Below are 57,671 nucleotides of genomic sequence, written 5' to 3'. Positions count from 1 at the left end.
GTTAACCGAAAAACTTGAAAATCATGTAGCAGACAAACCACTTCCAGTCGCATTATCAAATGAAGTAAAAGAAGGTCCAGCCGAAATATTAACGGTTGTGGACCATGATAAAGTAGAGAAATTTGATATTAAAATCGTCAGCACAACACCACAAAAATTCCCGGCAACAAAAGGAATGGTGCTTAAAGTAACAGATGAACGCTTATTAAGCAAAACAGGCGGGATCGTTCAAGGAATGAGCGGAAGTCCGATCATCCAAAATGGCAAAGTCATTGGAGCGGTCACTCACGTGTTCGTCAATGACCCGACAAGCGGATACGGCGTACACATTGAATGGATGCTGTCAGAAGCAGGAATTGATCTTTATCAAAAAAACAAAAAAGCAAGCTGATGAAAAACTGCCGCGAATCTTCCGGCAGTTTTTTTCTACCCTTTCTTTCTCTTCCATCATGTTATAAAATAAGGAAAAAGAGATTTTTCGACAAAATGGAAAACAGTGTGTTGTCAAATTGCAATAATCGTCGATTCATTAAGAAAAACGTAGAAAAAGCTAGATAATGCTCTATTATTCGGAAAATTAAACTTTTTTAAAGGGGATAGCATGGTTTTGTCGAATTGAACACTCAGAAGAGAAATGCAAAAGACTAAGGAATCGACATTGGGGAGGAAAGAACGTGGAGAAAATTAAAGTGTGTGTAGCTGATGACAATCGAGAACTTGTTGGCCTTTTGACAGAGTATATTGAGGGACAGGAAGATATGGAAGTACTTGGCGTGGCGTATAATGGTCAGGAATGTCTGACATTATTTAAAGATAAAGAGCCCGACGTTCTCCTCTTAGATATTATCATGCCTCATTTAGACGGTCTTGCTGTACTGGAACGCCTCCGTGAAAACAATGAAATGACCAAACAGCCAAGTGTCATTATGCTGACGGCTTTCGGACAAGAAGACGTAACGAAAAAAGCAGTCGATTTGGGCGCATCCTATTTCATTTTGAAACCATTCGATATGGAAAACCTCGTAGGTCATATTCGTCAAGTCAGTGGAAACGGCACACAAGTCAGCCATCGATCTTCATCTATCCAAAACAGTGTCCTTCGCAGCAAACCTGAACCGAAACGTAAGAACTTAGATGCGAGCATTACGACGATTATTCATGAGATTGGCGTGCCAGCTCATATTAAAGGCTATTTATACTTAAGAGAAGCCATTTCGATGGTGTACAATGATATTGAACTACTTGGCAGTATTACAAAAGTATTGTACCCAGACATTGCAAAGAAATTTAACACGACAGCCAGCAGGGTAGAACGAGCGATTCGTCATGCCATTGAAGTGGCTTGGAGCAGAGGGAATATTGACTCCATTTCGTCACTCTTTGGCTACACAGTCAGCATGTCAAAAGCCAAACCGACCAATTCCGAATTTATTGCCATGGTGGCTGATCGTCTGCGTTTAGAGCATAGAGCAAGCTAAGTCACCTTCCATAAAAAAACGTTTCTTCAATGAGGCGTTTTTTTATTTTCGTAAAATATTGCTAAAAAATGGTTATGTTGATAAAATCATCTTTAATGTTTAAATTGGACAAACGGGTCACTTTATTTTCAGAATAAAATGAAAATAAAGCATGAAAGAAATGAATAGGACATAAAATAGTGGTAATCAGCTACGCTAATCAATTGGCTTATAGAAGAAGAAAACGCTCATTCGTAAGAAAAAGGATGAGAGGAAAAGGTCTTATGAAATTAGTAAATAAAGTAAATGAGATCGAAAGTTCTATTTCTATTGACCTGATTGGTTGGCGTTTTAAAGTCACTGGCTTCTTAGAGATTGTGCCATTTGAACTGAATATTCCCATTGTCGAATTTAATAATTTTCACATTCTTTTACTATGCTATAATAATGAAAAGAAGAGGGTGAGGTTATGGGAAAGCTGAAAATCCACTCTGCTGAGGTTGCGAACGAAATTAGCAAGTGGACTAGGGTCATTTCTCAGAATGACCTAGAAAAATCTGCTGTCTATAAAGAGAAAATTCAGAATTTGCTAAAAAATACAGATGAGGATCGAGAAGTTCTTCTTTATTATCAGCTAGTCGACGGCAGACATGAAATGTTACTTGGAAATATTGAAAAAGCCAATCAGATTATGAAAAGTGTCGGAACGCTGGATGAAAAAGCAGATGACATTATTAATTTTTATTTTTACTTTTATAAAGGCCAATATGCTGCCTATGTCAAAAAATATGATGAGGCGATTAGTTTTTATAAGATTGCTGAGCAGCGGCTAAAACGTGTGAATGAAGATCTTGAAGTCGGAACTTTTCATCATAAAGTCGCTTCCATTTATTACGAACTGAAGCAAAATTTCATTTCCATTAATCATATTAAAAAAGCCATTGATACGTTTAAAGCGCATGAAGAATATACCGCACAGGCGATTGACAGCTTGATTTTGCATGCGAGCAACTGTATTGATTTACTACAATTTGATGAAGCTGAGGAAAAGTACCAAGAGGCACTTGAGAAAAGTAAGCGCATTAACAATGAAGTGCTGATTGGGAAGTGCTATCACAATTTAGCGGTTCTTTATTACGCAAAACCTGATTATGAAAAAAGTGCGCAATACGCCAAAAAAGGGATGAGCATTCAAATTCATCGCGACAATAGCCATTATTTCATCCAATCTTTATATGTTCTCGCAAATGCCTTAGTTCATTTAGGAGATCATGAGGCGAAAGAATATATTAAAGAGGGGATTCAATATAGCTGTGATATCCAAAATAATGAATATATAGTAAAATTTGAAATTTTAGATTTAATGTGCGAAAATAGTGGAGCAGCAGACGTATTCTCTGAAAAATTAGACTACATAGAAAAAAATAGATTATATGTGGAGCTTGAGGATTTGTCTGAACAAATATCGAAATACTTCAAGGAACGAAATGATTATCAAAATGCCATTCGTTTTCTTGAAAAGAAATTCGATGCACAAATACTTCAAAAGAAAGTGGAGGTTATCTTATGAAAAAGTTGTTGTTAGGTGTAACAATCGTTACAGCAGTCGCAGTTGTTTCTTCCCTTTTTGCTCTTGACGCAGAGACGACAGAGCAAGCCATCAGAGCGATTACGTGATCGAATTTACCTGTCAACCTCTTCTCTCTTATTAGAAGAGGTTTTTTTATGTGCTCAAACTGGCAAAACGAAAAAAGACACGTCATAATATAGGTAATCATCATATTTAGAGGTGGCATATGACGAAAATTTTTGCACATAGAGGCTTTAAAGGAAACTATCCAGAGAACACCATGATTGCCTTTGAGCACGCAATCCATTCTGGAGCGGATGGGATTGAGCTTGATGTTCAGCTCACCAAAGACGGCAGGCTGGCTGTCATTCACGATGAAAAGCTGAACCGAACGACCAATATGAAAGGGTTAGTGAAAGACTATACATATGAAGAGTTAAAAAGAGGAGATGCCAGTCATTCTTTCTATGAAGAAACGGGTGCGGTCTCCATTCCTCTTTTAGAAGAAGTATTAGAGCTAGTGACGCAGAGACCATCCTTTATGATCAACATCGAATTAAAAAACTCTATTTATCGATATCCAGGGATTGAAGAAAAAGTAAAAGAGCAAATTGAGCACTTTCAAATAGAGGATCGAGTACTTGTCTCATCATTTCATCACGGCAGTTTAGCTCTTTTTCACAAGCTGATGCCGCACATTGAACTGGCGGTCCTCACGATGGATGTGATTCATCAGCCGGACATGTATTTAAAAACAATCCCGGCAAAGGGCTACCATCCGAATATAAAGGGCGCTGGGGTGACAAAAGAAGTAGTAGCCGCTCTCCATGCGGACCAACAAGTGATTAGACCGTTTACTGTAAACAGTGAGAAGCAAATAAAAAATATGTTGAGATTGGGTGTTGATGGAATCTTTACTGATTTTCCTGATCGAGCCGTCAAAATAAGAGAAGAAATGAAATAAAGACCCGCTATCAACAGCGGGTCTTTTTCATGATTACCTTTGCTTAAAACGAGTTGTTACTTTATTTCGTTTACGGTCCCTATATAAAATAAATCCTGCAACAACATAAAGACCTCCCCCTAAAAATAACAACCCTGCAATTCCTTGCAGCCATAAATATGGAAATGGTGCAATGATGATGCCGAAAACAGTGTCACGCAGCAGCTTAATGCCAAGTGCTGCAAAGGATCCAGGTATTAAAATAATCACTAATGCCAGTATTCTCCCCATCAAATGTCCCCTTAAACGTCATTTACTTCCATTGTCTAATTCAAAAAATATTTTGTCAAGAAAGGAAAACGTGGTAATATAGGTGTTGTGCAATTTTTTGCAACGGAAAAATATGGTGTGCAAAATTTTTCATATAAAGGGGTAACGGGATGCAGAGAGTCTTGATTGTCGGTGCAGGACAAGGTGGATCAGCACTGCTTGAAACATTGCTGAAAACAAATACGGTTCAAATCATTGCGATCGCCGACCTTGATCTCGAGGCACCGGGGATGGATGAAGCGAAAAAGAATGGAATTGAGACGACGACGGATTGGAAAGAATACATAAAAGATGACATTGATATCATCATTGAAACCACAGGCAGTTCTGCTGTACTGAAGGAACTAATTGAACAAAAACCAGAGCATGCTGTGATTGTGCCTAGCTCGATGGCATACGTCATTTCAGAATTAATGGCAGAGAAACAACAGCTTATTCAAATATTGAAGGAACAAACCTATAAACATGACCGCATTTTTAATGCAACGAATGATGGCATGATTTTTATTAATATGGATGAAGAAGTGGTCCTGTTTAATCGATCGGCTGCCAAAATGGTGGGGTGTTCGCAAAAGGATGCGATTGGCCGTCACATTCGAGAAGTGATTCCGAACACGAAACTTCCCGATATATTAAGGTCAAGGGAGCCAGAATTTAACCAAAAGCAATTTTTGAATCAGCAAATTCAAATTGTGACCACCCGTCTGCCGATTATTGATGACGCGGGGAGAATGTTAGGTGCTTTATCCATCTTTAAAGACATTACAGATGCGGTGGAGCTTGCGGAGGAAGTAACGAACCTCAAAGAAGTAAGAACGATGCTTGAGGCCATTATTCAATCATCAGATGAAGCCATATCGGTTGTCGATGAGCAGGGAAAAGGTATTTTGATCAACCGTGCTTATACGAAAATGACCGGTTTAACGGATAAAGAGGTCGTGGGGAAACCGGCAGGCGCTGATATTTCCGAAGGGGAAAGCATGCACTTAAAGGTGCTTGAAACAAGAAGACCAGTTCGAGGCGTCAGAATGAAGGTTGGTCCAAATAAAAAAGATGTCATCGTCAATGTAGCACCTGTTATTGTTGACGGCATTCTAAAAGGCAGTGTCGGGGTCATTCACGATGTATCCGAAATTCAATCATTGACGAATGAATTAAATAAAGCAAGACAGCTCATCCGAACACTTGAAGCAAAGTACACATTTGAAGACATTATTGGAGAAAGTGAACAAATGCTTGTCGCACTTGAGCAGGCAAAGCTGGGTGCAAAAACGCCGGCAACCATTTTACTCCGTGGAGAATCAGGTACTGGGAAAGAGCTGTTTGCGCATGCCATTCACAATGAAAGTGATCGCAAGTACAACCGCTTTGTCCGTGTCAACTGTGCTGCCTTATCAGAAACTCTTTTAGAGTCAGAACTGTTTGGCTACGAGGAAGGAGCGTTTTCTGGTGCAAGGCGTGGCGGGAAAAAAGGGCTGTTTGAAGAAGCCAATCACGGCAGTATCTTTTTAGATGAAATCGGTGAAATGACGCCAAGTACACAAGCGAAATTGCTGCGTGTCATGCAGGAAAAAGAAATTGTTCGGGTAGGCGGAACGAAAGCGATACCGGTCGATGTGCGTGTGATCACAGCGACAAATGTCAATATTGAAAAGGCGATGGCAGAAGGGAAGTTCAGAGAGGATTTATATTATCGAATGAACAGATACCCGATATCGATCCCACCGCTCAGACAGCGTCTCGAAGATATTGAATCATTAAGTAAACGCCTCATCCAAAAGATCAATTTAGACTATGGGCGAAACGTCAGCGGCTTAACAGATCGTGCGCTTAAAAGACTTCGATCATATAGCTGGCCAGGCAATGTGAGAGAGCTTGAAAATGTGCTTGGACGAGCGATGATCTTTTTGAATCCGCAAGAAGAATGGATCGATGAAGCGCATATCGCCTTCATGGAGTCAGACGAGCATGAGGAAAAAGAGCAGCAGGAACTGGCTGTTAGTCAATTTGAGGGGGAGACGCTCTCAGATGCTGTAGAAGCATTTGAAGCGCAGCTGATCAAACAAACCCTTGAAAAACATCAATTCAATCGCACAAAAACAGCGAAAACGTTAGGGATCAGCATTCGAAATCTTTACTATAAAATGGATAAGTATCAGCTTGCAAAAGATAGCATGCAGTAACATGCACGTAAACTGCAAAGAATTGCATGATTTCTTTGCGAAAAGGCTAATTTTTCACACATTTCAAGCTGGCACGGAACTTGCATATAAAAAGAGGAACCGAGCACAAGGAAAGGTGGGCAAGTATGAAGCTTGACGATCTGATTATCAAAGCCTCGCAGCTGCAGAATAAAACAGCGGCTGTGGCTCATGCAGAAGACGAAGAAGTGCTTCATGCCATCAAAATGGCAATCGAACGAAAAGTCGCTCGCTTCCTGCTGGTTGGAAACAAACGCAACCTAAAGGAGCTAGTCAAACAGCATGAGATCAACGAAGACTGGATAGATATTATTCATTCAGATTCACCCGAAGAATCTGCCAAAATTGCCGTTCAGGCAGTAAGTGAAAATCATGCAGATATTCTCATGAAGGGTCATGTCCCGACAGCCGTACTGTTAAAAGCTGTCCTAAATAAAGAATATGGACTTCGGACAGCGAGTGTCCTTTCACATGTTGCTGCCTTCGAAGTACCGGGCTTTGACCGTTTTATCTATGTGACGGACTCTGCGATGAACATTGCGCCTGATTTAAATATGCTGAAAGAAATTACGGTGAATTCCGTTCAAGTCGCACAAGCTGTCGGAAATGATATGCCCAAAGTGGCGGTATTATCAGCGGTAGAAGTCGTAAACCCAGCGATGGATTCGACGCTCACAGCTGCAAGCCTTGCGCAAATGAATCGAAGAGGTCAAATTTCTGGCTGTCTGATTGATGGGCCGCTTGCTTTAGATAATGCCATTTCTCAAACGGCAGCTTCTCATAAAAATATTACGAGTGATGTGGCTGGTCATGCAGATATTTTGCTTGTGCCAACCATTGAAGCAGGCAACATTCTTTATAAATCTCTCATCTATTTTGCTCATGCAAAAGTGGGAGCTGTGGTGGCAGGAGCGAAAGCACCGATTGCTTTAACAAGTCGGTCTGATTCAGCTGAAAGCAAGCTCTATTCAATTGCACTTGCCATCTGTACATCAAATTAAGTGAAAGTATTAGGAGGAATAGAAAATGGAACTTTTTAAATATATGGAACGATACGATTATGAACAGCTTGTATTTTGTCAGGATGAACAGTCTGGTTTAAAAGCCATCATTGCCATTCATGATACAACACTTGGGCCGGCACTCGGCGGAACAAGAATGTGGACATATGAAAATGAAGAAGCAGCTATCGAAGATGCCTTGCGTCTTGCAAGAGGTATGACTTATAAAAATGCGGCGGCAGGGCTTAACCTTGGCGGCGGTAAAACGGTCATCATTGGTGATCCGAGAAAAGAAAAAAATGAAGAAATGTTCCGTGCTTTTGGCCGTTACATTCAAGGATTAAATGGCCGTTATATCACCGCTGAAGATGTCGGTACAACGGTAGAAGATATGGATCTTATCCATGAAGAAACAGACTTTGTCACAGGCATCTCTCCTGCATTTGGTTCTTCAGGAAATCCATCTCCAGTGACTGCTTACGGTGTATATAAAGGGATGAAAGCAGCTGCAAAAGCAGCATTCGGTACAGATTCATTAGAAGGAAAAACAATTGCCGTTCAAGGTGTTGGAAACGTGGCTTACAACCTATGTAAACACCTGCATGAAGAAGGCGCACAGCTCATCGTCACTGATATCAACAAAGACTCAGTTCAGCGAGCTGTAGAAGACTTCGGTGCAAAAGCGGTAGACCCTGATGATATTTATGATCAAGAATGTGATATTTACGCACCATGTGCACTCGGTGCAACCATTAACGATGTGACAATTCCTAAATTAAAGGCAAAAGTCATCGCAGGTGCAGCGAATAACCAGCTGAGAGAAACACATCATGGAGATCTTATTCATGAAATGGGCATTGTGTATGCACCGGATTATGTGATCAATGCAGGCGGTGTGATTAACGTTGCAGATGAGCTTTATGGCTATAATGCAGATCGTGCAATGAAAAAAGTAGAAGGCATTTACCAAAACATTGAGCGAGTGATTGAAATCTCTAACCGTGATGCCATTCCAACTTATAAAGCGGCAGACCGATTGGCTGAAGAGCGAATTGAAAGAATGCGCAAATCAAGAAGCCAATTCCTGCAAAATGGTCAACATATTTTAAGTCGTCGCTAAATGGATGAATGAGTTGAAACGGAGGTTTTGTTTTTGCTGACAAAAGAATGGCGTATTCTCACTATTAATCCTGGCTCTACTTCAACAAAAATCGGTGTGTTTCATAATGAACGATCTATTTTTGAAACGACATTAAGACATACAGATGAGGAAATCAAGCAGTTTCCTCATATCATTGATCAATTTTCATTCCGTAAAGAAACCATTTTGAAAACACTGCATGAACAGGGGATGAACATCTCAAAGTTTGATGCAGTTTGCGCACGCGGTGGTCTTCTGCGTCCGATTGAAGGTGGCACATATGAAGTAAATGAGCAAATGGTTGAAGATCTAAAAGAAGGGTATGCTGGCCAGCACGCCTCTAATCTAGGCGGAATTATTGCCCGAGAAATTGCACTTGGCCTTAACATCCCAGCTTTTATTGTTGATCCCGTAGTCGTAGATGAACTGCAGCCGATTGCTCGTATTTCAGGACTGCCAACAATTGAGCGGAAAAGCATTTTTCATGCGTTAAATCAAAAAGCAGTCGCAAGAAAAACGGCTGCTTCGTTTGGAAAGCGTTACGAAGATTTGAACATGATCATTACCCATATGGGCGGCGGAATTACGATTGGTGTACATCAAAAAGGAAAAGTCATTGATGTGAATAACGGTCTTCATGGCGAGGGTCCTTTCAGCCCAGAGCGGGCAGGTACTCTTCCAACAGGTGACCTTGTTAATTTATGCTTTTCTGGTGAATATTCGCAAGAGGAAATGCTCAAACGTATTATTGGCGAAGGCGGACTTGCGGGCTATCTTGGTACGACAGATGCAGTAAAAGTAGAGCGCATGATTGAAGCAGGCGATGAGCGTGCGGCGCTTATTTATGAAGCGATGTGCTATCAAATTGCCAAAGAAATTGGTGCGGCTAGTGCGGTTTTAAAAGGAGCTGTTGACGTCATTGTGTTAACAGGAGGCCTTGCGTACAGCAAACAAATTACGTCAAGCATTAGAGGATACATTGACTGGATTTCAGATGTTGTTGTGTACCCAGGTGAAAATGAATTGCAATCCTTAGCAGAAGGGGCGCTTCGCATTTTAAAAGAAGAAGAATCACCAAAAGAATACCCAAATGATCAAAAGGCGGAGAAAGGAGTGACAAGTCATGGCAACTGAATATGACCTCGTCATTCTTGGTGGAGGCACAGGCGGCTATGTAGCGGCCATTCGTGCCTCTCAACTTGGATTGAAAACAGCAGTCGTAGAAAAATCAAAACTCGGTGGAACATGTCTTCATAAAGGCTGTATCCCATCTAAAGCGCTTCTTAGAAGTGCAGAAGTCTATCAAACGGTCAAACGTGCCGCTGATTTTGGCGTTGAAGCAAGCGGAATTGCCTTACAATTTGCCAACGTACAAAAAAGAAAAACAGAGATTGTCGACAAATTAGCAGGCGGCGTCAAACACTTAATGAAACAAGGGAAAATTGATGTATACGAAGGAATAGGCCGTATCCTAGGCCCTTCGATCTTTTCGCCAATGCCAGGAACCATCTCGGTAGAAATGGCGAATGGCGATGAAAATGAAATGCTGATTCCAAAGCAGGTTATCATTGCGACTGGGTCAAGACCGCGCGTCCTGCCTGGGCTTGAAGCGGATGGAACACACATCCTTACATCAGACGAAGCACTTGAACTGCAAGAACTCCCTCAGTCCATGCTAATTGTCGGCGGAGGCGTGATTGGGATCGAATGGGCTTCCATGCTTAACGATTTTGGCGTGAAAGTCACAGTGATCGAATTTGCAGATCGCATTTTACCAACAGAGGATCAAGATATTTCTAAAGAAATGGAAAAGCTTTTAACGAAAAAGGGCATCACCTTAGTGACAAATGCGAAGGTGATGCCAGATACTGCCGAAAAGCACGAGAATCTCGTCAAGATCCAAGTGGAACAAGGTGGAGACACTCAGTCGTTTGAAGCAGAGAAACTGCTTCTCTCAGTTGGCCGAGTGCCAAACGTGGAAGGCATAGGACTTGAAAACACAGACATCCAGACAGAAAAGCAAGGCATTGTCGTGAATGAGCATTATCAAACGAAAGAGTCGCATATTTACGCAATAGGTGATGTCATTGGCGGTCTTCAGCTGGCACATGTCGCATCACATGAAGGCATGATTGCAGTGGAACATATGGCTGGTCAAGATCCAAAGCCGCTTGATGAAACGCTCGTGTCTAAATGTGTTTACTCTCACCCAGAAACCGCTAGTGTTGGACTGACTGAACAGGCGGCAAAAGAGCAAGGCTACGAAGTCAAGATTGGGAAGTTTCCCTTCATGGCCATCGGAAAAGCGCTTGTATTTGGAGAGTCTGATGGATTTGTCAAAATCATTGCTGACCAAAAGACAGATGATATCTTAGGGATTCATATGATTGGTCCTCATGTAACAGATATGATATCTGAAGCTGGATTAGCCAAAGTACTAGATGCAACTCCGTGGGAAGTGGGGCAGACGATCCACCCGCACCCAACCTTGTCAGAAGCAATTGGCGAGGCAGCACTGGCTGTTGACGGAAAGGCGATCCATTTTTAATCAAGGAGGGAAACATGATGAGTAACATGCGTCATCAGGAATTAGGATTATCAGATGAACAAGCGATTGACATATATAGAACCATGCTTTTAGCAAGAAAAATTGATGAACGGATGTGGCTTTTAAACCGTTCTGGAAAAATTCCATTCGTCATCTCTTGTCAAGGACAGGAAGCGCAGCAAGTCGGTGCCGCTTTTGCCCTCAATAGGGAAGAGGATTACGTTTTACCTTATTACCGTGATATGGGGGTTGTCCTTGCATTCGGGATGACGGCGAAAGATTTAATGATGTCTGGTTTTGCGAAAAAAGACGATCCAAACTCAGGCGGGAGACAGATGCCAGGTCATTTTGGGCAAAGATCAAACCGAATTGTGACTGGATCATCACCTGTGACAACACAGGTTCCTCATGCGGTTGGCATCGCACTTGCCGGGCGTCTAGAGCAAAAGAATTTTGTTAGCTTTGTCACGTTCGGTGAAGGTTCTTCAAACCAAGGAGACTTCCACGAAGGCGCCAACTTTGCTGCGGTGCATAAGCTGCCTGTTATTTTCATGTGTGAAAACAATAAGTATGCGATTTCTGTCCCGTATGACAAACAAGTGGCATGTGAACGTATTTCAGATCGTGCAATAGGGTACGGAATGCCTGGTGTGACGGTGGATGGAAATGATCCGCTTGAAGTGTATGCAGCGGTCAAAGAAGCGAGAGACCGTGCGGCAAGAGGCGAAGGCCCAACATTGATCGAAACCATTTCTTACCGGTTAACTGCGCATTCAAGTGATGACGATGATTCTAGCTATCGAGAAAAAGAAGAAGTGCTCGAAGCAAGAAAGAAAGATCCGCTCATTCAATATGAAACGTACTTAATCGAAGGAAATGTCATGACTTCTGAAATGAAAGAAGAGATGACAAAAGAAATCATGCAAATCGTAAACGAAGCCACTGATGAAGCGGAAAACGCAGCTTATGCCGATGCAGAAAGCGCACTTCGTTACGTGTATGCGGAGTAAGGGGGAAGAAAAATGCCTGTTATGTCATATATAGACGCTATCACATTAGCGATGAAAGAAGAAATGGAGCGAGATCCGAAAGTGTTTGTGCTCGGAGAGGATGTCGGGAAAAAAGGCGGCGTATTTAAAGCAACAGCGGGTCTTTACGAGCAATTTGGAGAAGCGCGCGTCATGGATACACCTCTTGCCGAATCAGCGATTGCAGGTGTAGGTATTGGGGCTGCTATGTATGGAATGCGTCCGATCGCGGAGATGCAATTTGCGGATTTTATAATGCCAGCCATCAACCAAATCATTTCAGAGGCTGCAAAAATTAGATATCGTTCCAATAATGATTGGAGCTGCCCAATGGTCATTCGTGCTCCTTACGGGGGCGGCGTACACGGGGCGCTTTATCATTCACAATCGGTCGAAGCTATTTTTGCCAATCAGCCAGGCTTAAAGATTGTGATGCCTTCTACACCTTATGATGTCAAAGGGTTGTTAAAAGCCGCAGTGCGTGATCCAGATCCTGTATTGTTCTTTGAACACAAACGTGCATACCGTCTCATTAAAGGAGAAGTGCCTGAAGAGGATTATACGCTCCCTATTGGAAAAGCGGATGTGAAACGAGAAGGCGATGACATTACGGTCATTACATATGGCCTTTGTGTTCATTTTGCCCTCCAAGCAGCAGAGCGCCTTGCGAAGGACGGAATTTCTGCTCATATTCTCGATTTACGTACAGTGTACCCGCTTGATCAAGAAGCGATTATTGAAGCGGCATCAAAAACAGGGAAAGTACTCTTGTTAACAGAAGATACAAAAGAAGGAAGCATCATGAGTGAAGTGGCGGCCATCATTTCAGAGCATTGCTTGTTTGATTTAGATGCGCCAATTAAACGTCTAGCAGGACCTGATATCCCTGCAATGCCATATGCACCGACAATGGAGAAATTCTTCATGGTTAATCCGGATAAGGTAGAAGCTGAAATGAGAGAACTAGCGGCGTTTTAAGAAAGAGGAGGGTTTCAAAGTGGCAACTGAACAAATGAAAATGCCTCAGCTTGGTGAAAGTGTAACAGAAGGAACCATTAGCAAATGGCTCGTTTCACCTGGCGATCATGTGAATAAATACGATCCGATTGCGGAAGTCATGACAGATAAAGTAAATGCAGAGGTTCCATCATCCTTTACAGGAACAATCACTAAACTAGCGGCTGCAGAGGGTGATACACTTCAAGTAGGAGAAGTGTTTTGTGAAATTGAAGTAGAAGGCAGTGCTCAGCAGAGTGCGAAAATAGAAGAGGCACCTGCGCAAGATGAAGCACCAGCACCTGACCAAACAAATGTGGATCAGAGTCAAAAGAAACGATACTCTCCGGCAGTCCTGCGTTTAGCAGATGAGCACGGAATTGATTTAATGGCTGTTCAAGGAACGGGAGCTGGCGGCAGAATCACAAGAAAAGATTTGCTGAAGCTTATCGAAAGTGGAGGCGCAAAAGAAACAGCAGCACCTGTGAGTGAAGGTGCGGGTCAAACAGAACCTTCGCAACCGTCACAAGCAAAAGCGGCTCCTTCCATCTCTTCAATGCCTGGAGATGTTGAACTGCCGGTCACTCCGATTAGACAGGCGATTGCCGCAAACATGCTAAGAAGCAAGCATGAAATTCCACATGCCTGGACGATGATGGAAGTGGATGTGACAAACCTTGTGACAAGAAGAAATCAGCTAAAAGATCAATTCAAAGCAAAAGAAGGCTTTAATTTGACGTTCTTTGCGTTCTTTGTCAAAGCAGTGGCTCAGGCCTTAAAGGAATTCCCTGAAATGAACAGCATGTGGGCTGGTGATAAAATTGTTCAAAAGAAAGCGATCAATGTCTCCATTGCTGTTGCGACAGATGACGCTCTTTTTGTCCCAGTGATTAAAGATGCGGATGAGAAAACGATTAAGGGAATCGCCAAAGAAATTCATGAACTTGCTTTCAAGGTCAGACAAGGCAAACTGAAGCAAAGTGACATGGAAGGTGGCACTTTCACTGTGAACAACACAGGATCATTTGGTTCGGTTCAATCAATGGGGATTATTAACTATCCGCAAGCAGCCATTTTACAAGTAGAATCTATTGTAAAGCGCCCGATGATTGTAAATGGAATGATTGCCGCAAGAGATATGGTGAATCTTTGTCTTTCATTAGATCATAGAGTACTCGATGGTCTTGTATGCGGTAGATTCCTGCAAAGAATCAAACAAATTCTTGAAGGCATTGACGAAGAGACGTCCGTCTATTAAGCTCATTTATATGTCCCCTTCTCACAATGAGAGGGGGATTTCCATATCAATCAGAAAGGAGCGATGAGATGTCTGGACTAGATTTTTTTGCTTTTCTTACGATCGGTCTGATGTTTATCACAGCCATTGCGTTCGCTTTTCTTCGGTATATTTCCAAATCACGCAATCATCCTGAACGCTTACTGCTCATCATATCGATCGTTTCAATCATTCAAATCGCCTATTGCTTGTTGATGATAGGAGGATTTAAAGGAGTCGCCAATAGTTTATTAGGCATTTCCCTTCTGATAGGCACACTGCTAGGGTATGCACTTGAATATTTATACAGACGCTATATCAAAAAAACGCCCGCATCGAAATGATGCAGGCGTTTTCTTTATTCTGCCGGAACGATAAAGGTCAAATGCTGTTTTAATACTTCAAGGGAAGAAGGAGCGGTCATGTATACTTCACCATCTGTATCTGCATCCATTTCCTCTTTAGTATGAATATGAATGCGGGATGCTTGTATAAGAGACAGGTCACCTTTAAAATCTTCTAGCTCTTCGCGGTTCATTGAAAAAATCTCTTTTAAAGCAGAGAAACTCGTATTTCTGCAAATTAAAATTTCGGCTTTTCCATCATCAATTGAAGCATTTGGCAGATCTATTTTATTTGTACCGATAAAGTGCCCATTCATGACAAGGACAATCACAGCTTCTTCTTCCCAGTTTTCCTCTTCGGTTTCAATGCGTACGTAGAAAGGTTCTGTCTGCTGAAGGGTTCGAAGAGCGCTCGTGAAGTAGCTGATTTTTCCGAGGACAGCTTTTTCTTTATCATTAATATTGTTTGAGGTATCTGCGATGAGACCAATCCCCCAAAAATTTAAAAGGTATCGATCCTCTGCTTTGATTAAATCGACCTTTTTTTCAGTGCCATCTATCACCATTTGAGCGGCCTTTGGCATCTGCTGAGGGATGCCCAGCGTTCTAGAAAAGTCATTGCACGTCCCGCCAGGTAAGATCGCTACAGTCGGCCTTTTTTCTAAACCGCCAATTCCATTCATACATTCATGGACGGTTCCGTCTCCGCCTAGTATAATCAGCAATTCAACCGACTCATCCATTTCACGGCAGAAATGATAGGCATCATTCGGCTGTTTTGTAGGCTTAAGGATGAGTTCATCAATATGTAAAGAAAGAAGAGGCACTGTTTGACCTAGTGTTTTTTCCATGTTTTTTTGTCCAGCATTTCCGTTATAAATGAGTATCGCTTTTTTGAATTGTGCCATCACGCAGTTCTCCCTTTCATCACTTTACTATCACTTTTCCCCAATTCCACAGGTCATAAACGACGTTTGAAAAAAGTGAAGGGGGCGAAACAAGACATTTGCCCGCCGGCGTTTTCCTTGATATGATGTAGTTAAAATGGTTTGGTCGTAGAAGGAGTGGACGGTTATGAATATTGATTTTAATTTATTTATGAATGATATTGTGAAACAAGCACGAGAAGAGATTAAACAGGCAGGTTATACGGAACTGACAACAGCTGAAGAAGTCGATGAAGCGCTGACGAAAAAAGGAACGACACTTGTCATGGTGAATTCAGTGTGCGGCTGTGCAGGCGGTATTGCTAGACCAGCGGCTGGTTATTCTGTTCATTACGATAAGCGTCCAGATCAATTGCTCACAGTGTTTGCTGGACAGGACAAAGAAGCAACCGCAAGAGCACGTGAATACTTTGAAGGCTTCCCGCCATCTTCACCATCATTTGCTCTATTAAAAGACGGGAAAATCATTAAAATGGTCGAACGTCACGAAATCGAAGGACATGAACCGATGGAAGTGGTGTCAAAACTTCAAGCCGCTTTCGATGAGTATTGCGAAGAAGTGTAACATGTTACTTTTGAATGAATCATTTAGAGGCAGTCCGGTCTTTTGATCGGTCTGTTTTTTTGTTTTATATGACATATGAATCAAAATAATTTTAGCAAAATACTATTGCATATCAAAAAGAAAGTGTTTAAAATACATTATAGTGAATAAATATTCAAATCTACTCAAGATTTTAAATACTAGGAGGCATTATCATATGAAAAAGTGGTTATTATTACTTATGACAGCTGGTCTTGCAGCTGCATTAGCAGCATGCGGAACTTCTTCTAATAATTCAAACGCATCAGGAGACGACAAAACACTCATTATGGCGACTTCAGCAGATTATCCGCCATTTGAATCAAAAGACGGTGATAAAATTATCGGTTTTGATGTCGACCTTGCTACAGCTCTAGCGAAAAAGAACGGCTATAAGCTAGAAATTCAAGATATGGACTTTGCAAGCCTCGTGTCAGCTCTTAAAACAAATAAAGCTGATATTGTGCTTGCAGGCATGACACCTACTGAAAAGCGTAAAAAACAAGTTGATTTCTCAGATGTTTACTACAATGCTGAAAACTTGGTTGTATCAAAAAAATCTAGCGGTATAAAAACAGAGAAAGATTTAAAAGACAAAACGGTTGGCGTTCAATTAGGTTCTATCCAGCAAGATGAAGCAAACGGATTGCAAAAGAAATATAACTTAACGGTTGAAGATCGTAATAAAATCTCTGATATCATTCAAGAAATTAAAGCAGGCCGTTTTGATGCAGCCATTATTGAAGATAAAGTAGCGGCTGGCTACTTGAAAAAGGAAAAAGATTTCCAAGCATTTGGATTGAATAGCTCAAACGAAGGATCAGCCATTGCATTCAAAAAAAATAGCGACTTAACAGCGAAATTCAATAAATCATTAAAAGAAATGAAGGATAATGGCGAACTTGATAAACTCATTAAAAAATGGTTTGCTGATGAAAAGTAAGTCAGGAAAAGGATCAGCGTCATTCATGAAAATCAAGTAGAAAGCGCTGAAAAGTTCAACATGTGTTGAACTTTTTTCCTGTTTATTCTTTAATTTTATCTGAAGGAAAAAAGGAGAATATCATGATGGATTTTAAAGATGTAATACCTCAGATGCCCTTTATTTTAGAAGGTCTTAAAGTAACGCTTTCTATTGTTGTGGTATCACTGTTCCTTGGTTTTATTTTAGGAATCTTATTAACGCTCTGTAAAATTAGTGTATTTAAGCCGCTTATCTGGCTTGCCGATTTTTATACGTCAATCTTCCGAGGCACACCGCTTGTGCTTCAGCTTTTGATTATTTATTTTGGTCTTCCCCAGCTGCTCGGCTTTCAAATTGATCAATACTGGGCTGCTGTAGCCGCCTTTTCACTAAACTCGGCGGCGTACGTTTCTGAGATCATTCGTGCGGGAATCAATGCCATTGATAAAGGGCAAAAAGAAGCAGCCGTTGCTTTAGGTATCCCGTATGCTAAAATGATGAAGGACTTATTGCTTCCGCAAGCATTCAAAAATATTTCCCCAGCACTCGTGAACGAAACGATTACACTGACAAAAGAATCAGCGATTGTCACAGTCATTGGACTGGGCGATGTCATGAGACGAGCCTATCAAGCAGGTGCCGTCACCTATAACTATCTTGAACCGCTTATTTTTGCGGGTCTCATCTATTATGTCATCGTGCTTATTCTTACCTTCGTCGGCAAATCGGTGGAAAGGAAGTTAAAATCAAATGATTAAAATAGAGAAACTCACAAAATCTTTCGGTAAAAATGAAGTGTTGAAAGGGATTGATACCACGATTAAAGAAGGCGAAGTGGTAGCTGTCATCGGGCCGTCTGGTTCAGGAAAATCAACATTTCTTCGCTGTATTAACTTACTTGAAAAACCGACTTCTGGAGTGATTACGATTCAGGGGACGGAAATTACCAATCCAAAAACAAATGCACTAAAAGTGCGCGAGAATATTGGTATGGTGTTTCAACATTTTCATTTATTCCCGCACAAAACAGTGCTAGAAAATATTACGTATGCGCCAATGAATGTAAAGAACCAATCGAAGGAAGACAGCATCAAGCAGGCAGAGGATCTTTTAAAAAAGGTCGGACTTTTAGAGAAAAAAGATGATTATCCGAATCGGTTGTCAGGTGGTCAAAAGCAACGTGTCGCCATTGCACGTGCCCTTGCGATGACACCAGACATCATGCTTTTTGACGAGCCGACGTCTGCTCTTGATCCAGAAATGGTAAAGGAAGTATTAGAGGTCATGAAAGAGCTCGCTCAATCTGGGATGACGCTGATGATCGTCACACATGAAATGGGCTTTGCAAAAGAAGTGGCAGACCGTGTGATCTTTATGGATGATGGGAAAATTGTAGAGGATGCAAATCCTGTAGAATTCTTTGAATCTCCGTCTTCACAGCGTGCTCAAGATTTCTTGCAAAAAATATTATAATGAAAAAAACGAGGGGGAGACTTAACATCTCCTTCTTTTTTTGATTATAATGGGGAAAGTAAAAAAAAGTTCATCATTTCACAAAAGTAGACAGAAAAGAGTGAATCACATCATGTTTAAAATCGGCTACCGAACGCTGAAAACAGCATTAGGAACAGCTCTAGCCATTTACATTGCACAAATGCTCGGTCTGCAAAACTATTCAGCTGCCGGCATTATTACGATCCTTTGTATTCAGGTGACGAAAAAAAGGTCACTCCTCGCATCTGGGGCCCGCTTTGCCGCATGCAGTCTTGCCATCTTATTTTCTTATTTGTTTTTTGATCTGATTGGGTATCATCCTTTCGTCATTGGACTGATGCTGCTCGTCTTTATTCCAACAACGGTCTTGCTTCGGATTAAAGAAGGGATTGTCACAAGTTCAGTGATCATCCTTCATTTGTATATGTCTGGAGGCATTACGCTTCATCTCATCTGGAATGAGCTTTTACTTATCACCATTGGTGTAGGGGTCGCACTCATTATGAATCTGTATATGCCTAGCGTTGATAAAAAGCTGAAACAATACAGTGAACAAATTGAAGCGAATTTTGCGAAAATCTTTGAAGAAATCGAGCAATATTTAATGACCGGAAAACAAGACTGGACAGGAAAAGAAATACCAGAGACGCATCAATTGATTAAAGAAGCGAAAGCTCTTGCATACCGTGATGTTGAAAATCATGTCTTAAGACATGAAAATCTCTATTATCATTATTTCAACATGAGACAAAAGCAATTTGAAATCATTGAGCGGGTGCTTCCGAAAATTACGTCCATATCTGTTACAACGGAGCATGGGCAAATCATTGCAGAATATATTAGAGATTTACGAGAACATATTCACCCAGGGAACACGGCGCATAAGTTCTTAAGACGCCTGATTGATATGAAAGAAGAGTTTGATGCACTGCCGCTTCCGCAAACACGTGAAGAATTTGAGGCTAGAGCCGCACTCTTTCATTTTCTCGGAGAAATGGAACAATATTTGGTGCTGAAAAGCTATTTTAAAGGGATGAAAGAATAAAGACGCATGAGTTCCTCCTTCATTGGTCAATCTAATGAAAAAGGAGGAGCCTATGCGTCTTTTATTTTATACTGTGCTGACCATGTCCCTTTCACCCATCTGGCCGCTCGGGCAAAACCCGCTTCCAGGAGACCCGTATGTCATTATTAATAAACAAACGAATGAGCTTGCGTATATTGATCATGGGAAAATTCAAAAAGTCTACCCGGCTTCTACTGGCAAAACAGCTGATTTAACGCCAGAAGGTGAATTTACGATTATGATCAAAGCGAAAGATCCTTATTACAGAAGAAAAAATATTGAAGGCGGCGCGAAGAATAACCCACTCGGCCGAAGGTGGATTGGATTTGATGCGCGAGGAACCGACGGGAGAACCTATGGCATTCATGGAACAAGTGATGAGACATCGATAGGGAAATTTATTACGGCAGGCTGTGTACGTCTTCATAATCAAGATGTAGAACGGCTATTTGATCAGCTTCCAGTTGGTACAAAGGTATGGATCACGACATCAAGCGATGCATTTGAGAAACTGGCCAAAGACAAACAGGCCATTCGTTAAAAAACGAATCACCTGCTTGTCTGCTTTTTTATCAACGCTTTATAAAAAGGCTGCCGCTCCTGCTAAAAGTGAAGAAATTAACAGTAAGCTAATCATGAGCAATACCATAAATTTCATGAATTTCTGAGACATATCGCACCCCTATAATCAAATGTTTTTGCGACGAGCGCACCTTTCTTTATTCTAGCTCGTTTTTACGCAGGCGACAAGTGATGTACAAAGGAAGTGAACGGATGAATCAAATCGATCATATTGCTATTGCCGTTTTTTCAATTCAAAAAACAGCACGTACGTTCTCTAGGCTGTTTAACTGGGAATTTTCAGACATAGAAGTACTTCCGAATCAAGGGGTCAAAGTATCTTTTGCTTCCCTAGGTGATCTGCACATTGAGTTGATTGAACCGATGTCGGATCACAGCACATTACATACCTTTTTAATAAAAAGAGGAGAGGGGCTTCATCATATTGCATTAAAGTCAGGTGACATTCAGGCTGATCTCAGTCAACTTGACGAGCTCGGTGTACAGCTCATTCAAAAGGGCGCACAAAATGGTGCGAACGGAAAGCGCATTGCGTTTATTTCACCAAAAGAAACGTCAGGTGTGCTAATTGAATTGTGTGAGCCTTTGAAAGGAGAGAAACAGAAAGATGCATGAATCGTTCAATGACTTGACTGAATGGCGCAAGAAAGCTTTATGGGGCGGCGGTGAAAAACGAGCAGCGGCTCACCGAAACAAAGGAAAGCTGACTGTTCGGCAGCGGCTTCATGAACTTCTTGATGAAGGCAGCTTTATGGAAATTCAGTCATTTGCTAAAGGCTCCCGCTCAGAACATTTAGGGGATGGCGTGGTCACTGGGACGGGACTGATTCATGGGAGACAAGTAGGCGTTTATGCACAAGATGCGACCGTGTACGGGGGTTCGCTAGGGGACATGCATGCGAAAAAAATAGCGGCTTTAATGGATTTGGCTGCTAAAAATCAAATGCCTGTTATCGGTCTAAAAGACTCAGGTGGTGCGAGAATTCAAGAGGGTGTGGTATCATTAGAAGGATACGGTCAGATTTTTAAACGGAATGTGCTGTACTCTGGTCAAATTCCGCAAATATCCGTTATTTTAGGCTCCTGTGCGGGAGGTGCAGTATATTCACCTGCATTGACGGATTTTGTATTCATGACGGAGCAAACAGCTCATATGTTTTTAACTGGTCCGAAAGTGATAGAAAAAGCAACAGGAGAGACGGTCTGTCCTGACCGGCTTGGAGGTGCAGCGGTTCAGCATCAAACAAGCGGGAATGTGCACTATACAGGGAAAGATGAGAGAGACGTGTTAAAAGCAGTTCGAACGCTTTTAACGTACATACCAACGAAACGACGGCCTGTCATTCATCGTAAGGTGCAAAAGCATGATGCGAGCGATCTTGGGAACATCTTGCCAAAGGAGCCATCACGTACTTATGATGTCAAACAAGTGGTGACAGCGATCACCGACCACGGCTCATTTTTTGAAACGCAGCGTTGTTTCTCCAAAAATATCGTCACAGGTTTTGCCAGATTACAAGGGTCTTCCATTGGTCTTGTAGCCAATCAGCCTAAGGTGCTGGCAGGAAGCCTTGACCTCAATGCTGCTGATAAAGCGGCTCGGTTTATTCGATTTTGCGATGCATTTCATATTCCCATTTTAACCCTTGTGGACGTTCCTGGTTTTTTGCCAGGTGAGAAAGCTGAGCATGCAGGCATTATCCGCCACGGCGCAAAGCTTCTGTATGCGTACGCTGAGGCGACCGTTCCAAAGATCACTGTGATTTTGCGAAAGGCGTTTGGCGGTGCATACGTTGCGATGAATAGTAAGGGCTTAGGTGCTGACTTTGTCTATGCATGGCCAGAGGCAGAAATTGATGTCATGGGAAAATCGTTCGCAGACGAAATTGTTCATCCTGCTTTGCGTGAGGTGGACAATGAACCTAGTGTCATGAAGGCAGCACAATTAGGATTAATCGACGATATTTTAATGCCAGATGAAACGAGAGAGCGGCTCATTCGCTCATTTGACCTGCTTCGCAGTAAGGAAGAAGATAGACCGTTAAAAAAGCATGGAAACATGCCGCTATAAGAGGAGGAACATCATCATGATCAATGAGAAACGCTTATTAGACGAATTTTTAGAACTTGTTCAAATCGATTCAGAAACGAAACATGAAGAAAAAATTGTTGAAGTCCTAAAAGAGAAATTTACTGGTTTAGGGCTTAATGTAGTTGAAGATGATTCAAAAGAGACAACCGGTCATGGAGCAGGCAATCTTATTTGCACACTTGAAGGGAATCAAGAGGCAGATACGATTTATTTTACTTCTCATATGGATACAGTTGTACCAGGTAATGGTGTTAAGCCAGTCATTGAAGACGGCTATGTCAAGACAGATGGCACAACCATTCTTGGTGCTGACGATAAAACAGGGCTTGCTGCGATGTTTGAAGCGATCCGTGTCCTAAAAGAGAAAAATGTACCGCATGGCAAGATTGAATTTGTCATTACAGCTGGTGAAGAATCAGGACTTGTAGGAGCAAAAGCGTTAGATCCGAAACTGATGACAGCAAAATATGGTTATGCCCTTGATTCAGATGGCAAGGTCGGTACCATTATCGTGGCTGCGCCAACACAGGCGAAAGTACGTGCAACCATTTACGGAAAAACAGCTCACGCAGGTGTGGCACCTGAAAAAGGCGTCTCTGCGATTACGATTGCATCAAAAGCGATCGCGAGCATGCCGCTTGGCCGTATTGATGAAGAAACAACGGCGAATATCGGCCGTTTTGAAGGCGGAACACAAACGAATATTGTCTGTGATCAAGTGGATATTTTGGCAGAGGCACGTTCTTTAGAACCGGCAAAAATGGAAGCGCAAGTAGCGAAAATGAAAGAAGCCTTTGAAGAAACCGCTAAAGAAATGGGCGGAAGTGCCGATGTACAAATTGACATCATGTATCCAGGCTTTAAATTCTCACACGGCGATCAAGTCGTTGAAGTGGCGAAAAAAGCGGCTGCGAAAATTGGCCGAACTTCAGAACTACAGACAAGCGGGGGAGGCAGTGATGCAAACGTCATTGCTGGAAACGGCATCCCGACCGTCAACCTAGCTGTTGGATATGAAGATATTCATACGAAAAATGAGAAAATGCCGATTGAAGAATTAGTCAAGACAGCTGAAATGGTTCTCGCCATTATCGAAGAAACGACAAATCCATCGTAAAGGCAGGAGACTCTGTGAGCACGCAAAAGATCATTATTTTCCAGGTGGGACAAGAGGATTTTGGTATCAGCGTAGAACATATACGCTCAATTGAGAAGGTCCCTTATTTACAAGAAGTATCGAACCTTCCAAAAGAGATTAAAGGACTCATGTCGTTAAGAGGAGAGGTCATTCCAGTCAGTGACACAGGTGTCATGCTGCACGGAAAACCTCTGGATGTAACCGAACAGTCTAAGGTTCTACTATTTGAATTAAACGATCAAATGATTGGCTGCCTTGTTTCTGATGCAAAAGATATCATTGATATCGAGCTAAGTGAAATCAAGCCATTTCATATGAACACAAAAGCATCTGAATATTTCTTCGGCGTCGTTGAGAGAGACAACAAGATGATTTTACAAGTGGACCCTAATAAGTTTCTAGGGAAAATTGAGGATCTTGATCAATTGCCTGAGCGATTGAAAGAGGAATTGGCATAAACAAAGGCCCCTTATCCATGGATAAGGGGTCATTTTGCGTGCCGGAGCTCACGCATCTTTTATTTGTTGCGCTCTACAGAAGACAAATAAAGCCCCCTTATCATGTTCGGGTAAGGGGGCTATCATTTATTCAGCTGCTGGGTTAATTGAATCGTTTGCCGCAGCTTTTGTTTTTGATTTTTGGTACATCACATTTAAAATAATCGTTTGAATGGTGAGTAAAAGTCCACTTGTCATCCAATATAAAGGAAGAGCAGCGGGAGCATTAATTGATAGAAACAGCATCATGACTGGGAAAATCATGCCCATGATTTTTGCTTGTTTCAGTGCAGCTTCTGTTTGGGTGCCTGATTGCTTTGCGAATTTTTGTGTGACATAAAATTGCAAGAAATACATGGCCCCTGCAAAGATCGCCACCAAAAGATCAGTTTGTCCTAAGTTAAACCATAAGAACGAATGTGTTGCGATCTCAGGTGTTGAGCGGATTGCTGAGTAAAAGCCAAGAACAATTGGGATTTGAATCAGCATCGGCAGACAGCCCATTGCCAGCGGGTTCACATTGTTGTCTTTATATACTTTCATCATTTCCATTTGCAGTTCTTTTTGTTTTTCAGGTTCTTTTGTTTTTTTCAATTTGCTTTGTATTTGGTCAATCTGAGGCTTAACGAGTGCCATTTTCTCTTGCATCACTCTCTGCTTTTTAAATTGGTTTGCAAAAAGCGGGAAAATAAGCAGTCGGACAATCAATGTTACGAACATAATAGATAAACCGTAGTCATCATGGAAAAAGTTCGCAAGCCAGATAATCAACTCAGAAAAAGGCTGAACAAAATAATGATGGAAAAACCCATCAGAGCTTGTATTTGTTTGCGCACTTGCAGCAAATGCAGGTGACGCTACCATCATAAAAAATAAAGTCGTACAAATTGTCAATAAACGTTTCAATTCGTTTCCTCCTCAATAATAAAATCTAATAAGAGAGAGGAAGCGAATGGTCTTCATCATCATTTGATGATCTTTTCATTCGAATGACTTTACTAATCCAAGTTGTAATGCGATCATATATGATAAACAGAAAGTCTGTTCGATTCAAACAAGATGCATCCAACTCTTCTAAACGATGTCCTCCGAGGTGCTCGTTCATTCGGCAGTCTTTTAATAAGAAGGCAATACCGATGGCGGTCAGCGCTGGAAGAATAATCGTAAAGAATTCAACAAGGAAAAAGACTTCATTGAATGTATCAATAATCATGATTATCACATCCATTTCATTACTCACAGTGTACTATACACCATATGAAATGTCTAATGGAACAAACAGGTGAAATCACGGTGAAGTGAAGGAAAGTAGATCACCTAAGGAGGCAAGCGAATGGCTGATTCTCAAAAGAAGGGGCGAATCATTTTTCATATTGATATGAATAGTTTTTATGCATCGGTAGAAATGGCGTATGATCCTTCTTTGAGAGGGAAACCTTTAGCCATTAGCGGAAATGCAAAAGAGCGCAAAGGGATAGTTGTGACCTGCAGCTACGAGGCAAGAGCACTCGGGGTGAAGCCGCCGATGCCACTCTGGGAAGCGAAGCGGCTATGTCCGGGACTGATTGTGCGTACACCCAACTTCGACCGGTACCGCAGCTCCTCACAAGAAATGTTTACCATACTAAGAGAATATAGTGACTTAGTTGAACCCGTTTCAATTGATGAAGGCTATATTGATTTAACCGATACACCTTATGCTGAGCATGCCGTGAAAACCGCTCATGATATTCAAACGAGGCTCGTAGAAGAGCTCATGCTTCCATCGAGTATTGGCATTGCACCGAATAAATTTCTAGCGAAGATGGCGTCTAATTGGAAAAAGCCAATGGGCATTACCATTTTGCGTAAACGAGATGTCCCGACAATGCTCTGGCCGCTCCCTGCAGGTGACATGCATGGGGTTGGACAGAAAACGGCAGATAAGCTGAAAACCATCGGAATTCATACAATTGAAGATTTAGCGAAAGCGAATGAATATGCGCTAAAAGAGTTATTAGGCATCAATGGACCGAGGTTAAAGCAAAAGGCAAACGGAGAGCATGACGGCATTGTCGACCCAGAAAGAATATACGAATTTAAATCTGTCGGCAATTCTTCCACTCTTCCTCACGATTCTGATGATACAGATGAACTCGTCTCATTAATAGAGAAACTGTCGCAATCGGTGAGTGCCAGATTACGAAGAAAAGAAGTAATGGCAAACCGGCTGCTCATTATGATTCGGTATGCAAGCTGGAAAAATATCACACGGAGCGTCACACTCACGAATCCTACTGATCGAAAGGAAGATCTATTTGAGGCGGCAAAGCAGCTATTCCTAAAGCATTGGAATGACCAGCCAGTAAGACTTTTAGGCGTGACGGGGACCGATCTTGTGGAACGAAAATCAGCCGTCAAGCAACTTGATTTATTCTCTTATACAGAAGATGCAAAAGACGAACCGCTCCAATCTCTTTTAGACGGACTGAAAGAAAAATACGGTAAACCACTCATTCAAAGAGGAGTGACCATTAAGGAAAAAGAGAGCAAAACAAGTGGTACAAGTTTTAATAAAGACTTTTTTCAGGACGAAAGAGGAAATGACTAGCCTGAAAACTTGATAAAAGAGGTGATGTTGTGGTAATTTCAAAGGGTACATCATTTCAGCAGTAATCAATATAGTGTGTTAGAAGGGACGTCAGAATTATGTCAAAACAACAAATCGGTGTCGTTGGACTAGCCGTTATGGGAAAAAACCTTGCCCTAAATATTGAAAGCCGCGGTTTCTCCGTGTCCGTTTATAACAGATCTAGCAGCAAAACAGAAGAGTTTCTTCAAGAATCACAAGGGAAAAACGTTGTAGGCACATACAGCATTGAAGAATTTGTTCAATCGCTTGAAACGCCGCGTAAAATTCTTTTAATGGTAAAAGCAGGTGCAGCAACAGATGCAACCATTCAATCATTACTTCCTCACCTAGAGAAAGGTGACATTTTAATTGATGGTGGAAATACATATTACAAGGATACACAAAGACGTAACCAAGAGCTTGCGGAAAGTGGTATTCACTTCATTGGTACAGGTGTTTCTGGCGGTGAAGAAGGCGCACTTAAAGGTCCTTCTATCATGCCTGGCGGTCAAAAAGAAGCGCACGAGCTAGTGAAACCAATTTTAGAAGCCATCTCTGCGAAAGTAGATGGTGAGCCTTGTACAACGTATATCGGTCCAGATGGAGCAGGACATTATGTCAAAATGGTTCATAACGGTATCGAGTACGGAGACATGCAATTGATCTCTGAATCATACTTTATCTTGAAGCATGTCGCTGGTTTATCAGCAGGGGAGCTTCATGAAGTATTCTCAGAGTGGAATAAAGGAGAACTTGACAGCTACTTAATCGAAATCACAGCTGACATTTTCACAAAAGTGGACGAAGAAACGAACCAGCCGCTAGTAGATGTCATCTTAGATAAAGCTGGCCAAAAAGGAACTGGAAAATGGACAAGCCAAAGCTCACTTGATTTAGGTGTCCCGCTTCCAATCATTACGGAGTCTGTTTTCGCTCGTTTTATTTCTGCGATGAAAGATGAGCGTGTGGAAGCAAGTCAATTAATTCAAGGGCCTGAGCCAACTCAATCAGCTGAAGATAAACAAGCATTAATCGAAGCAGTTAGAAAAGCTCTCTTCATGAGTAAAATCTGCTCATATGCACAAGGTTTTGCGCAAATGAAAGCAGCGTCTGATGAGTATAACTGGGATTTGAAATACGGTGAAATTGCGATGATCTTCCGCGGTGGATGTATCATTCGTGCAGCCTTCCTGCAGCAAATCAAAGAAGCATATGACCGTAACCCTGAATTGAAAAACCTATTACTTGATCCTTACTTCAAGGATATCGTAGAAAGCTATCAATCATCACTTCGTAAAGTGATTTCACTTGCAGTAGAACAAGGTGTTCCTGTTCCTTCATTCTCAAGTGCACTTGCTTACTTTGATAGCTATCGTACAGCTGTCCTTCCAGCTAACTTAATTCAAGCACAGCGTGACTACTTCGGCGCACATACGTATGAGCGCACAGATAAAGAAGGCGTCTTCCATACTGAATGGATGAAATAAGTATACAACCTCAAAAGACCTTACCTTTGGTAAGGTCTTTTTTGTGTTTACATCTATTCGGCTAAAAATCCGAAAAAGAGGGATGCTAAGTAAAAAAGTACAGAAAGTAGGGATAGAAGTGGGCATTTTATATGCACTTCTCCCAGCGATATTTTGGGGAAGTATTGTTCTCATCAGTGTCAAACTTGGCGGGAATGCCTATCAGCAAACACTCGGCATTACCCTCGGCGCTTTTTTGTTTTCAATCGGCGCCTATTTGATCAAAATGCCGGAACTGACACCGCTTATTTTTGCGGTTTCCGTTATCTCTGGGATCTTTTGGAGTATTGGGCAAATGAATCAGCTTTCAAGTGTCGCCTTTCTAGGGGTGTCAAAGGCTGTTCCTTTATCAACGGGTATGCAGCTTGTGAGCACGACATTATTTGGTGTCATCGTTTTCAAAGAATGGCAAACCATGACGGTCATACTTATTGGTTCTTGTGCCATTTTATTTATTATTGCTGGCGTTGTCATGACATCCCTCGGTCAAAAAAAGAGTGGCGGAAACGAAGGCGGCAATTTTAAAAAGGGAATCATCATTTTGCTCATCTCAACCGTAGGCTACGTCGGATATGTCGTCATTTTAAGATGGTTTCATATAGATGGCTGGTCTGCGCTCGTTCCACAATCTGTCGGCATGCTGCTTTCATCGTTAGCGATTAGTCTAAAGCAAGACCCGTTTAGCAAATATACGTTCAGAAATATCATTGCTGGTCTTGTGTGGTCGACAGGAAATCTAGGACTTCTTTTGGCGATTCCACTCATTGGCGTAGCAGTAAGTTTTTCCATGTCTCAAACAGGAATTGTCATCTCGACTTTAGGCGGTATTTATTTATTAAAAGAGAAAGCATCAAAAACAAGCTTTGTCATTGCAGGCTGCTTGATGATTATCGCAGGCGGTGTGCTACTAGGTTTTACAAAATAGGAGGTTTAAGCGAATGTATCCAGATTTGGAAGGAAAAACAGTTCTCATCACAGGAGCAGGTACAGGGATAGGTCAGGCGATGGCACGCCGGTTTGGACAAGAAAAAGCCAATGTAGTGATCAATTATTTCTCAGATAAAGAAAACCCGGACGACACGATTGCTGAGATTCAAAAAAGTGGCGGACAGGCTGTCAAAATTCAAGGGGATGTTTCAAAAGAAGAGGACATGAAGGCGATGATTGATCAAGCTGTTGATACATATGGCAGTCTTGATGTCATGATCAATAATGCAGGAATTGAAAATGAAGTTCCTTCAACTGAAATGACGCTAGATAACTGGAACAAAGTGATGTCCACCAATTTAACAGGTATGTTTTTAGGGTGCCGTGATGCATTAAAGTATATGACAGAACACGGAATGAGGGGTCGATTATTAATATGTCGTCGGTCCATCAGCAAATTCCGTGGCCTCATTTTGTCCATTATGCAGCAAGTAAAGGAGGCGCCAAGCTTTTGACGGAAACGCTGGCACTAGAATATGCGCCTAAAAAAATTCGTGTAAACAGCATTGCACCAGGCGCAATTGATACCCCGATCAATGCCGAAAAATTTGATGATCCAGCATTGAAAAAGGGCGTCATTGAGCTGATACCGATTGGTTATATCGGAAAACCGGAAGAAGTGGCAGCATGTGCTGTCTGGCTTGCATCAAAAGAGGCGAGCTATGTGACAGGGTTGACGTTATATGTAGACGGCGGTATGACCAAGTACCCTGGATTCCAAGCAGGAAAAGGATAATCGTGATAATCACGGGCTGGGCCCAGAGGATAACACAACACCAAATTATGATCTAGTATGTGCATGTGAAGACTAGTGAAAAGCGTGTGTATAAACATTCACACGCTTTTATCCGTTTATACGCCCTATTCAAATATGCTCGTTTCTTTTACAGGCTTTACACAAATTTTGATTGCAAAGATATGAATAGATTCGAAAAGTAGCAGCAAAAGACGTTTACCTATCTATCAAATTGAGTGGGAATAGCATCTGTTTCCATCTCGGGGCAGTTACTTCTCATGATTTATGGGTTTTTGAATGAGCTAAGTCATTAGCACTTATTTTAACAAAGTTCTCAAAGACTGTCTTCTGAAGAAGAAGCTACTTTATGGTTCATTCGGAGAGTATTTTTTAAAAGAAAAGGGGCCTCGTTCATATCTGGATGAGATCTCTTTTGTTCTGAAAGCTTGTTATGAATAATGATACGGTCATTTTTAAAATAAAATACATACATATAAAATTAAATGTCTAGACATTTAAAAATAAAAATATATAATATTAACTGGAAGCGCTTTTATTACAACAATGGGGTGAGAGAAATGAAACGTATTTTATTAGCATGCAGTTCAGGTATGTCTACGAGTTTACTAGTCACAAAGATGAAAGCACATGCTGAGTCTATAGGGGAAGAAGCAGAGATTTGGGCAGTCGGACAAGACCAAGCGAAAAAAGAAATAGCACATGCCGATGTTGTATTAATTGGACCGCAAATGAGCTTTTTAAAAGGGGATCTTCAAAAAGAAGCTCAAAAATATGGGATTGAAGTAGAGGTCATCGATATGCAGGCGTATGGGCTAGCAGATGGACAAAAAGCGTATGAACAAGCGGTTTCATTGATGGGGGAATCTTAAAGGATGGAAAAGAAAACGCTCGAAGGACTCACGGAAGAACAAATCAGTTTTCAATTGATCTTACACAGCGGAAATGCACGAAGCAAATTGCTTCAATCTCTTAAACAATTTAGAGAAGGTCATGAAACAGTAGCATCTGACCTTCTCAAAGAAGCGGAAGATGACTTGCGGAATGCACATGATATCCATTTTCAGATGGTACAGCAAGAGGCAAGCGGAGAAACGATTTCATTCTCCTTGCTGCTCATGCATGCCGAAGATCATTTCATGTCAACGATGACAATAAAAGAGCTTGTGGGAGAGCTCTTACCGATATTGCAATCACTGAAACAATAAAGGGTGTAAACAAGGGGGGAAACCAATGTTTGATAAAATAAGTGCGATTTTGGTTCCGATTGCTGGGAGATTGAACAACAATCGCTATCTAGGGGTATTAAGGGATGCCTTTATGCTTGCGTTCCCATTAACAATTTTTGGTTCCATCATGGTCGTATTAATGAATTTGCCATTTTTAGATAAGATCATGAGTCAAACAGCACTGGAAGGTGTTCAGTCTGCACTGAATATTGCACCTAGTGCGACCATCAGCATTATGAGTGTGTTTGTTGTATTTGGGATTGGCTACTATTTATCGAAAAGCTATGATGTGGAAGCTGTCTTTGGCGGTGTGATCGCTTTAGCCTCTTTTCTGCTCCTTACGCCATTTTTACTAGAACAAGAGGGCGGTGCATCCATTGCAGGCGTCATCCCAGTCGATCGTTTAGGCGCAAAGGGAATGTTCCTTGGAATGATCACAGGCTTTTTGTCAGCTGAAATTTATCGCTATTTTGTCCAAAAGAAATTTGTCATCAATATGCCGCAAGGGGTTCCGCCAGCTGTTTCTAAGTCTTTTGCTGCACTTATCCCGGCTACTTTGACACTCACAACCTTTTTACTGATCAATATCATCATTACACAAGGGTTCAAAACCAACATGCATGACTTGATTTACAATGCGATTCAGGCGCCGCTTGTCGGACTTGGAAGCGGTATCATTCCGACCTTGATCGCTATTTTCTTTATACAAATTCTTTGGTTCTTTGGGCTCCACGGCCAAATTATTATTAACTCTGTCATGGACCCGATTTGGAATACATTGTCCATTCAAAATCTAGAAAGCTACACAAAAACAGGTGAGGTTCCAAACATTATCAGCAAGCAGTTTATCGAAATCTATACAGTGGGTATGGGTGGAACCGGTATGACGCTAGCTGTTGTGTTTACGATTTTAATTTTCCTTAAAAGTAAGCAATTGAAACAAGTAGCAAAGCTCGGCTTAGGACCAGGTTTATTTAACGTCAATGAACCCATTATCTTCGGTTTACCGATTGTGATGAACCCGCTTATTCTCATTCCATGGATTTTGGCGCCAATGGTGATTACTTGTATTTCTTATTTTGCGATGGCCGCAGGTATTGTGCCGCCTCCGACGGGCGTGAATATTCCTTGGACAGTCCCGATCTTTATTAGCGGAGTCATGGCAACAAATTCATTAGCGGGCGGTCTGCTTCAGCTGTTTAATTTAATGATTGTGTTTGTCATTTGGTTCCCGTTCCTAAAATTTATTGATCGTATGAATGTGAAAAATGAAAAAATAGTCCCGACAGAAAAAACGAAACAAACAAACATCAAAGGTGAAGGAGACTCAATACATGTCGATGGAAACTAACAGTCAATCATATACATTTCCAGAAGGTTTCTGGTGGGGATCTTCTGCCTCTGCTACGCAAACAGAAGGCAGTTATCCAGGAGATGGAAAGGGACCGAACATTTGGGATCACTGGTTTGAAAAAGAGCCGAATCGTTTTTTTCAGGGCGTCGGTCCAGGCGTCACCTCGCAATTTTATCGTAAATACAAAGAGGATATCCGCCTCATGAAGGAGATTGGGCACAACTCGTTTCGTCTATCTATTTCATGGTCACGCCTTTTACCTGAGGGAAAAGGGGCTGTTAATGAAGAAGCTGTGGCTTTTTACAATGATGTGATCAATGAACTGATAGCGAGTGACATTGAACCGTTTGTGAACTTGTATCATTTTGATATGCCAATGGCGTTGCAGGAGACGGGAGGATGGGTAAACAGGCAGGTCGTAGACGATTATGTCAGCTATGCGACATTGTGTTTTCAGCTTTTTGGCGACCGGGTGAAAAAATGGTTTACCCATAACGAGCCGATTGTCCCTGTAGAGGGTGGATATATGTATAGCTTCCATTATCCAAACGAAGTTGATTTCCAAAAGGCAGTGCAAGTTGGATTTCATGAGATTTTATCAAATGCTAAGGCCATTGCGGCTTATAAAGAGATGAAGCAGGATGGGAAAATAGGCATTATCCTGAACCTTACTCCTTCGTATCCGCGAAGCCAGAATCCGCGGGATGTCGAAGCAGCTGAGATGGCTGACGCCTTCTTTAACCGGTCCTTCCTAGATCCAGCAGTGAAAGGACATTTCCCTGAAAAGCTAGTGGACGTGTTAAAGAAAGAAGGATTGATGCCGGCTATGGAGGAAGGAGACCTTGAACTCATTCAAGAGAACACGATCGACCTTCTCGGCATCAACTATTATCAGCCAAGAAGAGTGAAAGCAAAGGAACATATGCCTCACCCTGATGCACCATTTATGCCAGATCATTATTTCGATTCTTTTGAAATGCCGGGTAGAAAAATGAATGTGTACCGCGGCTGGGAAATCTATGAAAAGGGTATTTACGATATATTGAAAAAAGTCCAGACAGACTATGGGAATATTGAATGCTTTATTTCTGAAAATGGAATGGGTGTTGAAGGAGAAGAGCGGTTTCAAGATGAAAAGGGAATGATTCATGACGATTACCGCATTGATTTTATTTCTGAGCATCTTAAATGGGTGCATCAAGCCATTCAAGAAGGAAGTCATGTAAAAGGCTATCATCTGTGGACGTTTATGGATAATTGGTCATGGTCGAATGCCTATAAAAATCGCTATGGATTTGTCTCAGTGGACCTTGAGGAAGACGGGAAACGTACCATCAAAAAAAGTGGCTACTGGTTTCAATCGGTTTCAGAGAATAATGGTTTCTAATCAAGATACTTGCTCTTTCCTTGAAAAGGGCAAGTATTTTTCTTATGTAAAGATGAAAGGGGTGAAATGAAAGTGGCTCGAACCTTTTAAGCGCACTAGGCTTAGTGTAGAATGAGAGGAAGGCTAGAAAGCGCTATAATAGGATATGAAAAAACAAGTCAGTTGGTGGTGTGAGATGACAAAGTACGAACTCATTTCAGAAGAAATTAGAAAAAGAATAGGAACAGCATATTATCCAGAAGATCAACCCATTCCAGATGAAAACTCGCTTGCCGCTGAATTTAAATGCAGCAGAATGACGATGAAGCGTGCGCTCGATCTTTTAGTGGCGGAAGGTCTGCTCTTTAGAAAAAGAGGTCATGGCACATTTATTGTGAAGGCAGCACTAAATCAAGGTGCGATCAACGTATCAGGTCATGAAAATAAAGGGTTCACGAAAGTGATGGCAGATAAAAACGTGACGAGCCAAATCATTCGCTTTGATGTGCATTTTCCAAGTGAAGAGGTGGCAGCTCATTTATCCATTGACTCAAGCACACCTGTCTATGACATTATTCGGCTCCGTTTGGTAGAAGAAGAGCCATATGTATTAGAAAAAACCTTTATGCCTGTCAATGTCATTAAGGGAATAGATGAACAGGTTTTATTGGGTTCCATCTATAGCTACATTACAAACACACTGCAATTAAAAGTAGCAGGAGCGCACAAAAAAATTAGAGCGGCTAAATCAGATCAGCTTGATCAGCAATATTTAGGCTGTGACCCTACGGATCCGGTGCTAGAAGTGGAGCAGGTGGCTTATTTAAACACAGGCCGGCCGTTTGAATATTCCTTTAGCCACCATCGCTATGATAAATTTGATTTTTCAACGGTTGAAATTACGAAAACACGACTTTAAAAAAAGAGCAGAACCCCCTCAATCGGGAGACTGCTCTTTTTTTGTTGATTTTATATATTCCACCAGTGATATCCATCTTTTTCAAGAAGCTGATCTGCTTCTTTTGGTCCCATAGAACCAGCAGGATAATTTGGTTTTAACGTTTTGGTTTCAGCCCATTTTTCTGAAATTGGATCAACAAAGTTCCAAGACAGTGCTACTTCATCCCAGTGGGCAAAGTTTGTTGCATCACCTAGCAAACAGTCATGAATTAGCTTTTCATACGCTTCTGGTGTATTCATGATGTCGTTGTAATTTGTTTGATAGTCAAGCTTAATTGGTTTAGCATACGTTCCGCCATCAAGCTTGCGAGCATTCAGGTGAAGGGTGATGCCTTCGTCTGGCTGAATGTGAATCACAAGTAAGTTTGGATGCATGGAATTCCCGTTTCCGTAGTACAGGTTCATCGGAATGTCTTTAAATTGCACCACGATTTGAGTGGATTTCTTTTCTAGACGTTTTCCTGTACGAATGTAAAATGGTACCCCGGCCCATCTGAAGTTATCGATGAGAAGTTTTCCTGCAACAAATGTTTCTGTGTTGGAGTTTGGGTCCACATTATGCTCTTCAAGATAGGAAGGAACCATATTGCCATCAATCGTTCCTGCATCATACTGTCCGCGGACAAAGAATTGATCCACTTCATCTTTCGAGAATGGACGAAGCGCACGCAATGCTTTCCGTTTTTCGCTACGGATTTCCTCTGTATTGAGCTTAATCGGTGGCTCCATGGCTAGTAGTGCAACCATTTGAAGCATATGGTTTTGTACCATATCTCTCAGTGCACCAGAACTCTCGTAATATCTAGCACGGTCTTCGACACCTAATGATTCACTCGATGTGATTTGAATGTTTGAAATATAGCGGTTTGTCCAAAGCGGTTCAAAGATCGCATTCGCAAAACGAATTACCTCAATGTTTTGCACCATCTGTTTACCAAGATAGTGGTCAATACGATAAATTTGATCCTCTGTAAATGCATCTCGGATCTCTTCATTTAATGTTTTGGCACTAGGCAGGTCATGACCAAACGGTTTTTCAATGACAAGTCGAGACCATCCAGTCGTTTCTGATACGCCTTCACTTTTTAAAAACTTCGCAATGGTTCCGAAGAATTCTGGTGCCATCGCTAAATAGAACATCCGGTTATTCGGGATACTGTATGTATCTTCAAGACCAGAAAGAAGCGTGTTCAGTGCTTGATAGGAAGCAGGGCTTGAGACATCAAAATCATGGTAATAGAAATGAGAAATAAATTCCTCTGCTTTTGCTTCTGCATCATCAGAAGAGACCGACTCTTTTACCACAGCTCTTAGGTCTTCATGAGACCAAGGACGACGTCCAACACCTACAACGGCGAATTGATCTCCAAGCTTTCCGCTATGATAAAGTCTATGTATAGAAGGGTAGAGCTTGCGTTTTGCAAGGTCTCCTGTTGCGCCAAAAATGACAATGACTGCTTTTGGATAGTTAGTTTCTGTATTCACGAAAAGTACCTCACTTTATTCGTAGCATTGTTGTAAAAACCGAGAATGTATGTACATTTTCTTTATTTTAAAGGTTCATTGTTCGTAAAGCAAACATTTGATTCGACTTTTTCTGCCCGAGTTTGACTTTTTTCAAAAATTCCGCTGAATTCACATTTATCCTGTCTTCATGTATTCTATATGAATGAAGAGATTGTATACCGGCTGTAGGAGGAAATCGTAATGGAACTGCTCTTTTTAGGAACAGGTGCAGGCATTCCTGCAAAAACAAGAAACGTCACTTGCACTGCGCTGAAGCTTTTAGAAGAGAGAAAAGCCGTGTGGCTTTTTGATTGCGGAGAAGCGACGCAGCATCAAATATTACATACAACGATTAAACCAAGAAAAATTGAGAAGATCTTTATCACGCATATGCACGGTGATCATGTATATGGTCTCCCGGGTCTGCTTGGCAGCAGGTCCTTTCAAGGCGGAGAGGATGAATTGACGATATATGGTCCAAGCGGCATTAAAGCTTTTGTAAACGCGGCACTTTCAGCGACACAAACGCATTTGACTTATCCGCTGCATATCATAGAAATAGAGGAAGGGATCGTTTTTGAAGATGAGACCTTTCAAGTAGAAGCAAGACGAGTGTCTCATGGGATCCCAGCTTACGGTTATCGGGTCGTGGAAAAAGATGTACCCGGCGCACTAAAAGCCGAAGACCTAAAAAAAATCGGTGTAAAACCTGGACCTTTGTATCAGAAGTTGAAAAATGGGGAAACCGTTACACTCGAAGATGGAAGAATGATTGATGGAACCGATTATTTGGAACCCCCTAAAAAAGGGAGAATCGTTGCATTTTCAGGAGATACCCGTTTGTGCGAGAATATAACAAGGCTTGCCAAGAATGCGGATGTGTTAGTCCATGAAGCAACATTTGGGAAAGAAGATGCAGAACTAGCCTATAATTATTATCACAGTACGACAGAACAGGCAGCAAAAACAGCGCAGGAAGCAGGCGCAAAAAGACTGATTTTGACCCATATTAGTGCACGGTACCAAGGGGAAGAGTCACTGAAACAATTACTCAAAGAAGCCCGCGATATATTCCCGCTGACTGAAGCTGCACATGATTTCTTTTCTTTTCCTATTGACCGTACCCTGTAAAAATTGGATGAATCGTCAAAAAAAGTTGTGTGATTTTTTTGATATTTATGATGACGCTCTTTTTCAGGTAGTGGTAAAATGGTGAAGAAAAAACAAATGACGAATTACACTATGAAGAATACGGGAGGCACAATCAAAGATGAGCGGTTTTACAGCGTTAAGTGAAGCAGAATTAAATGACCTATATGCAGCACGACAAAAAGAATATGAAACGTACAAAAGTAAAAACTTACACTTAGACATGTCTAGAGGGAAACCTTCACCAAAACAGCTCGATTTATCTATGGGCATGCTCGATGTCGTGACATCAAAGGATGCAATGACAGCTGAGGATGGTACAGATGTGCGAAACTATGGCGGCTTGACAGGCCTTCCTGAAACAAAGAAATTTTTTGCAAGTGTGCTCAATCTGAAGCCAGAACAAATCATCATTGGCGGTAATTCTAGTCTGAATATGATGCATGACACAATTGCACGTGCTATGACTCACGGCGTATATGGCAGCAAAACACCTTGGGGAGAGCTTCCAAAGGTAAAATTCCTTGCACCGAGCCCAGGATATGATCGTCATTTTGCCATTTGTGAGCATTTTAACATAGAGATGATTACGGTAGATATGAAGTCGGATGGACCTGACATGGATCAGGTGGAAAAATTGGTTGCAGAAGATGAAGCCATCAAAGGGATTTGGTGTGTACCGAAATATAGTAACCCTGACGGCATTACGTATTCAGATGAGGTTGTTGACCGTCTTGCTTCCATGCAGACAAAAGCAGGCGACTTCCGTATTTTTTGGGATGATGCCTATGCAGTCCACCATCTAACAGATACGCCTGATACGTTAAAAGATATTTTTCAAGCAGTAGAGAAAGCAGGACATGCAAACCGTGTGTTTATGTTCGCCTCTACTTCTAAAATTACGTTCCCAGGCTCGGGTGTTGCACTAATGGCATCTAGTCAGGACAACGTCAGCTTTATTCAAAAGCAGCTATCAGTTCAAACCATTGGGCCAGATAAAATCAATCAATTAAGACACCTTCGTTTCTTCAAGAATCCAGAAGGATTGAAGGAACATATGAAAAAGCATGCAGCGATTATTAAGCCGAAATTTGACCTCGTTCTTTCGATCCTTGATGAAAAGCTTGGTGGAACAGGCATCGCTGAGTGGCACAAACCAAATGGCGGATATTTTATCAGCTTAAATACACTTGATCATTGTGCAAAAGCTGTTGTGCAAAAAGCGAAAGAAGCCGGTGTGACACTAACAGGTGCAGGGGCGACATATCCTTATGGAAACGACCCGCTTGATCGGAACATCCGTATTGCGCCAACGTTCCCAACACTTGAAGAACTAGAGCAGGCGATTGACATCTTTACGTTATGCGTTCAGCTTGTCAGCATTGAAAAGTTGCTGTCTGAGAAAAGTCAATCAGCACCAACGGTATAATGAAAAAACTCCTTGACTGATGTCCGGTCAAGGAGTTTTTGTTTTTAGTTAGCTGTTTGATAATAAGAGACAGGCTGTTTTGCTGCACACCATACATCATAAATCGCAAGCTGCACAATATGTGGTTCATCGTGATGAATATAGTGCGAGCTGTTCTGCGCCTGAATCCATCCGCTTTGGGATGACAATGTGAGCATTCGTTTATGAAGCCTGAGCCAAGCTTCATGTGCTGGATGAAACAAGCGGCTTTTGCCTGATGAAATGACAAGAAGGGGCATCATCCCATAATGCGTTTGCTCCTCTTTGATCGTACGCAGCATTTGCTCAAAGTCCTCATGTGTACATTCTGCTGTGAACTGCGCCATATATGAAGTGCGTTCTTCCTTTGATAAGAGTGGCAGAATGACCTGCTCTTGCTCCTCACTTGCTGGGTCTAGAAGGACCATACCGATAACATCTTCTTTTCTGCGGCTTGCCCATAAGCGGCTGACAAGAGAGCCAAATGAGTGCGCCACAATGAGAAATGGCGGCTGAATATTGGCTTGATGTAAGAGTGTATCTAAATCATCCGCAAGATCATGCAAAGTTCTTCCTTCTTTGCTTTCACTGCTTTTTCCATTACCTAAACGGTCATATAAGAAAACACCAAGCTCTGGGTCAATATCACGAGCGATATTCGCCCACGTATCGCCTGAAATTCCATATCCTGCTTCAAAAATAATGGTGGCTTGCTTTTTTCCTTGACGATGCCTTGTATAAAAGTGATGTCCATCTATATGATACGTTCTTTCAATCAATGCCGAGTTCATTCTTCCATCTCCTCTAAGTGGTTCTTTAGCTAAAAGACGGCACAAAAGGCAAAGATGTTTCTCTTAAAAACAAAAAAGATGCCTATTTCAAAAAATAGACACCTTTTTGCTTAAAGATGTTACCAAGCGCGATCGTATTGGCGCGGGCTTTCGATGGATGTACGAAGCTCTTTAGCGGCTGTTTTTGGGAAATAAGGATCCCGTAAAAATTCTCTGCCGATAAAGATCAAGTCAGCACGCTGATTTTGTAAAATTTCTTCGGCCTGTACACCAGATGTGATCATACCAACAGCGGCTGTTTGGATGCCGGCACCTTCTCTTATTTTCTCAGCAAAGGTGACTTGGTAGCCGGGGAATGTTTTAATACTGGCTTGCACCACAGCGCCTGAGCTCACATCAATTAAGTCGACTCCTTGCTCTTTCAGCCATGCGGCAATGCCAATATAATCTGCAATATCTAGTCCCTTTGTTGTGTAATCAGAAGCGGATACACGGACAAATAATGGTCCATCCCACACTTCATTGACTGCATCAACAACTTCTCTCAAGAAGCGATAACGATTTTCTGGTGAACCGCCATATTCATCTGTCCGGTGATTGGCAAGCGGTGAGAGAAATTCGTTAATCAAATAGCCATGCGCACCATGAATCTCAATGATGTCAAATCCAGCTTTCTTGGCGCGGACAGCGGCATCTTGAAACGCCTGAACGGTGTCTTTTATTTGATCGATAGACATCTCAAGAGGTGTTTTAGATTGCTCGTCAAATGGAATGCTGGATGGAGCAAGAATGTCACCATCTAGCTCAGCCTTGCGTCCTGCATGGGCTAGCTGGATGGCCGTTTTTGTTCCGTACGCTTTGATTTGTTCGTTTAATGAGGCAAACCCTTCAATGTGCTCATCACTCCAAATTCCGAGGTCCTGATCACTAATTCTTCCCTCAGGTGAAACAGCACTTGCCTCGACCATAATTAATCCGGCCTGACCTTGCGCACGGGAAATATAATGTGCAAAGTGGAAAGGCTGTAATTTTCCATCACGGTCATAGGATGAATACATACACATCGGGGACATGACGATGCGGTTTTTGAGTGTGACACCTTTTAATGTCCAAGGTGAAAAAAGCTTTGTTTCCAATTACCTTCGCCTCCTCATAGAATGGTATAGCCGATTATAACAGTCATTCAAACATTCGTCATAAAAGGTGCTCAAACCATATAGCTTTTGAACATGATTTTGTATAATGAAAGATATGGACATCAAAGGGGGATAAACGGATGAAATGGCAAACGGAAAGTGAACTAAAGGAGCTACTCACAGCTCTGATGCAGTATGAAAGCATATCTGGTACAACGGGAGAAGTCGCATTAGCGGAATATTTATATTACTTGCTGAGGGAGCAACCATATTTTGAGCAGCATCCTGATCACTTGGCTTTGCATCCAATGAAAGATGGCCGGTATTTTTTAACGGCACTTGTCAAACGAAGTACGCTGCCACGTACTGTTTTACTCCTCAGCCATTTTGATGTCGTCGATACAGAGGATTACGGAGAATTTCAAAATATGGCGTGTAAGCCCGAAGAGTTAATGGCCTCCTTTTCTCAAAAAAGTGCACTTCTTCCAAAAAGGGCAAGAGAGGATTTAGCTTCAGGTGACTGGCTGTTTGGGCGAGGGTCCATGGATATGAAAGCAGGCCTGACTGTTCAGCTTTCCATGCTGGAAAGAGCGATGGCGGGGAGGTTTGAAGGAAATATTCTGCTCGTCACAGTGCCAGATGAAGAAGTGAATTCACAGGGAATGCTGGAGGCTGTTCCGAAACTAAAGGAGCTCAAGGAGACGTATGACCTTGAGTATACCGCGTGTTTAAACAGTGAGCCGATGTTTGAAAAGTATCCCGGGGATGCGCACCAATACATCTATACAGGTAGTATAGGGAAGGTACTTGCGGGATTTTTCTGCAAAGGAATTGAAACACATGTAGGTGAGCCCTTCTCAGGATTAAATGCAAATTTTATGGTATCTGAATTAAACAGGCTGTTAGAACTAAATAGTGATTATTGTGAGGAAGTAGATGGTGAAGTGACACCGCCTCCGACCAATTTGATGCAAAAGGATTTGAAAGAAGCTTACTCTGTTCAAACGCCTCACACGGCTGTTTCTTTATTTAATGTGCTGATGATGAACCGCTCTAGTGAAGAGCTTCACGGGCTCCTCTATGAAACTGCGAAACAAGCAGCAGCCCAAATCGAAGCCAATCTCAAACAGAAAACCGCTGCATTTCAACGCTTTAAACATTTTACACCCATCGATACAAACATCACGGTGTTAACGTATCATGAGCTGTACGAAAAAGCTGCTGAACGATCCGGCAAGCAGGAGGTCGAGCGAATTGTCAACTACGCCTTTGCCAACCGGGGTGAGCTTGGGGATCGTGATTTTTCAACCAAAATTGTATCAGAACTGACGACCCTTTGTAAGGAAGATGGAGCACTGGTTGTGTTGTTTTATAGTCCGCCATTTTACCCATCTGTTTCTTCAACAAACGATCTGCATATTCAAACGACCTTAAAGAAGATTCAAAGAGAAGCAAAAGAGATCTATGGAATCGAAGTAGAAGAAGTCAAATATTTTCCTGGTTTATCTGATTTAAGCTACTTACAGCTTGAAAATCAAGATATAGCCGATTATACAGCCAACATGCCGCTATACCAAAAAGGCTACTCGTTACCACAAGGAGAAAAAGAAGCTCTTAACGTTCCTGTCATCAACGTTGGTCCATTAGGAAAGGATGCGCACAAATGGACAGAACGGCTGCATGTCCCATTCTCTTTTGGCGTTTTGCCGTCGCTCTTAGAATCAACAATTCATGCTTTACTAGAAAAGAATTAAGTGAAAGCCCTATCGCCATGATAGGGCTTTTCTTTTTGATTTTAATCACCTTCTGTCTAAAGAAATAGAGTATGATATAGAATGATACTTACATATATTTGAAGGGGGATTGTGAGAGTGAAAACAGGAGTACTAACAAAAACAGAGATCATGACATCACTTCAAGAGAGTTTGCGTAAGCTTGAGGAGTTATTATGGACATGTGATGAGGCTACATTAGATGAATCTTTTGGGGAAGGCAAGTGGTCGATTAAACAAATTGTTGGACATTTGTATGATACAGAAGAAGTCTGGTCAGAGCGGATAGAGCAGGCAATATCAAATGAGCACACGCTTTTCGCATCATATGATCCAGAGATATATGTGAAGGGAAGAGCTTATGAAACGTATACCGCACAAGAGGTCAGTGCATTGATCGAGCGCTTAAAAGAGAGCAGAAACAAAACACTACAACTATTAGAAAAGGATACATGGGATTTTTCAGGTCTCCATCCTGAAGAAGGGATGATGACAGTCCAAATATTAGCTGAAACCATTGCTTTACATGAAATTCATCACCTCGATCAAATCAAAGCCATCATATCCATGAGAGCATCGAGTGATAGATGAAAAGCACCTGTCATCAAGGCAGGTGCTTTTCTATATTATTTATACGTACTCGCTGAAAACATGTCGTTTAATTCTGCTGCGCGTTTTGTCGCTGTTTTCACACAATCGACAATCGCTTCTTCAAATTGATAGGAAGCAAGGGTATTCAGTCCTGCTTCTGTCGTTCCACCTTCGCTCGTAATTTCTTTGCGCAATTCAGCAGGTTCCTTACCGCTATCCTGAAGCATATTTGCAGCGCCTGCAATCATTTGACAAATGAGCAATTTCGCTGTCTCTTGGTCCATCCCAAGTTCCGATGCACCTCGCTCCATTCCTTCAATCAAATGATAAATAAAGGCAGGACCGCTGCCTGCAATGGCTGTGACCGCATTCAGCTGTGATTCATCTAAAACCGTCACATGACCGATCGTTTCAAACAGTTGAACTGCTTTTTCCTTTTGCGCCTCTGTGACTTCATCACTGACAGCAATGCCAGTAGCTGATTGTTGTATGGCTGCTGATGTATTTGGCATCGCACGAACCACCGCCGTTTTTGCGCCAGCATAATGCTGAATGGTTTCAATAGAAATGCCCGCTAAAATAGAAATAATCAGCTGTCCATTTAAATGGGGCCTTACTTCAGAAATTCCACTTTCCGCATCTTTTGGTTTTAAAGCAAACACCAGCATATCGGCTTCTTCATAAATAAAGGAACGAGCGAAATCTGTTTTGACTCCATAACGTGCATTTAATTCTTCTAATCGTTTTTCATTTGTTTTATTTGTGACAATGATATCTTCATTTGACATAATGCCGCTCTTTAAAAGACCTTTAATCATAGACTCGGCCATTGAGCCTGCACCAATAAATCCAATTTTACTCATAAGCTGCTCCTCCTTGTAGAAAATAAAAAAACCTCTCGTCTGCAAAGGACGAAAGGTTTTTCGCGGTACCACCCTCAATTAGCATGCAATGTTGCATACTCAGCTCTAGTCCCTTAACGCGGGAAACGTTTAGGTTTGCCTAACAGCTCAAAGGGCAGGTTCAGCAAATAAGAGGATGGTGAAGTCTTACAGCCGGCGGACCTCACTCTCTTGCATCGTTATTTTGCTTACTAATCCTTGTCATCGCGCATCTTATATTTGTTGTTCATTATGCAACGATGGACAAGTTTGTGTCAATAGGGAGAGATAAAAAAATTGACCATCTAAACCGCATGACAGTCTGCCCTTTGCAAGATACAATGAATAAAGAAGAGTGAGTTCAGATGATCTATGAGACAAAAATCAGGAGATGACGTATAAAAGTGAAAGAAGAAATGATTCAATTATCCATCCCTACACCGTTTGCGGTGGGGGATGTCCATGCATATATATTAAAAGGCGATGCCGTGACCTTAGTCGATTGCGGACCGATGACACAAGAGGCACAGCATGCCTTTGTCACGCAATTAAAGGAACATCATTTATCAATAGATGATATTGATCAAGTGGTTTTGACACATCATCATGCAGATCATGTCGGTCTTTTAGATCTGATGAAATCCCATGTCCGTGTCATCGGACACGAGTTGAATGAGCCCTATATTAGTCAGGATGCAGCGTTTAAACAGCGTCAAATCCATTTTATGAATGATTTTTTTCAGCAGTTAGGTGTGCCGCTTCGTCAAGGTGAGTGTGAAAGAATTGTGAGGCAGTCCTATACATATTCATGTACGGCACATGTCGATGACGTCATAAAAGAAGGCGATCGTTTGAAGGGACATGAGCACTTCCAAGTGCTGGAGACCCCGGGACATGCACAATCTCATCTTTCTTTTTTAGATGAAACAACAGGGAATTTCATCGGCGGTGATCTGCTGCTTACGACCATTTCTTCCAATCCGTTAATGGAAGCGCCAATGAAAGGAACAGAACGTCAAAAATCGTTGCTTCAATATAAAGCATCACTCGAGCGTTTATTGCATTTGCCCATTCAGACGATTTATCCAGGGCATGGCCAGCTCATTACCTCTCATCACGAATTGATCGAAGAAAGATTTAAAAAACAGGAAAAACGGGCAAATACGATGTATCAGCTGCTTCAACGAAAGGAAATGACCGCCTTTCATCTTTGTCGCACCCTATTTCCGGGCCTGTATGAAGAAGCATTATTTTTGACAATGTCTGAGACAGTCGGACAGCTTGATGTGCTTTTAGCGGCTGGACATATTGAAGAAGTGCAAAAAGACGGAATCCTCTACTATCGAGCAAATGAAGGAGTGAAATAAATGGGGCGACTAACAGGAAAGAGAATATGGATTACAGGTGCTTCAGGCGGTATTGGTGAAAAGATGGCGTACTTGGCAGCAGCCGAAGGAGCAGAAATCATTGTGTCGGCAAGACGAATTGAAAAGCTCACAGGTGTAAAAGAAAAGATTATAAGTGCTGGCGGCGTATGTCACATCGTTCAGCTTGATGTCAGTCAGCTTGAGGACATTGATCAAGCCTATCAACAAGTGGGCGCTGTTGATATTTTGGTGAACAATGCCGGCTTTGGTGTGTTCGATCTCGTCGAGGACGCATCCATTGAGGAAATGGTGTCGATGTTTGAGGTCAATGTCTTTGGTTTAATTGCCTGCACAAAAAAGGTCCTTCCTGAGATGAAACAAAGAGGGGAGGGACATATTATCAATATTGCGTCACAGGCAGGCAAAATTGCCACCCCTAAATCCGCCATCTATTCCGCATCAAAGCATGCGGTTCTCGGTTTTTCAAACAGCCTGAGAATGGAGCTGGCAGACAGCGGAATTCATGTCACAACTGTCAATCCAGGACCGATTGCCACAGACTTCTTTACCATTGCAGATCGCAGTGGTGAATATGTGAAAAATGTTGATTTTATGATGCTCAGTGCTGACAAGGTAGCAGGGAAGGTCGTATCCGCCATGATGACAAAAAAAAGAGAGATTAATTTACCAGGATGGATGAATGCTGGCAGTAAATTGTATCAATTATTCCCGTTTTTATTTGAAAAAGCAGCACGTAAAGCGATGATGAAAAAATAACAAAAAAAGAAACCGGTCACAGGCTGGTTTCTTTTTTTGTTTGATGGGGCTTGATATTGGTGACGCCAAAGACATTGCCATCAACATCTTCGAAGCTAAAACCGCCTAAGTCTGGGTTAGCTAATATTTGAATATCCGATACGGTCACTTCATGCTCGCTTAAATACTGGTGAAAGTTTTTTAAATCCTTCACAAATAGATCAATCATACTATGCCGAACTCCTGTAAAAGAGTTCATAAAGTAGATTCGTTTCTCGTGTTTTGTTTTGACGAGATAAAAAGAAGGCCCCTCGCCATGAGTAAAAGTGAGCATGGCGGCTTCTTCTGATTGATGTAGAACGATCATCTCTAAAATCTGTTCATACCAAGAGACAGCCCGGGTGATATCAGTCACAGGAATTTCAATAGTAGCAATTTGTTGAATGGTCAATGGCTTCACTCCTTTTTCTATATTCGTCTTGCCGCTTGCTGAAGTGGATCCCATACACTGTTAAAAGGAGGGGCATAGCTAATATCTAAATCTTCAAGGTCTGTCACAGTCAGCCCTTGATAAAGAGCAGTTGCCATGACATCAATTCGTTTATCAACACCTTCTTTACCAATGATTTGTGCGCCAAGCAAGGTGTGATCATCGCTTCTGTAAATCAGTTTCACTTTTATTTTCTCTGCATCTGGGTAATATCCAGCGTGGTCAGTGCTGTCGATGGTGATGGTGGAGAAAGGAAGGCCCGCGTCTTTTGCTTCTTTCTCTGACAAACCTGTTCGTCCCGCCGTCACGTCCATAAATTTCATCACCGCTGTGCCGGTTACGCCTTGAAACGCACGGTTTGTTCCTGTCATATGAAAGCCTGCGATTCTTCCTTGTTTATTTGCTGTCGTGCCGAGCGGAATATAGTCCAGTTCCTTTTTGATACGGTGGTAGGTCGCTGCGCAGTCACCCGCCGCATAGATATCTTGTACATTCGTCTGCATGTATTCATTCACAACAACTGCACCATTTTGAAGACGCTGAATTCCTGTGCTGTCTAAAAAGGATGTTTGCGGAGTGACGCCAACGGCAATGATGACCATATCTGTTTCAATTGTCTGTTTGTCTGTTTGAACAGCTGTTACATGTGTCTTGCCCTTCAATTTTTGCACTGTTTCACCAAGTACTACTTGAATGCTTTGATTGTCCGCTTCTTCTTTCAGATATTTTGCCATATCGGGATCAAAGCCTGGGCCAAGTGTTGCACCCCGCTGAATGATATGAACATCTTTGCCTAGCCCTTTTAAATTTTCTGCCATTTCTAAGCCGATATATCCTCCTCCGATGATCGTGATATGTGTGACGTCTTTTTTTAGATTGTCTAAAATAGACAGCGCATGCGGGATTGTTTTTAATACGTGGACACCTTCTAATGAATGACTGTCTAGATCAAGTGTGACGGGGCTTGCTCCTGTCGCAATTAACAGACGGTCATACGTTTCTGTAAAGGGCTCTTTTGTTTTAGAATGAATACCCGATACTGTTTTTTGCTCCGGGTCAATTGAGGTCACTTCGTGTAAGCATCTGGCATCAATTCCGTATTTGTCACGAAAAGTTTCAGCGCTGCGTGCGATGAGTTTTCTGTGATGATCAATGAGACCGCCGATCAAGTAGGGGAGTCCGCACTGTCCATATGAGAAAATCTCTCCTTTTTCAAAAGCTACAATTTGCGCGTCTGGATCCTCTCTATATATTTGCATAGCGCAGCTCATTCCTGCTGCATCTCCGCCAATCATCACATATTTCATTTGGTGTGCTCCCTTCTATCTATCAAACTGAATACTCTTATTTACCCTCATTTTCCTTTATTTAATGCTTTTTTTTCGCAAAAGAAGCAAACTTTCGTTGAAAAATAAAGACAGCGCCTTCATTTTAAGCTACAATCGGATTATCGTCTTTTTGGTTATGAGTTTAGTTTAGATTGGTGGGAAAGACTTTGGGTGACGAACGACTAGATTTTAATACACTATATACACGCCATACGAGAGAGGCCTGGGCCGCTCTTGGAGAATATATGCCGGTATCTGTTTCAGAAGAAGAAGTGAGAGCACTTCAAGGATTAAACGACTACTTATCGCTAGAAGAAGTGCGAGATATTTACATACCGCTTATTCGGTTTCTGACATTACATGTCTTTGCAGAAAAACAAAAAAATCAGCATGTCAATGCTTTTTTAAACTACCCGCATCATGCGAAAATCCCTTTTTTAATTGGGATTGCAGGAAGTGTGGCCGTCGGAAAAAGCACGACAGCACGTATTATTGAAACACTTTTATCAAGGCTTGGAGATGGGCTGAAGGTGAGTCTCGTAACAACGGACGGCTTTTTGTATCCTCAAAAAGAGTTAAAAGATCGGGGGCTGATGGAAAAGAAAGGCTTCCCGGAAAGCTATGATGTTAAAGCACTACTTTCGTTTTTAAATGAATTAAAATCAGGGAAACAAACTGTGCATGCACCTGTATATTCACATCTGACCTATGACCGTCTTGAAGGGGTGTATGAAACAGTAGAAGATGCAGATATTGTGATCATTGAAGGGATCAACGTGTTGCAATCACCGGCACTGGATGATCTGAAGGATGAGCCGCGCGTGTTTGTATCAGATTACTTCGATTTTTCGATTTATGTAGATGCCGCTGAGACGCAAATTCAATGCTGGTATAAAGAACGGTTCCGTTTGCTGCGGGAAACAGCCTTCCAAGACCCTGAATCTTTCTTTCATCAATACAAAGATTTGACGGATGAAGAAGCAGATCAGATGGCAAGCACGATTTGGAATACAGTGAACCGGCCAAATTTATATGAAAATATTTTGCCGACAAAATATAGAGCCGATTTGATTTTAAAAAAAGGCGATCAGCATAAGGTGGAAGAGATCGCCATCCGCAGGGTATAAAGAAAACCGCTCAATTGAGAGCGGTTTTTTTTTAATGACCTCCACTTACTTTCACAGCCACGGCAGCCGCCGTTCGTTTTTTTAGGCGGTAGTATCCGATAAGTAAAAACGGAACGCCTGCAGCGGTGACAATCGCCAAGACTGAAAAAATAGAAAGGGGATGGGCTGCGCCAAATAAGTCAATACACAATCCTCCGACAAACGGTCCGACGACGCTGCCGAGCTGAGAAAACCCCATTGCGCCGAAGTATGATCCTTTCACTTCAGGTTTTGCAATATTGTCTACAAACAGATCCATCATCGCAAATAGCAGCACTTCACCAATCGTAAACACGACAATGATAAAAGCAAGCGTACCGAGACTTTGTGAAAAAGCAATGGCAAACAAACTGCCTGCTAGAAGCACGTTCCCAGTCGTTAATGACAAAATCGTTGAATAGCGCTTAGCGATCATAATCAGCGGGTACTGAACGACAATGACAACCACTGCGTTTAAGGATAAAAGATACCCAAACAGTTTAGGGCCATCCTCAATCATAGGGGATGCCGATAAATATTGAGGCAGTGTTGAGCTTAGGTGTGAATAGCCAAATGAACATAAAGTAACGCCAATGAGGATGATGCTAAAGACCGTATCTTTCTGAATAATGGAAAGAGCTTTTTTGACGCCGATTTGTTTGGTGCTTTCTGGAGCAGCCACTGGATGCTTTTGAAATTGCCATGCCAGCGTTAACCCATACAACAAGTAAATGAGGGCAGCGACGAGAAATGGAAAAGTCGTTTTTGATGACCCGAGATATAAGCCAAGCAGCGGGCCGAAAATGACACCAATGTTAATGGCCGTATACCGTAAGTTAAAGACAAACAACCGAATGCTCGATGGGGTGACATCGGATAAGAGTGCTTTAGACGTTGGTTCAAACAGCGCCCGGCACAGTCCATTTAAAGCATTCATAAAAAAGAAGACCCAAATGGCATCTGCAAATGCGAAGCCAACAAAGACAAGTGTCCAGCCAAAGATGGATAAAAGCATGACCTTTTTTCTGCCGATTCGGTCGGAAACATAGCCGCCGTAAAAACTCGCAACAATCCCAATAAGAGAGCTGACGGCAATGATCAATCCAGCTGAAGAGGCTGAGGCGCCTTTGACTTGTGTCAAATAAACGGCTAAAAAGGGAATGCTCATGGATGTCGCCATTCGGCCAAATATCGTGCCGATGATGATCGTCCAACTAAGTGGATGTAAAGTGCGTAAGTTATTTTTCATGCTGTGTCTCCCCTGAGTTTGTAAGATGTTCCAATCATACATGAAAAATTGTGCAAATTAAATACACAATTTGATGGAGGAGTCATCCGTCAAATGACAGAGAAGCTTGAACTGTTCCGTTCATTCGAAGAGCATATGCCTCGTTTTCAAGGTTTTAAGCCTTGATGGGTTTTTTCAGAAAAACGAAGCGTGTTTTTCAATGATCATGTTTTCGTTTTGCGAAAATCAATTGAGATCGATGGCAATAATTTGATGTAAGGAAAGGTTTAGAACATCTTCGTCATTCACGATTTTCATTTGGCGTGTTTCATAATGAATGGCTTTCACCCAGCCCCAAAACTGTGCTTTCATGCCTGATGAGACATATGTCACGCAAATCGCTTGATCCTCGGTAATCGACTGTGTGATCAAAACATTCATTTCCTCTAGCTGATCGGAGCTGAGCGGTAGAGGTGTATATTCTTTTTTCTTTCGTTTTTGAGCAAGTAGTTGCTCCCGGTGCTCTGGTAGCATCATTCGGCTTGATTCCCACATGATGTTGTATCCAGGTGTTAATTTATTGGGATTCATGCTTGTTCGCCTCCGTTATTTGTAATGCCCGCCAATTTTTTCGGCGCGGTGATATGCCTGCCCTGCGCTTGTCAGTGACGAAGCATGCAATAATGCCGCAGGTCCATATTTCAGATGGATTTCATCAAATACTTTGCTGAGTTGATCTTTCTTCAAATGATGATCAAATAAAGTCAGCTGATAGTGGCTGTCAGGCTGCAGCTGTGAGAGGGTAATGCCTACACTGCGAATGGGCTGGCCATCCCAGTGCTGCTGGCATAGCTGAATCGCTGCCTCTGCAATATCTGAGCCATACTGTGTCGGTGAATGAAGCTTCATTTGTCGATGAAAGCCTGTTGGATGTGAAAAATCAGCCCCTCTTACACCAACAGACACCGTTTGACCGAGATAATGCTTAAAACGTGCCCGCCTAGCGACTTCCTCACTCAATTCAAGAAGAGCGACTTTGATATCCTCAAAAGATGCGTAATCACGGGGAAGGGTCATATGATGCCCAACGGCTTTTTGCTGATCATGTGTGTGAATAGTGACTGGGGAGGGATCGTGTCCTAAAGCTGTTCGCTGCAGAAGCTCCCCATTGATTCCCCAGCGTTTTTTTAATCGGTCTAACGGATAAGTAGCAAGTGTGCCAATAGTACTGATGCCCATTCGTTTCAAATGATGCTCCATTCGTTTGCCGACGCCAAATAATTTTCCAATTGGAAGCGGCCATAAATCAGCAGCAACCCGGTCGGCACTCAGTTCGTAGATGCCGGATGTGTTTTTTTTGGCAAAATGGTCACAGGCCATTTTAGCGAGCACTTTATTAGGGCCGATGCCCACACGTGCGTAAATGCCAGTCTGATTCATAATCGTTGTTTGTATATGTTGAGCGATCTCATGTGGAGAGCCGAATAGTGTAAGACTGCCTGTAATATCAAGAAACTGTTCATCAATGGAATATGGCTCGACAAGGTCTGTGTATTGTTCAAGCAGTTCTGTAATCATGACAGAGACATCGAGATAGCGCTGCATACGTGGACGTACAACCACTGCTTCAGGACATTTCTCCTGTGCTTCCCATAACCTTGATGCATTTTGTACGCCACGTTTCTTCGCGAGAGGGCAGGCTGCCAGGACGACTCCGCTTCTTCGTTCTGGATCTCCAGAGACAATGAGCGGCACATTCTCCAAATGAGGCGCCTCCACCTTCTCAACTGATGCATAAAATGACTGCATATCCACAAGCAGAATGGCTCGTTCATTCATTGTACTTCACCTCTAAGAACGTATGTTCTGCATCTATTGTAAACAACATGAGGTGAAATTCATACTGGTAAATCATTCAAAAGCTGTCCATACAAAAAAGACGAAGTGGTGAACACTTCGTCTCGTCTGCTGCAACGATTGTTAGGCATGTGCCATGTTGTGGAATGTTTGGAGCGGTTCAGAACGCAGACGATAAGCCATCAGCTTTTTCTTTGGCTTATGTGTAAACTGCCGAACCACATCCACATGGTCATCATAATGGAACAGATAAAGGGTGACATCATGTTTCCCATGCTTTGTTTGCATAGTAAGCGGCGCTGGCCCTTCATTCGGATGAAGAAAGCGTTCTTCATCACCAGGGTAAATATAATAGCGTTCAATAAAGATCGCATCATTAAAATGTTGAATGATTTCAGATGCTCGCTGCTCATCAAGCGAACGACCTTGAAAAGTAATATTTGTTTGCTCACTTGTTACTTTAGCATGTACGGCGTAGCGGCTAAAAAGGCGCTCAACAACACCAGAAGGCAAAGAGGTGACAAGCAGCTTTAAAAGACTAAATACAACAAGCGAAATAACAACCCAAACCAATCTCATCATCTCCAATAAACATTTGTACCATTTCCTATATGAACCATCTTAACATAACAAATGAATGAAACTTTCGCACAAAAAGTGAACTTTTTGAAATAAGTGTGAAGATTTAAAAGGAGATGACGGCTGAAAGACGAAGAACCAACAAATGAACATGAAAAAAGACAGGCATACTGTCTTTACAACCATTTGATCAGACAGTAGACTATTGAAACAATCGCATTTTTGAGAAAAAACGAATCAAAGGAAAGCCAAAATGGAAAAAGGGGCGAGGCCATCATGATACGTCAAGTGAAACCGTCAGATTTTTACGCAGTCACATCCGTCATTCAAAGCTGGTGGGGAGGCAGAGATTTGCGTGCAAAATTGCCAAAGCTCTTTTTTGAACATTTCCAGCAAACAAGTTTTGTTGTCGTTGAAAAGGGAGAGCTGATCGGCTTTTTGGTTGGTTTTTTATCGCAATCTCATTCGGATGAAGCCTATATTCACTTTGTTGGCGTCCACCCAGATCACCGTAAATTAAAGATAGGTAAAATCCTCTATCAAGCTTTTTATGAAGCGGCTGAAAAGGAAGGAAGAACAACAATTAAAGCTGTCACAGCTCCTATCAATAAAGTCTCCATTGCTTACCATACAAAACTCGGGTTTCAGATAGAAAAGGGAGATAAAACAGTAGATGGCATCTCAGTCTTTTCAGATTACGATGGCATTCATGAAGACCGTGTGTTATTTGTGAAGAAGCTGGAGGCAATGAAATGATTGTTTATTTAGATCACACAATAAGTGATGTAGCAAAGCAGATTTTACATATTCAACTAGCTGCATACCAACAAGAAGCTGAACAAATTGGCTATGCTGATCTTCCGCCATTAAAAGAGACCATTCAAGATGTCATGAAAGCAAAAGAGCAATTTATTGGTTTTCAGCAACATGATCTCTTATTAGGTGTAGTCTCTTATGAAGAGCTGAAAGATTGTTTGATCATTAGTCGATTGGCTGTGCATCCAAAAGCGCTAAAGCAGGGTATTGGAACAAGACTTATGTCCACAATCATAGAGAAGAATGTGCCGATAGAACTGACCACAGGGCAGGAAAACACCCCTGCAAAAAGGCTATATGAAAAATTAGGGTTTTTTGAAACAAATGTCATTCATGTGGAAAAAGAGCTCACCCTATCAAAAATGAAATGGACACCGCGACGCAAGGTTGAGGTTGTCGAATTCAAAAACGAATGGCATGAAGAATTCCGTCAAGAAAAGCAGCGACTCAAGCAAATCATTCAAAAGAGCTGGATAGAAGGATACCATATAGGCAGCACGTCAGTTACAGGACTTGTTGCCAAACCAATTATAGATATATTAATAGAAGTAAGCGATATAGAAGAGATTGATAGAAAAAAAGAGAGATTTGAACACCTTGGATACGAAGCGCTCGGTGAAAATGGTATAAAAGGGAGACGTTTTTTTCAAAAGGGTGGCTTGAATCGTACGCATCATGTCCATGTGTATGAAAGGAATCATCCTGATGTGAAAAGACATTTATTGTTTCGAAATTACTTAAGACTCCACCCAGAACGAGCTGAAGCGTATGCGTCTGTCAAGGAACAATTAGCAAAGCAGTATCCGGAAGATATACAAAGCTATATGGCGGGAAAGAATGAAATCATAAAAGAAATAGAAAATGAGGCATATCGCTGGGATAAAGAAGGAAGAGAGGAAGCTCTTAAATAAGCTGCCTCTTCATCTCGTTAATTAGGAAACTGAACATTGCCTTTTACAATATAGGCCTGTGAAGCAGCAGTAGATGGAAGAGCGGGTAATTGATCCTTTACTATGACCCCGCGAATATCTGTGATTCGAACAGGAAGAGATGTAGACCCCATATGAAAGCCAAGGAAATGGTTGTAGTCTGTCTTTTCCATGTTCACCCATTGTCCATCTTTGTAATATTCCATTTTCATAACCGGATATTTATGATTGCGCACTTGAATCGCAGCCCACCACTCACTGCTACCTTCTTTTATTCTGTAAGCTACATTTCCGCTAATCGGTGCTTTTATAATTTTCCAACTAATTGGGATTTTCCCATCTTCCATATTGCCAATTTTGGCAAAGGCATTAGGAGAAAGATCAAGAGCTCCTTTTGCTCCTTCTGGATATTTATCGGTTACATACACAACGGTCTTTCCTTTTGGCCCCGTTACTTCAAGGTAAGCCCCTGCAAGTGCCGCATTTACCCCTTTATAGTTATAGTCATGGGGATTTAAAGCTGTAATTTCCATGTCAGAGGGAATAGGATCTAATAAAGCGGCGCCCCCTGAGTAACCAGATCCCGTATAAGTCGCATAGCTTTCTCGTACTTCATCAAGGATAGATGCCGCTTTCATGTTGGGCATAGTGAAACTCAACATCAATATCAGCGCCCCGATAAAGCAGAGAGATAATCTTTTTTTCACGATCTAAAACCTCCTGTTTCTTCTTTTAAAATTGATAGCGTCATCAGTATAATTCTAAAAAACAGGATGCAGAAAGAGCCAATAGATAGATATAATCCTAGTGAGAAGAGCGTGTATTTCAAAGAGTATGACTTTCGGATTTAGTCGTGTGTCATGTTTTATGGTGTTTTATGTGTTACAATGTAAGCATCAATTTAAAAAGGATGTTCGCCATGTATATTCACATCACAGAACTGGCTAAAACGTATATAGAAAAACAGCAAACAGGAAACAGGAAACGGAACGAAGGAATTACTGCTTCGCTACGATTCAGAAGGTTGTGGCTGTGCAGTGAGTGGCGTACCGATGCTTTGGTTAACAAGTGAAAGAACAGGTGAATGGGAACCACTTAAAAATAGCCAACATTTAAAACTATATATACACACAGCACAAAAGGTGTTTTTTGACGAGGAAATGACGATTGATTTTAATGAAAAAGCCAATACACTTATGTTGAAAAGTCCTCAACAAATACTCAGCCCGAGAATGGGTATACTTGTAAAGTAAGGTGGAAACGTAGTGGATCAAAAGCTGAAAGTGATACAAAATACGGCACAAAATAAAACGTGGGTGTCGTTTTTAAATAATAATCATCCATATAGCCTTTTGCACTGGTCAATCGGTGGAATGGATTCAGTAAAAAAGGACGTCTGGCTTCTCCAAGATGAAGTCACATTTGAAACGGAAGAATTTCCAACGCTTGAATTAGCAGTCAGTTGGATAAAAGAGAATATGGAACACGTAACAGATGTGTTATAAGCCCTTTGCTGAAGAGGGCTTTTTTTGTGCCATCATCATCTCATCAAACAGGAGAACTGTCTAATTTGAAAAATGAGATTTTTCAACGATAAAAAGTCATTTTTAACAAACATTTAGACAAAATGAGAAAAATAGAAAGAGAAAAATAGAGACTGTAAATGCCGAAAAATCGGCAATGAAAGCGGTTATTGCGGGATACCGAAAACTTTACGAAAAACGACATTTCATATTTCTTCCATTCGAGGAAATATGATAGAATACAACATGTATCGTACATGAGGAGGGAGGTGCTAAGGTGAATTGAAGCTCAAGCTGTCATCGCCTCAGGTTGGAATCAAAATAAACGAATGGTATAGGCAGATTTGCGGATTTCATGTCATGAAAGCAGAGAAGCTAAAAGCCGAGATCGAGCAGGAAATCCTTGAGATGGAGCAAGATCAGAACTTGCTGCTTTTTTACCAGCTGATGGATTTTCGACATAAGGTCATGCTTGAATATTTTGAACCGGCAAAAAAAGCCTCGAATGATGAGGAGATTAAGAAGCTTCTAGAAACAATTGAACATTCGCAGAACAAATTAACAGATATGCTTGAATATTATGTTCATTTTTTTACAGGGATGTTTGAATTTGAACAGAGAAACTATTTGAGCGCCATTGCTTATTACCGTTCCGCAGAAAAAAAGCTCAATCTCATATCAGATGATATAGAAAGAGCAGAATTTTATTTTAAATTAGCAGAAATATACTACCACATGAAACAAACCCACTTTTCGATGCACTATGCTTTGCAAGCGTTAGATACGTACTCTGCCTACAGAACGTACACGCTGAGAATCATCCACTGTGAATTTGTCATAGGTGCAAACTATGATGATTTGAAATGCTATGAACATGCATTGCCCTACTTTAAAAATGCTCTAAAGCGAGCACGCTCAATTGGAAACCCTCGAGTCATAGGTTCGGCCCTTTTCAACTTAGGTAACTGCTATTACCAAATGAACGATCTTGCTACAGCAAGTCGCTATCTCAAAGACTCTCTTGAAGTGTTTGAAAAGGAGAATTTAACCCATCTGAATCGCTCTCTAGACCCACTATTTATGCTGACCCAAATCCTGTTTAAACAAAAACAAATAGAAGAGTCGTTAACCCTCTATCAACAAGGTATTATGAAAGCCTGTGAATTAGAAGATGAAATTTACATCTGCAAGTTTCAGTTTTTAAAAGCATTATACGTTGATGCAGAAATAAAAATCATAGACGATACATTAGATTTGTTGGAGGACAAGCGTTTATACCCAGATATTGAGGAACTGGCACTTGATGCGGCTCATTATTATAATGAGCTTGGATTATTTGAAGTTTCTACCCGGTATTACGAAAGGAAAATTCAAGCCATATCAAAAATTCAAAAT

General features: G+C 41.7%; 58 protein-coding genes, 2 pseudogenes and 1 other annotated feature (2 of these 61 cut by a window edge). Of the genes and pseudogenes, 44 read left to right on the top strand and 16 right to left on the bottom strand.

The genetic code is table 11. From position 1 onward, the window contains the following. The 4 genes from spoIVB to AC0VYC_RS11105 all read left to right on the top strand — a co-directional run. Positions 1 to 391: the final stretch of a SpoIVB peptidase gene (spoIVB, locus tag AC0VYC_RS11120; protein ID WP_007501161.1), read on the top strand. Its footprint begins 887 nt before the window's first position; the window shows 391 of its 1,278 coding nt (coding positions 888-1,278); its start codon lies off the left edge, out of view; its stop codon occupies positions 389 to 391. A gap of 283 nt (positions 392 to 674) precedes the next feature. Continuing rightward, complete coding sequence (spo0A, locus tag AC0VYC_RS11115) at positions 675 to 1,478, top strand: sporulation transcription factor Spo0A (RefSeq protein WP_008342226.1); 804 nt, start codon at positions 675 to 677, stop codon at positions 1,476 to 1,478. Between the two features lie 448 nt (positions 1,479 to 1,926). Next, positions 1,927 to 3,027 (top strand): Rap family tetratricopeptide repeat protein, encoded by a 1,101-nt coding sequence (locus AC0VYC_RS11110; protein ID WP_019743381.1) that lies wholly within the window; start codon positions 1,927 to 1,929, stop codon positions 3,025 to 3,027. A 226-nt stretch (positions 3,028 to 3,253) separates the two neighbouring features. Further along, positions 3,254 to 3,991: a glycerophosphodiester phosphodiesterase gene (locus tag AC0VYC_RS11105; protein WP_326241967.1), complete on the top strand. Its 738-nt coding sequence runs from the start codon at positions 3,254 to 3,256 to the stop codon at positions 3,989 to 3,991. Positions 3,992 to 4,024: 33 nt separating this feature from the next. On the opposite strand, the gene AC0VYC_RS11100 is transcribed toward AC0VYC_RS11105, so the two are convergent. Continuing rightward, on the bottom strand, positions 4,025 to 4,261 hold the full coding sequence (locus AC0VYC_RS11100; protein ID WP_326241965.1) for a DUF2627 domain-containing protein: 237 nt from the start codon (positions 4,259 to 4,261) through the stop codon (positions 4,025 to 4,027). Between the two features lie 149 nt (positions 4,262 to 4,410). On the opposite strand from AC0VYC_RS11100, the gene AC0VYC_RS11095 reads away from it, so the two are divergent. The 9 genes from AC0VYC_RS11095 to AC0VYC_RS11055 all read left to right on the top strand — a co-directional run bounded on the left by AC0VYC_RS11095 (position 4,411) and on the right by AC0VYC_RS11055 (position 14,835). Then, a complete protein-coding gene (locus tag AC0VYC_RS11095) occupies positions 4,411 to 6,483 on the top strand; it encodes a sigma 54-interacting transcriptional regulator (RefSeq protein ID WP_440147562.1) in 2,073 nt (690 codons plus the stop codon). Between the two features lie 125 nt (positions 6,484 to 6,608). Next, positions 6,609 to 7,502 (top strand): phosphate butyryltransferase, encoded by an 894-nt coding sequence (gene yqiS / locus AC0VYC_RS11090; RefSeq protein WP_008342231.1) that lies wholly within the window; start codon positions 6,609 to 6,611, stop codon positions 7,500 to 7,502. 25 nt (positions 7,503 to 7,527) lie between these two features. Then, positions 7,528 to 8,622: a branched-chain amino acid dehydrogenase gene (gene bcd, locus AC0VYC_RS11085; protein WP_024718888.1), complete on the top strand. Its 1,095-nt coding sequence runs from the start codon at positions 7,528 to 7,530 to the stop codon at positions 8,620 to 8,622. A gap of 33 nt (positions 8,623 to 8,655) precedes the next feature. Further along, complete coding sequence (gene buk, locus AC0VYC_RS11080) at positions 8,656 to 9,777, top strand: butyrate kinase (protein WP_017357958.1); 1,122 nt, start codon at positions 8,656 to 8,658, stop codon at positions 9,775 to 9,777. After that, positions 9,767 to 11,191: a dihydrolipoyl dehydrogenase gene (gene lpdA / locus AC0VYC_RS11075; protein WP_286068094.1), complete on the top strand. Its 1,425-nt coding sequence runs from the start codon at positions 9,767 to 9,769 to the stop codon at positions 11,189 to 11,191. Before buk ends, lpdA begins: the two co-directional genes overlap by 11 nt. A 17-nt stretch (positions 11,192 to 11,208) precedes the next feature. After that, positions 11,209 to 12,201, top strand: coding sequence for a thiamine pyrophosphate-dependent dehydrogenase E1 component subunit alpha (locus tag AC0VYC_RS11070; RefSeq protein ID WP_017367570.1), 993 nt, complete (start codon positions 11,209 to 11,211; stop codon positions 12,199 to 12,201). Positions 12,202 to 12,213: 12 nt separating this feature from the next. After that, positions 12,214 to 13,197 carry an alpha-ketoacid dehydrogenase subunit beta gene (locus tag AC0VYC_RS11065; protein WP_007501148.1) on the top strand — a complete coding sequence of 328 codons (984 nt, stop codon included), beginning with the start codon at positions 12,214 to 12,216 and terminating at the stop codon, positions 13,195 to 13,197. A 19-nt stretch (positions 13,198 to 13,216) separates the two neighbouring features. Beyond that, on the top strand, positions 13,217 to 14,473 hold the full coding sequence (locus AC0VYC_RS11060) for a dihydrolipoamide acetyltransferase family protein (RefSeq protein WP_475388451.1): 1,257 nt from the start codon (positions 13,217 to 13,219) through the stop codon (positions 14,471 to 14,473). A 68-nt stretch (positions 14,474 to 14,541) separates the two neighbouring features. Beyond that, the gene (locus tag AC0VYC_RS11055) at positions 14,542 to 14,835 is read left to right on the top strand and encodes a YesK family protein (RefSeq protein ID WP_008342236.1); all 294 of its coding nucleotides are present in this window, start codon (positions 14,542 to 14,544) and stop codon (positions 14,833 to 14,835) included. A 14-nt stretch (positions 14,836 to 14,849) separates the two neighbouring features. Here the strand turns inward: AC0VYC_RS11055 and AC0VYC_RS11050 are convergent, their stop codons facing one another. Then, a complete protein-coding gene (locus tag AC0VYC_RS11050) occupies positions 14,850 to 15,743 on the bottom strand; it encodes a YegS/Rv2252/BmrU family lipid kinase (protein ID WP_017367568.1) in 894 nt (297 codons plus the stop codon). 166 nt (positions 15,744 to 15,909) lie between these two features. Between AC0VYC_RS11050 and AC0VYC_RS11045 the strand changes: the two genes are divergently transcribed. The 6 genes from AC0VYC_RS11045 (at position 15,910) to AC0VYC_RS11020 (ending at position 20,430) form a co-directional block, all read left to right on the top strand. Further along, positions 15,910 to 16,347 (top strand): BrxA/BrxB family bacilliredoxin, encoded by a 438-nt coding sequence (locus AC0VYC_RS11045; RefSeq protein ID WP_007501138.1) that lies wholly within the window; start codon positions 15,910 to 15,912, stop codon positions 16,345 to 16,347. Positions 16,348 to 16,543: 196 nt separating this feature from the next. After that, a complete protein-coding gene (locus AC0VYC_RS11040) occupies positions 16,544 to 17,308 on the top strand; it encodes a transporter substrate-binding domain-containing protein (protein ID WP_008342238.1) in 765 nt (254 codons plus the stop codon). Between the two features lie 125 nt (positions 17,309 to 17,433). After that, on the top strand, positions 17,434 to 18,087 hold the full coding sequence (locus tag AC0VYC_RS11035; RefSeq protein WP_008342239.1) for an amino acid ABC transporter permease: 654 nt from the start codon (positions 17,434 to 17,436) through the stop codon (positions 18,085 to 18,087). Next, a complete protein-coding gene (locus AC0VYC_RS11030) occupies positions 18,080 to 18,802 on the top strand; it encodes an amino acid ABC transporter ATP-binding protein (RefSeq protein WP_008342240.1) in 723 nt (240 codons plus the stop codon). The genes AC0VYC_RS11035 and AC0VYC_RS11030 overlap by 8 nt, the downstream gene beginning before the upstream one ends. 112 nt (positions 18,803 to 18,914) lie before the next feature. Continuing rightward, positions 18,915 to 19,868: an aromatic acid exporter family protein gene (locus AC0VYC_RS11025; RefSeq protein WP_007501130.1), complete on the top strand. Its 954-nt coding sequence runs from the start codon at positions 18,915 to 18,917 to the stop codon at positions 19,866 to 19,868. Between the two features lie 52 nt (positions 19,869 to 19,920). Beyond that, positions 19,921 to 20,430 (top strand): L,D-transpeptidase, encoded by a 510-nt coding sequence (locus AC0VYC_RS11020; RefSeq protein WP_008342241.1) that lies wholly within the window; start codon positions 19,921 to 19,923, stop codon positions 20,428 to 20,430. 39 nt (positions 20,431 to 20,469) lie between these two features. Here the strand turns inward: AC0VYC_RS11020 and prli42 are convergent, their stop codons facing one another. Next, on the bottom strand, positions 20,470 to 20,562 hold the full coding sequence (gene prli42, locus AC0VYC_RS11015; RefSeq protein ID WP_017357951.1) for a stressosome-associated protein Prli42: 93 nt from the start codon (positions 20,560 to 20,562) through the stop codon (positions 20,470 to 20,472). A gap of 101 nt (positions 20,563 to 20,663) precedes the next feature. On the opposite strand from prli42, the gene mce reads away from it, so the two are divergent. The 4 genes from mce to AC0VYC_RS10995 are packed head-to-tail and all read left to right on the top strand — an operon-like array spanning position 20,664 to position 24,159. Beyond that, on the top strand, positions 20,664 to 21,086 hold the full coding sequence (gene mce / locus AC0VYC_RS11010) for a methylmalonyl-CoA epimerase (RefSeq protein ID WP_427243190.1): 423 nt from the start codon (positions 20,664 to 20,666) through the stop codon (positions 21,084 to 21,086). Continuing rightward, a complete protein-coding gene (locus AC0VYC_RS11005) occupies positions 21,079 to 22,542 on the top strand; it encodes an acyl-CoA carboxylase subunit beta (protein ID WP_335350748.1) in 1,464 nt (487 codons plus the stop codon). The genes mce and AC0VYC_RS11005 overlap by 8 nt, the downstream gene beginning before the upstream one ends. A gap of 16 nt (positions 22,543 to 22,558) precedes the next feature. Beyond that, the gene (locus tag AC0VYC_RS11000; protein WP_335350747.1) at positions 22,559 to 23,680 is read left to right on the top strand and encodes a M20/M25/M40 family metallo-hydrolase; all 1,122 of its coding nucleotides are present in this window, start codon (positions 22,559 to 22,561) and stop codon (positions 23,678 to 23,680) included. A gap of 14 nt (positions 23,681 to 23,694) precedes the next feature. Beyond that, on the top strand, positions 23,695 to 24,159 hold the full coding sequence (locus AC0VYC_RS10995) for a chemotaxis protein CheW (RefSeq protein WP_041091775.1): 465 nt from the start codon (positions 23,695 to 23,697) through the stop codon (positions 24,157 to 24,159). 126 nt (positions 24,160 to 24,285) lie between these two features. Here the strand turns inward: AC0VYC_RS10995 and AC0VYC_RS10990 are convergent, their stop codons facing one another. Together AC0VYC_RS10990 and AC0VYC_RS10985 are read right to left on the bottom strand one after the other, a co-directional pair. After that, the gene (locus AC0VYC_RS10990) at positions 24,286 to 25,104 is read right to left on the bottom strand and encodes a membrane protein insertase YidC (RefSeq protein WP_024718902.1); all 819 of its coding nucleotides are present in this window, start codon (positions 25,102 to 25,104) and stop codon (positions 24,286 to 24,288) included. 25 nt (positions 25,105 to 25,129) lie between these two features. Beyond that, positions 25,130 to 25,411, bottom strand: coding sequence for a hypothetical protein (locus AC0VYC_RS10985; RefSeq protein ID WP_008342247.1), 282 nt, complete (start codon positions 25,409 to 25,411; stop codon positions 25,130 to 25,132). A 120-nt stretch (positions 25,412 to 25,531) separates the two neighbouring features. Here AC0VYC_RS10985 and AC0VYC_RS10980 point away from each other — a divergent pair, with 120 nt between their 5' ends. The 9 genes and pseudogenes from AC0VYC_RS10980 to AC0VYC_RS10940 all read left to right on the top strand — a co-directional run bounded on the left by AC0VYC_RS10980 (position 25,532) and on the right by AC0VYC_RS10940 (position 34,944). Further along, positions 25,532 to 26,788: a DNA polymerase IV gene (locus AC0VYC_RS10980; protein ID WP_007501120.1), complete on the top strand. Its 1,257-nt coding sequence runs from the start codon at positions 25,532 to 25,534 to the stop codon at positions 26,786 to 26,788. 98 nt (positions 26,789 to 26,886) lie between these two features. Continuing rightward, on the top strand, positions 26,887 to 28,296 hold the full coding sequence (gene gndA, locus AC0VYC_RS10975; protein ID WP_025207592.1) for an NADP-dependent phosphogluconate dehydrogenase: 1,410 nt from the start codon (positions 26,887 to 26,889) through the stop codon (positions 28,294 to 28,296). A 118-nt stretch (positions 28,297 to 28,414) separates the two neighbouring features. Then, positions 28,415 to 29,260 (top strand): GRP family sugar transporter, encoded by an 846-nt coding sequence (locus AC0VYC_RS10970; protein WP_024718904.1) that lies wholly within the window; start codon positions 28,415 to 28,417, stop codon positions 29,258 to 29,260. 13 nt (positions 29,261 to 29,273) lie between these two features. Continuing rightward, positions 29,274 to 30,058, top strand: a pseudogene (locus tag AC0VYC_RS10965) (SDR family oxidoreductase). 578 nt (positions 30,059 to 30,636) lie between these two features. Then, positions 30,637 to 30,948, top strand: coding sequence for a PTS sugar transporter subunit IIB (locus tag AC0VYC_RS10960; RefSeq protein ID WP_427243186.1), 312 nt, complete (start codon positions 30,637 to 30,639; stop codon positions 30,946 to 30,948). Between the two features lie 3 nt (positions 30,949 to 30,951). Further along, complete coding sequence (locus AC0VYC_RS10955) at positions 30,952 to 31,284, top strand: PTS sugar transporter subunit IIA (protein WP_017357943.1); 333 nt, start codon at positions 30,952 to 30,954, stop codon at positions 31,282 to 31,284. A gap of 25 nt (positions 31,285 to 31,309) precedes the next feature. Next, positions 31,310 to 32,656: a PTS cellobiose transporter subunit IIC gene (celB, locus tag AC0VYC_RS10950; RefSeq protein ID WP_039165893.1), complete on the top strand. Its 1,347-nt coding sequence runs from the start codon at positions 31,310 to 31,312 to the stop codon at positions 32,654 to 32,656. Next, positions 32,640 to 34,046: a glycoside hydrolase family 1 protein gene (locus tag AC0VYC_RS10945; protein WP_427243185.1), complete on the top strand. Its 1,407-nt coding sequence runs from the start codon at positions 32,640 to 32,642 to the stop codon at positions 34,044 to 34,046. Before celB ends, AC0VYC_RS10945 begins: the two co-directional genes overlap by 17 nt. Positions 34,047 to 34,221: 175 nt before the next feature. Next, complete coding sequence (locus AC0VYC_RS10940) at positions 34,222 to 34,944, top strand: GntR family transcriptional regulator (RefSeq protein WP_039165887.1); 723 nt, start codon at positions 34,222 to 34,224, stop codon at positions 34,942 to 34,944. A gap of 50 nt (positions 34,945 to 34,994) precedes the next feature. Here the strand turns inward: AC0VYC_RS10940 and zwf are convergent, their stop codons facing one another. Continuing rightward, positions 34,995 to 36,470 (bottom strand): glucose-6-phosphate dehydrogenase, encoded by a 1,476-nt coding sequence (gene zwf, locus AC0VYC_RS10935; protein WP_058336671.1) that lies wholly within the window; start codon positions 36,468 to 36,470, stop codon positions 34,995 to 34,997. A 222-nt stretch (positions 36,471 to 36,692) separates the two neighbouring features. Between zwf and rnz the strand changes: the two genes are divergently transcribed. Beyond that, entirely contained in the window at positions 36,693 to 37,622 is a 930-nt protein-coding gene (gene rnz / locus AC0VYC_RS10930) for a ribonuclease Z (RefSeq protein WP_039165882.1), read from the top strand. A 139-nt stretch (positions 37,623 to 37,761) separates the two neighbouring features. Further along, positions 37,762 to 39,069: an aspartate aminotransferase type Ic gene (locus AC0VYC_RS10925; RefSeq protein ID WP_251211221.1), complete on the top strand. Its 1,308-nt coding sequence runs from the start codon at positions 37,762 to 37,764 to the stop codon at positions 39,067 to 39,069. Positions 39,070 to 39,113: 44 nt separating this feature from the next. Here AC0VYC_RS10925 and AC0VYC_RS10920 read toward each other — a convergent pair whose 3' ends face one another. Together AC0VYC_RS10920 and namA are read right to left on the bottom strand one after the other, a co-directional pair. After that, on the bottom strand, positions 39,114 to 39,878 hold the full coding sequence (locus AC0VYC_RS10920) for an alpha/beta fold hydrolase (RefSeq protein ID WP_041091946.1): 765 nt from the start codon (positions 39,876 to 39,878) through the stop codon (positions 39,114 to 39,116). Between the two features lie 119 nt (positions 39,879 to 39,997). Then, the gene (namA, locus tag AC0VYC_RS10915; protein ID WP_024718910.1) at positions 39,998 to 41,014 is read right to left on the bottom strand and encodes an NADPH dehydrogenase NamA; all 1,017 of its coding nucleotides are present in this window, start codon (positions 41,012 to 41,014) and stop codon (positions 39,998 to 40,000) included. A 140-nt stretch (positions 41,015 to 41,154) separates the two neighbouring features. On the opposite strand from namA, the gene AC0VYC_RS10910 reads away from it, so the two are divergent. Beyond that, positions 41,155 to 42,768 carry a M20/M25/M40 family metallo-hydrolase gene (locus AC0VYC_RS10910; RefSeq protein ID WP_427243184.1) on the top strand — a complete coding sequence of 538 codons (1,614 nt, stop codon included), beginning with the start codon at positions 41,155 to 41,157 and terminating at the stop codon, positions 42,766 to 42,768. A 117-nt stretch (positions 42,769 to 42,885) separates the two neighbouring features. Beyond that, positions 42,886 to 43,377: a DinB family protein gene (locus tag AC0VYC_RS10905; protein WP_144679378.1), complete on the top strand. Its 492-nt coding sequence runs from the start codon at positions 42,886 to 42,888 to the stop codon at positions 43,375 to 43,377. 35 nt (positions 43,378 to 43,412) lie between these two features. On the opposite strand, the gene proC is transcribed toward AC0VYC_RS10905, so the two are convergent. Continuing rightward, positions 43,413 to 44,240, bottom strand: coding sequence for a pyrroline-5-carboxylate reductase (proC, locus tag AC0VYC_RS10900; protein ID WP_024718913.1), 828 nt, complete (start codon positions 44,238 to 44,240; stop codon positions 43,413 to 43,415). A 41-nt stretch (positions 44,241 to 44,281) separates the two neighbouring features. Then, positions 44,282 to 44,493, bottom strand: a binding site (T-box leader). Between the two features lie 169 nt (positions 44,494 to 44,662). On the opposite strand from proC, the gene AC0VYC_RS10895 reads away from it, so the two are divergent. Together AC0VYC_RS10895 and AC0VYC_RS10890 are read left to right on the top strand one after the other, a co-directional pair. Then, positions 44,663 to 45,625, top strand: a complete 963-nt coding sequence (locus AC0VYC_RS10895) for an MBL fold metallo-hydrolase (RefSeq protein ID WP_335350825.1) — start codon at positions 44,663 to 44,665, stop codon at positions 45,623 to 45,625. Beyond that, on the top strand, positions 45,626 to 46,402 hold the full coding sequence (locus AC0VYC_RS10890; RefSeq protein ID WP_178930318.1) for an SDR family NAD(P)-dependent oxidoreductase: 777 nt from the start codon (positions 45,626 to 45,628) through the stop codon (positions 46,400 to 46,402). Between the two features lie 16 nt (positions 46,403 to 46,418). Here the strand turns inward: AC0VYC_RS10890 and AC0VYC_RS10885 are convergent, their stop codons facing one another. Beyond that, positions 46,419 to 46,841, bottom strand: a complete 423-nt coding sequence (locus AC0VYC_RS10885) for a VOC family protein (protein WP_427243183.1) — start codon at positions 46,839 to 46,841, stop codon at positions 46,419 to 46,421. Positions 46,842 to 46,849: 8 nt separating this feature from the next. Beyond that, complete coding sequence (locus tag AC0VYC_RS10880; protein WP_110487375.1) at positions 46,850 to 48,178, bottom strand: CoA-disulfide reductase; 1,329 nt, start codon at positions 48,176 to 48,178, stop codon at positions 46,850 to 46,852. Positions 48,179 to 48,366: 188 nt separating this feature from the next. Between AC0VYC_RS10880 and coaA the strand changes: the two genes are divergently transcribed. Continuing rightward, positions 48,367 to 49,326 carry a type I pantothenate kinase gene (coaA, locus tag AC0VYC_RS10875; protein ID WP_008342294.1) on the top strand — a complete coding sequence of 320 codons (960 nt, stop codon included), beginning with the start codon at positions 48,367 to 48,369 and terminating at the stop codon, positions 49,324 to 49,326. Positions 49,327 to 49,357: 31 nt separating this feature from the next. Here the strand turns inward: coaA and AC0VYC_RS10870 are convergent, their stop codons facing one another. From AC0VYC_RS10870 to AC0VYC_RS10855, 4 genes are all read right to left on the bottom strand, one after another. Next, entirely contained in the window at positions 49,358 to 50,593 is a 1,236-nt protein-coding gene (locus AC0VYC_RS10870; RefSeq protein WP_008343828.1) for an MDR family MFS transporter, read from the bottom strand. A 225-nt stretch (positions 50,594 to 50,818) separates the two neighbouring features. Continuing rightward, positions 50,819 to 51,163 (bottom strand): YolD-like family protein, encoded by a 345-nt coding sequence (locus AC0VYC_RS10865; protein ID WP_017367544.1) that lies wholly within the window; start codon positions 51,161 to 51,163, stop codon positions 50,819 to 50,821. Positions 51,164 to 51,178: 15 nt separating this feature from the next. Beyond that, entirely contained in the window at positions 51,179 to 52,411 is a 1,233-nt protein-coding gene (locus AC0VYC_RS10860) for a DNA polymerase IV (protein WP_475388442.1), read from the bottom strand. 141 nt (positions 52,412 to 52,552) lie between these two features. Next, positions 52,553 to 53,002 carry a YfmQ family protein gene (locus tag AC0VYC_RS10855; RefSeq protein ID WP_024718948.1) on the bottom strand — a complete coding sequence of 150 codons (450 nt, stop codon included), beginning with the start codon at positions 53,000 to 53,002 and terminating at the stop codon, positions 52,553 to 52,555. Positions 53,003 to 53,284: 282 nt separating this feature from the next. Here AC0VYC_RS10855 and AC0VYC_RS10850 point away from each other — a divergent pair, with 282 nt between their 5' ends. Both AC0VYC_RS10850 and AC0VYC_RS10845 read left to right on the top strand, forming a co-directional pair. After that, positions 53,285 to 53,764, top strand: coding sequence for a GNAT family N-acetyltransferase (locus AC0VYC_RS10850; RefSeq protein ID WP_007501073.1), 480 nt, complete (start codon positions 53,285 to 53,287; stop codon positions 53,762 to 53,764). Continuing rightward, complete coding sequence (locus AC0VYC_RS10845) at positions 53,761 to 54,735, top strand: GNAT family N-acetyltransferase (protein WP_135009214.1); 975 nt, start codon at positions 53,761 to 53,763, stop codon at positions 54,733 to 54,735. The genes AC0VYC_RS10850 and AC0VYC_RS10845 overlap by 4 nt, the downstream gene beginning before the upstream one ends. A gap of 17 nt (positions 54,736 to 54,752) precedes the next feature. On the opposite strand, the gene exlX is transcribed toward AC0VYC_RS10845, so the two are convergent. Then, on the bottom strand, positions 54,753 to 55,415 hold the full coding sequence (gene exlX, locus AC0VYC_RS10840; RefSeq protein ID WP_235701804.1) for an expansin ExlX: 663 nt from the start codon (positions 55,413 to 55,415) through the stop codon (positions 54,753 to 54,755). A gap of 257 nt (positions 55,416 to 55,672) precedes the next feature. Here exlX and AC0VYC_RS10835 point away from each other — a divergent pair. The 3 genes and pseudogenes from AC0VYC_RS10835 to AC0VYC_RS10825 form a co-directional block, all read left to right on the top strand. Beyond that, positions 55,673 to 56,006 (top strand): annotated as a pseudogene (locus tag AC0VYC_RS10835) (iron-sulfur cluster biosynthesis family protein). 12 nt (positions 56,007 to 56,018) lie between these two features. Next, positions 56,019 to 56,258, top strand: a complete 240-nt coding sequence (locus AC0VYC_RS10830; protein ID WP_008343836.1) for a YqkC family protein — start codon at positions 56,019 to 56,021, stop codon at positions 56,256 to 56,258. Positions 56,259 to 56,558: 300 nt separating this feature from the next. Further along, a protein-coding gene (locus AC0VYC_RS10825; protein ID WP_025207573.1) for a response regulator aspartate phosphatase crosses the window boundary here: on the top strand, positions 56,559 to 57,671 show its 5' portion. The gene runs 150 nt beyond the window's last position; 1,113 of the gene's 1,263 nt are visible here — the first part of the coding sequence; the start codon lies at positions 56,559 to 56,561; its stop codon lies beyond the right edge, outside the window.

Source organism: Bacillus sp. iso_77, assembly GCF_056173625.1.
Note: the sequence above shows the minus strand (reverse complement) of the source record. Positions and strands in the feature narration are given on the sequence as shown.

What these genes read in the sequence shown, in the direction of transcription:
- proC (WP_024718913.1), bottom strand. Translation starts at nt 44,240, where the DNA reads ATGAGTAAAATTGGATTTATTGGTGCAGGCTCAATGGCCGAGTCTATG.
- AC0VYC_RS11110 (WP_019743381.1), top strand. Translation starts at nt 1,927, where the DNA reads ATGGGAAAGCTGAAAATCCACTCTGCTGAGGTTGCGAACGAAATTAGC.
- AC0VYC_RS10880 (WP_110487375.1), bottom strand. Translation starts at nt 48,178, where the DNA reads ATGAAATATGTGATGATTGGCGGAGATGCAGCAGGAATGAGCTGCGCT.
- lpdA (WP_286068094.1), top strand. Translation starts at nt 9,767, where the DNA reads ATGGCAACTGAATATGACCTCGTCATTCTTGGTGGAGGCACAGGCGGC.
- AC0VYC_RS10925 (WP_251211221.1), top strand. Translation starts at nt 37,762, where the DNA reads ATGAGCGGTTTTACAGCGTTAAGTGAAGCAGAATTAAATGACCTATAT.
- AC0VYC_RS11030 (WP_008342240.1), top strand. Translation starts at nt 18,080, where the DNA reads ATGATTAAAATAGAGAAACTCACAAAATCTTTCGGTAAAAATGAAGTG.
- AC0VYC_RS10955 (WP_017357943.1), top strand. Translation starts at nt 30,952, where the DNA reads ATGGAAAAGAAAACGCTCGAAGGACTCACGGAAGAACAAATCAGTTTT.
- AC0VYC_RS11105 (WP_326241967.1), top strand. Translation starts at nt 3,254, where the DNA reads ATGACGAAAATTTTTGCACATAGAGGCTTTAAAGGAAACTATCCAGAG.
- exlX (WP_235701804.1), bottom strand. Translation starts at nt 55,415, where the DNA reads ATGTTGAGTTTCACTATGCCCAACATGAAAGCGGCATCTATCCTTGAT.
- AC0VYC_RS11020 (WP_008342241.1), top strand. Translation starts at nt 19,921, where the DNA reads ATGCGTCTTTTATTTTATACTGTGCTGACCATGTCCCTTTCACCCATC.
- AC0VYC_RS10850 (WP_007501073.1), top strand. Translation starts at nt 53,285, where the DNA reads ATGATACGTCAAGTGAAACCGTCAGATTTTTACGCAGTCACATCCGTC.
- AC0VYC_RS11025 (WP_007501130.1), top strand. Translation starts at nt 18,915, where the DNA reads ATGTTTAAAATCGGCTACCGAACGCTGAAAACAGCATTAGGAACAGCT.
- AC0VYC_RS11070 (WP_017367570.1), top strand. Translation starts at nt 11,209, where the DNA reads ATGAGTAACATGCGTCATCAGGAATTAGGATTATCAGATGAACAAGCG.
- AC0VYC_RS10960 (WP_427243186.1), top strand. Translation starts at nt 30,637, where the DNA reads ATGAAACGTATTTTATTAGCATGCAGTTCAGGTATGTCTACGAGTTTA.
- yqiS (WP_008342231.1), top strand. Translation starts at nt 6,609, where the DNA reads ATGAAGCTTGACGATCTGATTATCAAAGCCTCGCAGCTGCAGAATAAA.
- AC0VYC_RS11005 (WP_335350748.1), top strand. Translation starts at nt 21,079, where the DNA reads ATGCATGAATCGTTCAATGACTTGACTGAATGGCGCAAGAAAGCTTTA.
- AC0VYC_RS10980 (WP_007501120.1), top strand. Translation starts at nt 25,532, where the DNA reads ATGGCTGATTCTCAAAAGAAGGGGCGAATCATTTTTCATATTGATATG.
- AC0VYC_RS10910 (WP_427243184.1), top strand. Translation starts at nt 41,155, where the DNA reads ATGAAATGGCAAACGGAAAGTGAACTAAAGGAGCTACTCACAGCTCTG.
- gndA (WP_025207592.1), top strand. Translation starts at nt 26,887, where the DNA reads ATGTCAAAACAACAAATCGGTGTCGTTGGACTAGCCGTTATGGGAAAA.
- AC0VYC_RS10945 (WP_427243185.1), top strand. Translation starts at nt 32,640, where the DNA reads ATGTCGATGGAAACTAACAGTCAATCATATACATTTCCAGAAGGTTTC.
- AC0VYC_RS11065 (WP_007501148.1), top strand. Translation starts at nt 12,214, where the DNA reads ATGCCTGTTATGTCATATATAGACGCTATCACATTAGCGATGAAAGAA.
- prli42 (WP_017357951.1), bottom strand. Translation starts at nt 20,562, where the DNA reads ATGTCTCAGAAATTCATGAAATTTATGGTATTGCTCATGATTAGCTTA.
- AC0VYC_RS11055 (WP_008342236.1), top strand. Translation starts at nt 14,542, where the DNA reads ATGTCTGGACTAGATTTTTTTGCTTTTCTTACGATCGGTCTGATGTTT.
- AC0VYC_RS10865 (WP_017367544.1), bottom strand. Translation starts at nt 51,163, where the DNA reads ATGAATCCCAATAAATTAACACCTGGATACAACATCATGTGGGAATCA.
- AC0VYC_RS10870 (WP_008343828.1), bottom strand. Translation starts at nt 50,593, where the DNA reads ATGAAAAATAACTTACGCACTTTACATCCACTTAGTTGGACGATCATC.
- mce (WP_427243190.1), top strand. Translation starts at nt 20,664, where the DNA reads ATGAATCAAATCGATCATATTGCTATTGCCGTTTTTTCAATTCAAAAA.
- AC0VYC_RS11100 (WP_326241965.1), bottom strand. Translation starts at nt 4,261, where the DNA reads ATGGGGAGAATACTGGCATTAGTGATTATTTTAATACCTGGATCCTTT.
- AC0VYC_RS10940 (WP_039165887.1), top strand. Translation starts at nt 34,222, where the DNA reads ATGACAAAGTACGAACTCATTTCAGAAGAAATTAGAAAAAGAATAGGA.
- bcd (WP_024718888.1), top strand. Translation starts at nt 7,528, where the DNA reads ATGGAACTTTTTAAATATATGGAACGATACGATTATGAACAGCTTGTA.
- AC0VYC_RS10890 (WP_178930318.1), top strand. Translation starts at nt 45,626, where the DNA reads ATGGGGCGACTAACAGGAAAGAGAATATGGATTACAGGTGCTTCAGGC.
- AC0VYC_RS10920 (WP_041091946.1), bottom strand. Translation starts at nt 39,878, where the DNA reads ATGAACTCGGCATTGATTGAAAGAACGTATCATATAGATGGACATCAC.
- AC0VYC_RS11000 (WP_335350747.1), top strand. Translation starts at nt 22,559, where the DNA reads ATGATCAATGAGAAACGCTTATTAGACGAATTTTTAGAACTTGTTCAA.
- AC0VYC_RS11050 (WP_017367568.1), bottom strand. Translation starts at nt 15,743, where the DNA reads ATGGCACAATTCAAAAAAGCGATACTCATTTATAACGGAAATGCTGGA.
- AC0VYC_RS10985 (WP_008342247.1), bottom strand. Translation starts at nt 25,411, where the DNA reads ATGATTATTGATACATTCAATGAAGTCTTTTTCCTTGTTGAATTCTTT.
- celB (WP_039165893.1), top strand. Translation starts at nt 31,310, where the DNA reads ATGTTTGATAAAATAAGTGCGATTTTGGTTCCGATTGCTGGGAGATTG.
- AC0VYC_RS10860 (WP_475388442.1), bottom strand. Translation starts at nt 52,411, where the DNA reads ATGAATGAACGAGCCATTCTGCTTGTGGATATGCAGTCATTTTATGCA.
- AC0VYC_RS11095 (WP_440147562.1), top strand. Translation starts at nt 4,411, where the DNA reads ATGCAGAGAGTCTTGATTGTCGGTGCAGGACAAGGTGGATCAGCACTG.
- AC0VYC_RS11045 (WP_007501138.1), top strand. Translation starts at nt 15,910, where the DNA reads ATGAATATTGATTTTAATTTATTTATGAATGATATTGTGAAACAAGCA.
- AC0VYC_RS10845 (WP_135009214.1), top strand. Translation starts at nt 53,761, where the DNA reads ATGATTGTTTATTTAGATCACACAATAAGTGATGTAGCAAAGCAGATT.
- rnz (WP_039165882.1), top strand. Translation starts at nt 36,693, where the DNA reads ATGGAACTGCTCTTTTTAGGAACAGGTGCAGGCATTCCTGCAAAAACA.
- AC0VYC_RS11040 (WP_008342238.1), top strand. Translation starts at nt 16,544, where the DNA reads ATGAAAAAGTGGTTATTATTACTTATGACAGCTGGTCTTGCAGCTGCA.
- AC0VYC_RS11035 (WP_008342239.1), top strand. Translation starts at nt 17,434, where the DNA reads ATGGATTTTAAAGATGTAATACCTCAGATGCCCTTTATTTTAGAAGGT.